The sequence below is a fragment of the Burkholderia sp. BCC1985 genome (assembly GCF_905339915.1).
Taxonomy (GTDB): domain Bacteria; phylum Pseudomonadota; class Gammaproteobacteria; order Burkholderiales; family Burkholderiaceae; genus Burkholderia.
This window is the reverse complement of sequence record NZ_CAJPGY010000057.1, coordinates 1-43312: the sequence shown is the minus strand read 5'-3', so window position 1 is coordinate 43312 and position 43312 is coordinate 1. Positions and strand designations below refer to the sequence as shown.

Below are 43312 nucleotides of genomic sequence, written 5' to 3'. Positions count from 1 at the left end.
CACGCCCATGTCGACGAGGAAATACGAGTGCGAGAAGCTGAAGATGATCTGCAGCAGGTCGCGGCGCAGCAGCACGGTGTCGAGCGCGAGCAGGCCCGGGCGCACGTGGCGGATCGGCACCGCGAACGGCAGCACGCGATCGGCGTTGATGATGCGGCCGACGATGTACGCGCTCTTGTTGCGGAAGAACAGCGACGACAGCACGTGGATCTGGAAATTCGGCGCGGCGTCGAACTGGCCGAATTCGTCGCTGATCGCCTGCATCACGCAGCCGATGTCGCGCGTGAGATCCTCGAACGGCGGCTCGAGCTGGAAGTTCGTGACGATGCGCTCGAGCGTCGCCGCGAGCCCGTCGGTGCCCGGGTAGTACGCGCGATAGGTCGGCTTTGCGGCCGGCTCGTCGTTCTCGAGGTATTCGGTCGAGATCGCGGGCCGCACGAAGATGAAATCGTTGCTGAAATACGAGCGGTGCAGGATCTTGCAGCACACCGAATTGAAGAACGTTTCCGCGCACTCGGGCTGGCGGTGCGACGTGAGCAGGCCGATGTAGTGCAGCTTGATCTGCTGCCACACCTCGTCGTCGATGTTCTCCGCGTCGTATTCGTCCTCCAGCAGCTCGACGCACTCCTGCACGCGATCGTCGTACGACGTGATCCGCTCGCGCGCGAGCCGCTGCAGGCCGTGCCAGTCGGCGCGCTCGAATAGCGTCTTCGCCTCGACGGCGGCTTCCCGGAAGATCCGGTAGTGGCGGTCGAAGTATTCGAGCATCGTCTGCGCGACGTCGAAGCCGATTTGCGACGACAGCAGTTTGGGGAAGTGATTCATCGCGTGCAGGCTCGTTGAAGAGGGGCTGTAAGCACTCGCCATTTTAGCGCCCAAGTCGGCGTTTCAATGACTTTCGGGGTCCGGCGCCCAAGCGCCGTCAATGGGCGGGTTGCTCGCCGTTGCACGCCGTTCGGTGCATCTTCGCGTAAAGATACGGGTACGGAACCGATTCTGGCACGAACTTTTTTTGACCGTCCGGCGCGCGCCGGCACGCGTTTCGCGCGACGGCGATAGAATCGACGCGATGCCCGCCGCGGCATGCCGCGCGCACCTGCACTTGCATTCGCGCCCGCACCCGCATTCGCACCGATAACGACGAGACACCCCACCGATGAACGCACTGGAACACCAACTCGACTATCCCTTCGCCGACACGCTGCCCGCCGCGGGCGACACGTTCGAGGTCGCGCCCGGCGTGCGCTGGCTGCGCATGCCGCTGCCGTTTTCGCTCGATCACATCAATCTCTGGCTGCTGCGCGACGAGATCGACGGACAGGCCGGCTGGACGATCGTCGACTGCGGTATCTCGTCGGATGCGATCCGTACGCACTGGGAACAGATCTTCGACACGCATCTCGACGGGCTGCCGGTGCTGCGCGTGCTCGTCACGCATTGCCATCCCGATCACTTCGGCCTCGCGAACTGGATCTGCGAAGGCGGCGACCGGCGCCGCTGGAACGTGCGGCTGTGGATGACGCTCGGCGAATACATGTTCGGCTGCCTGATGGCGGCGGGCAACGGCTCGAATGCCGGCGGCGCGGCCGCCGCCGATCACTTCGCGCGTCACGGGCTGACCGATCCGGCCGCGCTCGACAAGCTGCGCAACCGTCGCAGCTATTACTCGGACCTCGTGCCGGCCGTGCCGCCGCGCTACCGGCGCCTGCGCGAAGGCGACCCGGTGACGATCGGCGCGCGCACGTGGCGCGTCGTCACCGGCTACGGCCATTCGCCTGAACATTGCGCGCTCTACAGCGAAGCGGACGGCGTGCTGATCTCCGGCGACATGGTGCTGCCGCGCATCTCGACCAACGTGTCCGTGTTCGATCTCGAACCGGAAGCGAACCCGCTCGCGCTGTACCTCGAATCGCTCGGCCGCTACGAGACGATGGCGCCCGACACGCTCGTGCTGCCGTCGCACGGCAAGCCGTTCCGCGGCGTGCGCACCCGCATCGCGCAACTGCGCGCGCACCACGACGCGCGGCTCGACGAAGTACGCGTCGCCTGCGCGGAGAAGCCGGCGAGCGCCGCCGACATCGTGCCGATCATGTTCCGCCGCCGCGAGCTCGACATCCATCAGATGACGTTCGCGCTCGGCGAGGCGCTCGCGCACCTGAACCTGCTGTGGCTTGCGGGTGAACTCGTGCGCGAGCAGGGCGACGACGGCGTGATTCGCTTCGCGCGGGCCTGAGCGCTGCCGGCCTGACGTCCCCTCGTTTTCAGCGTTCAACCCGGTCCGTGCCGCTCCAACAACGCGAAATCCGTCGTCCCGATCGGCAAAGGCCTGCTCGAATCGGAGCGGCTCGTCAGGCAGCGGTTCGTCGAATCGGACATCACGCGAAACGACGAACGACCGTGAGCGTCAATCACGCGACGGGTTCGTAACGCCACCCGTCGCGCTGCCATTGCATCGTGTGCGTCGGCGCGAGCGCCGCGAGAAACGCGGCGTCGTGCGACGCGACCACGATCGCACCGGGGAAGCCCGCCAGCGCGGCTTCGATCGCGCGTACCGATTCGAGATCGAGGTGATTGGTCGGCTCGTCGAGCAGCAGCAGCTGCGCGGGCGTGCCGCGCCACAATGCGCACGCGAGCGCGGCTTTCAACCGCTCGCCGCCGCTCAGGCGCTGCACCGGCTGCGTCGCGCGCGCGGCATCGAGCTGCAGCAGCGCGAGCCGGCTGCGCAGGTCGCCTTCGGCAAGCGGCGTATCGAGAAATCCCAACTGCTCGACGATCGAGCGCTCGGGATCGAGTAGCGCGAGCCGCTGGTCGAGATACGCGGCGCTCACGTGCGTCGTACACGTACCGGCGCGCGGCGCGAGTTCGCCGGCGAGCATGCGCAGCAGCGTCGATTTTCCGCAGCCGTTCGGGCCCGTCAGCGCGATGCGCACCGGGCCGCTGGCCGACCACGTGATCGCGTCCGCACGCCCGGCGGTGCGCCACGGCAGTCGGGCGCGCTCGAGCGTGAACAGCTGGCGGCGCGCGCTGACCTCGGTGCCCGGCAGCGACACGAGCACCGGCGCGTCGGCTTCGACGCGAGCGGCTGCGTCCTGCACGCGTTCGTCGAGCGTCGCCTTGAACGCGCTCTGGTCGCGGCGCACCTGCCCCATGATGTTGCGCGCGGCGCCCTTGCGCCGCTGCTTCGCGCCCGACGACAGGTTGGCCGTCTTCGCATCGCGCAGCGAGCCGGCCGCGTGGCGCTGGATCGTGTCGTGTTCCTGTTCGAGCCGGCGCCTGGCGCGCCCGCGCTCGGTGCGCGCATGCTCGAGCGCGGCCTGCGCGGCATCCTGTTCCGCGTCGCGTTGCGCGCGATACAGCGCATAGTTGCCGCCGTAAGTACGCACGCCGTGCGGCGTCAACTCGACGATGCGCTGCACGTGCGCGAGCAGCGCGCGGTCATGGCTGACGATCACGACGCCGCCGCGCCAGCCGTCGAGCGCCGTGAGCAGCCACGCGCGGCCTGGCGCGTCGAGGTGGTTGGTCGGTTCGTCGAGCACCAGCAGCCCGGCCTCCGACAGCAACGCGCCGATCAGCGCGACGCGCGCCATCTGGCCGCCGCTCAACGCATGTGCCGGTGTATCGGCGCGCACGTCGTGCAGGCCGGCTGCGTCGAGCGCCGCGCGCAGCCGCTCGGCGAGGTCCCAGCGATCGCCGATCAGGTCGAAGTCGTGTGCGCTCGCGCGGCCGTCCGCGAGGCGCGCGAGGGCCGCGAGCGGCGCATCGAGCGCGGCGATGGCCGCGACGGTCTGCGTGCCGGCCGGTGCGTCGTCGTGCTGCTGCGCGACGTAGACGACCGACGTCTGCCGGTCGATCGCGCCCGCGCTCGGCGTGCGCCGGCCGGCGATCAGTTGCGCGAGCAGGCTCTTGCCGGCGCCGTTGCGGCCGACGATGCCCGTCGGCGTGCGGTCGATGGAAAGGTCGAGCGAATCGAACAGCGTGACGCCGTCGTCGAAGCGGAAGGAAACGTGATGAAGCGCGACGAGCGCGCCGGTCGGCGTGGCAGCAGCCATAAGCACCTCCGAAAATGCGTGAAACCCTTCGCGCGCGGCGTGCGTGGCACGGCGGCGAAAACATTTTTGGGAAGGCTTAGTTGTTCACTTCGGCTGGCGTCCGGTATGAGGAATGAGCGCGCAGTGTAGCAAGCGCGGCGCGCGGGCCGCAAGCGACGGGCCGGGGCGCCGTCGCTTGCGCGCCACGCGCGGTTACTGCACGGCGACTGCCGCGAAGTTCTGCCGGCCGAACGGGCTGACGTGATAGCCGCTCACGTTCGCACGCGTGAGCGCTGCCGCGGTCGGGTAGCCGAGCGGAATCCACAGCGCCTCGTCGTGGATGATCTTCTGCGCGGATTCGTACAGCTTCGCGCGCTTGCCCTGGTCGGCGGTCGACTTGCCGTCGGCGATCAGCTTGTCGAGCTGCGCGTCGCAGAAGCGCGCGAAGTTGATGCCCGACTTCACCGCGTTGCAGCTGAACAGCGGCGACAGGTAGTTGTCCGGATCGCCGTTGTCGCCGGCCCAGCCCATGAACAGCATGTCATGCTGGCCGAGCTTCGCCTGCTTGATCAGCTCGCCCCACTCGATCACCTTCACCTCGGCCTTCACGCCGATCTTTGCGAGGTCGGCCTGCAGCAGTTCCGCGCCGGCCTTCGGGTTCGGGTTCAGCACGCTGCCGGTCGGGCGCGTCCAGATCGTCGTCGAGAAGCCGTTCGGGAAACCGGCCGACGCGAGCAGCTGCTTCGCCTTCGCGGGATCGTACGCATACGGCGCGACGTCCTTCGCGTAGCTCCACGTGTTCGGCGGATACGGGTTGTTCGCGGCCGTCGCCGTGTTGTCGAACACCACCTTCAGGTAGGTCGCGCGATCGAACGCGAGGTTCAGCGCCTCGCGCACCTTGTCGTTGTCGAGCGGCTTCTTCTGCGTGTTCAGCGCGACGAACGCGGTCATGAACGCGGGCGTCTGCACGACCTTCAGCGCGCCTTCGCCCTTCGCGGCGAGCACGTCCTGCGGTTTCGGCGACAGCGCGATCTGGCATTCGCCGGCCTTCACCTTCTGCATGCGCACCGACGCGTCGGGCGTGATCGCGTAGATCAGCCGGTCGACCTTCGGCTTCGCGCCCCAGTAGGCCGGGTTCACGTCGTAGCGGATCAGCGCGTCCTTCGTGTAGCTCTTCAGCACGAACGGGCCGGTGCCGATCGGCTTCGCGTTCAGGTCGGCCAGCTTGCCGGCCTTCAGCAGCTGGTCCGCGTATTCGGCCGAGTAGATCGACGCGAAACCCATCGTCAGGATCGGCACGAACGTCGCGTTCGGCTCGTTCAGTGCGAACTTCACCGTGTTGTCGTCGACCTTCGTCACCGACTTCACGAGCTTCACGAGGCCCATCGACTGCGCGTGCGGGAAGCCGCTCGCGCCGGCCACCTTGTGCCACGGGTTCGCATCGTCGAGCATCCGCGAGAACGTGAACACGACGTCGTCCGCGTTCAGCGGGCGGCCCGGCTTGAAGTAGTCGGTGGTCTGGAACGCGACGTTCGGGCGCAGATGGAACGTGTACGTGAGGCCGTCGGCGCTCGCTTCCCATTTGTCGGCGAGCGCGGGCACGACCTTCTTCGAGGCTTCGTCGTACGACACGAGCGTGTTGAAGATCACGTCGGCCGATGCGTTGGTCGTGACGAGCGAGTTGTACTGCACGACGTCGAAGCCGTCCGGGCTCGATTCCGTGCAGACGGTGAGCGGCTTGGCGGCGGCGAGGCCGGGGGCGGCGAGGGCGGCGGCGACGGCGGCCGCGGCGAACAGCTTGACGTGCATAGGTTCTCCCACGTTGCTTGTGATTTTTGCTGGGTGTCGGATGCGGGCGTGGCCCGGTAACAGGCGGGGCCGGCGCGGCTGGCGGATAGCATACCGTCAAAGCGCGCGGTGCGTGAAAAAAGGCGCCGGAACGCAGCGAATTGAGCGAGAAACGGCTGCGTTCGCGACGGAATGCGTGCTGGGGCGGCGCAGCGGCGGGGGGGGAGACAGGCGCGACGGCGAACGACCGGCGGCCGAGATGGGCGGGCGGGGAGAGCGCAGGCCAAAGCGGATCGGCGAGGATCGGTGCCGATCGACGCGAATCGGCTGGATCACCGAATCGCCGAATCGCCGAATCGCCGAATCACCGAATCACCGAATCACCAGAATCGGCAGAATCGGCAGAATCACCAGAATCGGCAGAATCACCAGAATCGGCAGAATCGGCAGAATCGCCGCGCCGGCTGCGGCGAGTCGTGTGGAAGGAGGAGCGGTGCGTGCGACGTTGGCGCCGCACTCAATGCGCGCCGGCCTTCGGCTTGCGTGGTGCCTTCTCGAACAGGCGGTCGTAGAGCCAGCGCGGCAGCACGTGCAGCACCTTCGCGACGACGCCCATCTGCCACGGAATCACGCGGAACGCGTGCTGCCGCGCGATCGCGCGCGCGGCGCGGGCCGCGAAGCGGTCGGCGTCCATCAGGAACGGCATCCGGTACGGGTTGTGCGCGGTCATCGGCGTGCGGATGTAGCCGGGCGCGATCGTCACGACGCCGACCCCGGCCGGGCGCAGTTCGACGCGCAGCGCCTCGAGATACTTGATCGCGGCCGATTTGGACGCGCTGTACGCGCCGGAGCCGGGCAGGCCGCGCACGCCGGCGACGCTCGCGACGCCGACCAGCGTGCCGTGGCGCGCGGCCGTCATCGGGCCGACGAACGGCTCGAACGTCGCGACCATCCCGTAGTAGTTGATGTCCATCACGTTGCGGAACGTGGCGAGATCGCCCTGGCCCGTGACGGCGCCCTGGCTGATGCCAGCGTTCGCGATCACGACGTCGGGGCAGCCGTGCGCGGCGATGAACGACGCGGCGGCCGTCGCGAGCGCGTCGGCGTCGCGCACGTCGGCGGAATAGACGGAGACGGACAGCTTGGGAAAGCGTCGCGCGAACGCATCGAGGGCATCGGTGCGGCGCGCGACGAGGGCGAGCGTGGCGCCCTGGCGGGCGTATTCCTCGGCCATCGCGAGGCCGAGCCCGCTCGACGCGCCGGTGATGAAGACCTTCAGCGGAGTAGTCATGCCGGCGCGCGGGCGGGGATCAGAGCTTCTTGTCCTGAACCTGCTTCACGAGGTAGTCGAGCACCTGCGCGGTACCGGGGATGCTGTTCGTGTAAGCCGGGCCCGTCTTGTACTTGCCCTGGACCACGATCGTCGGCACGCCGTCGATCGCGTAGTTCTTCAGCAGCTCGGCCGACTGCTTCACCTGGCCCTGCACGCTGAACGAGTTGTACGCGTCCATGAACTGCTTCTTGTCGACGCCCTGCGTCGCCAGGAAGTCGGCCTGCGCCTGCGGCGTCAGCAGGTAGTTCTTCTGCTTGTGGATCGCGTTGAAGATCGCCGGCGTGACCTTCTCCGAAATGCCGAGCGCCGACACCGCGTAGAACAGCTTCGAGTGCGGGAGGAAATCGTCGCGGAAGGCGACCGGCACGCGCTTGAAGTCGATGTTGTTGCCCTGCTTCTTCACCCAGGCCTCGAGCGTCGGCTCGAATTCGTAGCAGTGCGGGCAGCCGTACCAGAAGAACTCGATGACTTCGACCTTGCCGGCCGGCGCGGACACCGGCTGCGGCGACTTCATCACCTCGAAGTCCTTGCCGGACACCGGTGCCGCGGGCGAAGCCTGGGCGAAGCCGGCTGCGGCCAGGCCGAGGGACAGAAGGAGCGTGCTAAGCAGTTTTTTCATGTTGTGGACGTCGAATCAGTTGCTCGGGTTACGAAACGTAACGGGTTCTGCGTGGGCGCGGCCGGTTGCTTACTGCTTCGTGAAACGGATCACCGCCGTGTCGACACCTGCATCGGACAGGCGCTGGCGGGCCGAGTTCATATCCTCGAATTTCGAGAACGGGCCGACGCGCACGCGGAAATAGGTCACGCCGCTGACATCGCGCTTCGACACCTTCGACTCGAAGCCCTGGAAGCCCAGCCGCGCGCGCTGCTGCTCGGCGTCGCCTTCCGTCTTGTACGCACCGACCTGCAGGAAGTAGCCGGTGTTCGCGTCGCTTGCGGTCGGCGGCTTCGCTGCCGCGGCGGACGTCGCGGACGGCGCCGGCTTCGGCGTGTTCGCGGCCAGTTGCTGTTGCTGCTGTTTCTGCGCGGCAGCCTGCTGCGCCTGCTTCTGCGCGGCGAAGCGCGCGAGGTCGTCCTCGCCGCCTTGCTGCTGCTGCTGTTGCTGCTGTTGCTGCGCCTGTTGCGTCTTCTTCGGCGGCGGCGGGTTGTCGGCCGGCTTCGGCGCGACGGCGACGCCGTTGCCCGACGACGCGTTGTTCGATGCGGTGGTGTTGCTCGAGCCGCTGGTGCTGCCGGAGCCGTTCGTGTTGCCCGACGGCGGCACTTCGACGATCTGCGGTTCGGGCAGCAGGCCGCCCTGGGTCTGGTTCGCGGCCTGGCCCGGCGCGGTGTTGGGCGGCGCGGATTGCGCGGCCTGCGGCACCGGCTGGCCGGGCGTCTTGCCTTGCAGCGCGCGGTTCGGGTCGAACTGCTGCGGCTGGCTCGCGGCGTTGTCGGCCGGCGGCGGCGCGACCTTCGACACGAACGGCGACGGCGACCGCGTGATGTAGAGCGCCACCACCACCGCGATCGCGAGGCCGACGATCAGGCCCAGCACGATTCCAAGAAATGTCCCTCCGGCTTGTTTCGATTGCTTCGAAGTTCGGCGTGGTTGTGCCATTGCTTGAGTCACCTGCAAAAAGAATCGTGAAAAGGCTGCGACGGGCATCCGGCGGCGGGTGCTCCCGTCGCAGGCGCGCCTGCCGCAGCCATTCGCTGCCCGGTCCGGGCCGCCTTACATCTTGGCGGGCGCGGACACGCCGAGCACCGCCAGGCCGTTCTCGAGCACTTGCCGGGTCGCGGCGAGGAGCGCGGCGCGCGCGTTGCGCGGCGCTTCGTCGTCGACCAGCACGCGCTCCGCATTGTAGAACGAGTGGAATTCACCAGCGAGATCGCGCAGGTAGAACGCGACCGCGTGCGGCGCCAGTTCGTTCGCCGCGTGCGTGAGCATGTCCGGATACTCGGCGAGCTTCTGCATCAGCGACACGGCCTGCGGGCTCGTGAGCTGCGACAGGTCGGCACCCGGCAACTGCGCCGCGTCGACGTTGTAACGCGACTTCAGTTCGTTGAGCACCGAGCAGATCCGCGCATGCGCGTACTGGACGTAATAGACCGGGTTCTCGTCGTTCTGTTTCAGCGCGAGGTCGATGTCGAACACGAATTCGGTGTCGGCCTTGCGGGAGATCAGGAAGAAACGGACCGCGTCGCGGCCGCGCGTGATGGTCGCCTCGTCGATCAGGTCGGGGGCCGCTTCCTGGCCCGGCGTCGCGCCGCCCGACCATTCGATCAGGTCGCGCACCGTCACGTAGCTGCCCGCGCGCTTCGACAGCTTCACTTCCTGGCCGTCGCGCATCACGGTGACCATCTTGTGCAGCACGTAGTCGGGATAGCCCTTCGGGATACCGATGTGCAGGCCCTGCAGGCCCGCGCGCACGCGCGCGATCGTGCCGTGGTGGTCCGAACCCTGGATGTTGATCACCTTCGAGAAGCCGCGCTCCCACTTCGTCACGTGGTACGCGACGTCCGGCACGAAGTACGTATACGTGCCGTCGGTCTTGCGCATCACGCGATCCTTGTCGTCGCCCTCGTCGGTCGTGCGCAGCCACAGCGCGCCGTCCTGCTCGTAGGTCATGCCGGCCTTGATCAGCGCGTCGACCGTCTTCTCGACCCGGCCTTCGCTGTACAGCGACGACTCGAGGTAGTACTGGTCGAATTTCACGCCGAACGCCTGCAGGTCCATGTCCTGCTCGTGGCGCAGGTACGCGACCGCGAACTTGCGGATCGCGTCGAGATCGTCGATGTCGCCCGCGCCGGTGACCGGCTCGCCGTCCTTCGCGGCAACCGTCTCGCGGTTCAGGTAGTCGCGTGCGATGTCGGCGATGTATTCGCCGTTGTACGCGGCTTCCGGCCAGCCCGCGTCGCCCGGCTTCAGGCCGCGCGCGCGCGCCTGCGTCGAGATCGCGAGGTTGCCGATCTGCACGCCGGCGTCGTTGTAGTAGAACTCGCGGTGCACCGCGTAGCCCTGGCTCGCGATCACGTTCGCGAGCACGTCGCCGAGCGCCGCCTGGCGGCCGTGGCCGACGTGCAGCGGGCCGGTCGGGTTGGCCGACACGAATTCGAGCAGCACCTGCTTGCCCTTTTCGCGATCGGACGTGCCGAACGCGCGGCCCTGGTCGAACACGGCGGCGATCACCGCCTGCTTCGCGGCGGCCGTCAGGCGCAGGTTGATGAAGCCGGGGCCGGCGATTTCGGCCGCGTCGACGAGCCCTTGCGCGGCCGGCTGGGCCGTCAGCGCGGCGACGATCTGCTCGGCGAGCTGGCGCGGGTTCGTGCCGAGCGGCTTGGCGAGCTGCATCGCGACGTTGCACGCGACGTCGCCGTGCGCCGCGACCTTCGGGCGCTCGAGCGTGATGGCCGGGGCGACGAACGCTGCGTCGGCGCCTTTCAGCGCGTGTGCGACCTGCGTGACGCTATCCGCGAGCAGGGCTTCGAGGGTCTGTTTGTGAGCTGGCAGCATGCTGGTAGAAGGCTTCGTTGGTGGCGGCCGGAAACGCCGGCCGGCCGGCGCGCTTTTTAAGCGCGCGTTTCAGGGATCGCAGAATTTTAACAGGTGCTAATATGCCGCTCAGGCGCCCCGCGTCCGCGAGGCCGGACGCCGGCCTGCCGGCGTCCCCCAACCGCGCCGCGCAGGCACAACAAGATGAAAAGGGAATAGTCATGATTACGTTCAAGAGCAAGGCGGCACAGGATCTCGACGTGCTGAAGGATTTCGCCGTATACGTGCTGGGCCTCGTCGGCAAGCAATTGGGCGAACGCGGTGTCATTACGCACGACGAACTGGACCACGCGATCGCGAAGCTGGAAGGCGCGGTCGCGCAGGCGAAGCAGGAGCGTGCCGAGCACGCCGGCCATTTCCACGAGGACGAAGACGACCACGCGCACCACGAAGTGCCGCCGAGCCTGGCGCAGCGCGTCGCACCGTTCCTGACGATGCTGCGCGAAGCGAAGGCCGGTCAGGCCGACGTGCATTGGGGGTTCTGAACTCCGTAGTCTGGCCGATGCGGATCGCGAGGTCGGCAAGGCAACAACGAGCCTGCTCGATGCAGGCTTTTCTTTTGTCTGATGAAATCCGGGCCGGGCGGCTGGCCGCTCGCCTTGACCGGCAAGGGAAATTCCTTATAATTCAACGCAAGACTATGTGAAAGCGGGTGCGAAAACATAGTGCCGCCCGGGCAACCGGGTCCCACCTGGAGTGGGTATTTCGTCGATGGACGGAAAGAGAATCCCGCATGCGACGGCTGCCGAAAGGCGGCCGTTGGTTTTTCTACGCACGAATCTTCCGGCCTTCCAGGCTCGCGCGCAGCAAGGTGCGCAACGCCACCTTCCGGGCGTCCCGCTGGCGTTTCGTCAGGTCGCCCTCCAGTAGATAGGCGGATTGGACCCGCAGGACAAGCCTGCGCTTTCTCGTCCGATCCTTCGACACCTCGAAAAACACCGCGTACACGCGCTGCGTACCGTCCGACAACACCGTTTCCACCGTGACGAAATTGGGTTGCCGTTCGTCCGCGACGACGATCCGGCGTGCCGGCAGCCCGACGATCACGTCGCGCAACAGTCGTCGCGTGATACCGGTCGGCGCACAGCACACGTGTCTCGCGGCCGTCGTCGTAGATTTCGTCATCCGGGATCGCGTCGCGATCACGCTGGTCCCATTTGAAGCTGCGCGTAAAGCAGTGGCACGAGAACAGCACCAGGACCGTCACGTCGAATCCGGTTTCCAGATCGCAGATGAACGTCAGCGGGCGCAAATGGCTCAGATCCCAGCGCTCGCCGCGGTAGATCGTCGGCGGGAACGAGCTCGCACTGTCAGCTGGCGTTTCGGTGATCCGGATTTCGAAGGTCGGCATGCGGGAACGATTTTGGGAGAAGGGTGCCGTGCCGCCCACGCGCGCGAGCCCCGAGGCTTGGCGTTGTCGCGACTTCGCTTCCGGTTATCTAGAGTAGGAATCCTGATGAATCGTGTCGTTGTGCGACGCGCCCCTTGATCGGGGCGCGTTGCGATGGAAGCCGCGGATGGCGCCGCGGTCGATGCGGTTAAAGCTGCGGCGCGAGCGCGCGGCGCGCGTCGTCGAGCGACAGCTGCATCCGCTGCGCGTAGTCGTCGAGCTGATCCTGCCCGATTTTGCCGACCGAGAAGTAGCGGCTGTCCGGATGCGCGAGATAGAAGCCCGACACGCTGGCCGCCGGCAGCATCGCCAGCGAATCCGTCACGCTCATCCCGATTTCGTCCGCGTGCAGCGCGGCGAACATGTCGCGTTTCACGAGGTGGTCGGGGCAGGCCGGGTAGCCGGGCGCCGGGCGGATGCCCGCGTACTTTTCGGCGATCAGCGCGTCGTTGTCGAGCGTCTCGCCGCTCGCGTAGCCCCACAGTTCGCGGCGCACGCGCGCGTGCATCGCTTCGGCGAACGCTTCCGCGAAGCGGTCGGCGAGCGCCTTCAGCATGATCGCGCTGTAGTCGTCGTGGTCGGCTTCGAACTGCTTTTCCTTGACGTCGACGCCGAGGCCGGCCGTCACCGCGAACATGCCGATGTAGTCGGCGACGCCCGATTCCTTCGGCGCGATGAAGTCGGCAAGCGAGCGGTTCGGGCGCATCACGCCGTCGACCACCGGACGCACGCTCTGCTGACGCAGGTTGCGCCACGTCATCAGCACTTCCGAGCGCGATTCGTCGGTGTAGATCTCGATGTCGTCGTCGTTGACCGTGTTCGCCGGCAGCAGCGAGATCACGCCGTTCGCGGTCAGCCAGCGGCCCTGGATCAGGCGCGCAAGCATCGACTTCGCGTCGGAGAACACGCGCCGCGCCGATTCGCCGACGATCTCGTCGTTCAGGATCGCCGGGTACGGGCCCGCGAGATCCCAGGTCTGGAAGAACGGGCCCCAGTCGATGTAGTTCGCGAGTTCGTTCAGGTCGTAATTCTTGAACACGCGGCGGCCGATGAACTTCGGCTTCACGGGCTGGTAGCCCGCCCAGTCGATCTTCGTCTTGTTCGCGCGCGCCTGCTCGAGCGTGACCATCGGCTGCGCCTTGCGGTTTGCGTGCTGGTCGCGGATTCGTTCGTAATCGGACTTCAGTTCGTCGAGGTACTTCGCCGCGCCTTCGTCCGACAGCAGGTTCGACGCGACCGACACCGAGCGCGACGCGTCCGGCACGTAGACGACCGGGCCTTCGTAGTGCGGCGCGATCTTCACGGCCGTGTGCACGCGCGAGGTCGTCGCGCCGCCGATCAGCAGCGGGATCTTCTTCACGCGGAAGTAGTCGTCGCGCTGCATCTCGGACGCGACGTACGCCATTTCCTCGAGGCTCGGCGTGATGAGGCCCGACAGCCCGATGATGTCCGCGCCCTCGACCTTCGCCTTCGCGAGGATCTCGTTGCACGGGACCATCACGCCCATGTTGACCACTTCGAAGTTGTTGCACTGGAGCACGACCGACACGATGTTCTTGCCGATGTCGTGCACGTCGCCCTTCACGGTCGCGATGACGATCTTGCCTTTCGCGCGCACGTCGCCGCCCGCTTCCGCGAGCAGCCGCTTTTCTTCCTCGATGAACGGGATCAGGTGCGCGACGGCCTGCTTCATCACGCGCGCCGACTTCACGACCTGCGGCAGGAACATCTTGCCCTGGCCGAACAGGTCGCCGACGATGTTCATCCCGTCCATCAGCGGGCCTTCGATCACGTTGATCGGACGGCCGCCGGCCGCGGCGATCTTCGCGCGGACTTCCTCGGTATCCTCGACGATGAAGTTCGTGATGCCGTGCACGAGCGCATGCGAGAGCCGCTTCTCGACCGGCTGGTTGCGCCACTCGAGGTTCTCTTCCTTCTTCGCGCCGCCCGCCTTGAACTTGTCGGCGATCTCGAGCAGGCGGTCGGTCGAATCGTCGCGGCGGTTCAGGATCACGTCCTCGACGCGCTCGCGCAGCTCCGGGTCGAGATCGGCGTACACGCCGAGCTGGCCTGCGTTCACGATACCCATGTCCATGCCCGCCTGGATCGCGTGATACAGGAACACGGTGTGGATCGCCTCGCGCACCGGGTCGTTGCCGCGGAACGAGAACGACACGTTCGACACGCCGCCGCTCACCTTCGCGTACGGCAGGTTCTGCTTGATCCAGCGGGTCGCCTCGATGAAGTCGACCGCGTAGTTGTTGTGCTCCTCGATGCCGGTCGCGACCGCGAAGATGTTCGGATCGAAGATGATGTCTTCCGGCGGGAAGCCGACTTCGTTCACGAGGAAGTCGTACGAGCGCTTGCAGATCTCGGTCTTGCGTGCGTAGGTATCGGCCTGGCCCGTCTCGTCGAATGCCATCACGACCGCGGCCGCGCCGTAGCGGCGGATCAGGTTCGCGTGGCGGCGGAACGCGTCCTCGCCTTCCTTCAGCGAGATCGAGTTCACGATCGCCTTGCCCTGCACGCACTTGAGGCCGGCTTCGATGACTTCCCACTTCGACGAGTCGATCATGATCGGCACGCGCGCAATGTCCGGCTCGGACGCGATCAGGTTCAGGAAGCGCACCATCGCCGCCTTCGAATCGAGCATCGCCTCGTCCATGTTGATGTCGATCACCTGCGCGCCGTTCTCGACCTGCTGGCGCGCGACCGCGAGCGCCTCGTCGAACTGGCCGTTGAGGATCATCCGCGCGAATGCCTTCGAGCCGGTGACGTTGGTGCGTTCACCGACGTTGATGAAGAGCGTTCCGGACGTGACGTTGAACGGCTCGAGGCCGGCAAGGCGCATCATGTGATCGGTCATGGCGGTGCGAATTCTTTTGATGAAGGACGTGGGGCGGTCGGGTCAGGCGTTGTCGCTGTACTGGTTCGGCCAGCGGCGCGGCTTCACGTCGGCAAGCGCCTTCGCGATTTCGGCGATGTGTTCGGGGGTCGTGCCGCAGCAGCCGCCCGCGAGATTCACGAGCCCGGCCTGCGCGAATTCCTTCAGGAGGCCCGACGTGACGTCCGGCGTCTCGTCGAAGCCGGTGTCGCTCATCGGGTTCGGCAGGCCCGCGTTCGGGTAGCACGACACGTAGGTGTCGCACAGCTTCGCGAGCTCGGCGATGTACGGGCGCATCAGCGCCGCGCCGAGCGCGCAGTTCAGGCCGAACGTGAGCGGCTTCGCGTGGCGCAGCGAATTCCAGAACGCCTCGACCGTCTGGCCCGACAGGATGCGGCCCGATGCGTCGGTGACGGTGCCCGAGATCATGATCGGCAGGCGCTCGCCGGTGTCCTCGAACAGTTCGTCGAGCGCGAAGAGGGCGGCCTTCGCGTTCAGCGTGTCGAAGATCGTCTCGACGAGGAACAGGTCGACGCCGCCGTCGAGCAGCGCCTTCGCCTGCTGGTAATACGCGTCGCGCAGCTCGTCGAACGTGACGTTGCGCGCGCCCGGGTCGTTGACGTCCGGCGAGATGCTCGCCGTCTTCGGCGTCGGCCCGATCGCGCCCGCGACGAAGCGCGGTTTGTCGGGCGTCGCGTAGCGGGCCGCCGATTCGCGCGCGAGCCGCGCCGATTCGACGTTCATCTCGACGACGAGGTCTTCCATCCCGTAGTCGGCCTGAGCGACCGTCGTCGCGCCGAAGGTGTTGGTTTCGACGATGTCCGCGCCGGCGGCGAAGTACTGGTCGTGGATCTCGCTGATGATCTGCGGCTGCGTGAGCGACAGCAGCTCGTTGTTGCCCTTGATGTCGCGCGGGAAATCCTTGAAGCGCTCGCCGCGATACGCGGCCTCGTCGAGCTTGTAGCGCTGGATCATCGTGCCCATCGCGCCGTCGAGGATCAGGATGCGCGATTTCAGCAGCGCGGGCAGTGCGGCGCCACGCGTGTAGGGCGCGTCGAGCGGGGCGGAAGCGGCGAGAGGAGTCGCAGACATGGGCGAGAGACCGGCGAAGACGGGAAAACCGTCATTGTAGCCGGTGCGCCGGTGCGCCGCCCGGCCTTGCGCGGCGCGGAGCCGGCCGGCGCGGCATGCGGGTGGCGCGCACGGTCGTGGTGCAGGCAACGGTGCGGGCCCGATGCCTGCGTGCGTGCGGTCTGCGCGCAATGAACGCGCGTACCTGCGCGTACCTGTGTGCGAGGCGCGCACCGGTGGCACCAAACGAAAACCCCCGCCCGGCGAACCGGACGGGGGCTTGGATCGGAGTGCTCGCGGCGCCGCTTAGTGCGGCGAATGGCCCGGTGATGCGCCGGGCCGCGGGTCGTCAGTGCAGGACGACGGGCATCATCATCAGGCTGTCGAACTGTCCGAGGAATTCGTCCACTTCGTCGAGCGACGGTTCATCCTCGATCAGCTGTTTCACGTGCGCGCGGAATCGCTCGGCGAGCTCGCCGTCGATGAAGATCTCGCGCTGGGCGTTCTTGTCGACGATTTCGTATCCGCCGGCATTCATCAGATGGTGGCCGGCCTGCGGCGCAAATTCGACGACGCAGTAGTTGGGGCTGTTGTAGATCATTTGCATGGCGGCACTCCTCTTCGCAGTGGCATCTGGCCTTGTTGTCCCGTAGGTGGGGCGGGCTGTGCCGGTTTCAAGGGGCTTGCGCTGCACACCCCGTTCTCCCGTTTGCGTGGGGTGTATCGGTTAGAAACCAATGTCTATCAAACGTTTCTTATTGTGATCCGGTGGACTGAAATAGTTGTTAAAGAGTGTCATCGGCCATTTCGGCGAGTCCTTTAATCGGTCGAAATTGCCGATTGGTCGATCGTCACGGCGCGGCCGGCGCCGAGGCCGGCGGCGGCGCCGCTGGCGCGGGCGGTTGCACGGCGGGCGGCGGCGTGGGTTGTGCCGGCTCCGCGGCCGGTGCGCTGGCAGGCGCGTTGGTTGCGCCTTCCTTCGTTGCGCCTTGCGTCGCGCCGGCGGTCGGTGCATTCGGCGGGGCGAGCCGGCCGTGCCACAGCAGCTCGATCTGCGAACCGTTCGGTTCCGATTGTACGAGCCTCGCGGGCAGCCAGTCGAGCGACGGCGCGAGCCACATGTCGATGCGGCGCGTGTCGCCGTCGCGGCGCGGCAGCCGCATGAAATGGCGTGCCCGGATGATGCCGGCCTGCGTCTGCACGTCCTCGTCGCCGATCACCGTGATCGGCCAGGTCTCGCCGCTGTTGTTGTCGATCACGAAGAACTGTTGCGTGACGCCCGGCTTGTACGCGGCCGGATTGCCGCGCACGAGCCCCGACAGCTGCATCAGCATGCTGAAGCGATCCTGCACGCCGTCGGGCAGCGGCGCGTTGTTCGGCGTGCGCGTGAAGACCACCTGGCGGATCTCGCGGTTGAAGATCGCGATGTCCTCGGGCCGCTTGCCGCGCTTCTCGACATAGCGGTCGGGCGCGACGCCGAACGCGTCGATGCGGCCTTCGCTCCGGTAGGAGAACGGGCCGACGAACGGCACCGGCATCGACACCGACAGATCGTAGGTGCGCCCGTCGGTGCGCCAGTGGATCGTGCCGATCATGTTCTGCATCCCGTTGTAGAACGTGTCGTACTGCAGGTCGCCGGGCGGCGGCGCCGCGAACTTCACGCCGCTCGTCGCGGGGCCCGGCGTCGCGGCACTGGCGCCACTGGCGGCATCGCCGGACGATGCCGCGTGCGCGCCGGATGCGCCTGTCGTGCCGCTCGCGGCGGAGGCGGCGGCCGGCGGCGGCTCGCCGTGCTCGGCCGTCTGCGTCGACGTGAGGACCGGCTCGGGCGACGGCGCGGCCTTCGGTGCAGGCTTCGGCGTGGCGGGAGCCGGTTTCGCCGGCGCCTGCTCGGCCGGATGTGCGGCCGGATGTTCGGCCGGCTTCGGCGCAGGCTGGCGCTCGATCGGTTGCGGCTTCAGCAATTCGATCTGCACCGGTATCGCGGCGGGCGCGGGCGGCGTGAACGCGTCGCGGCTGCGCGTCAGCCACAAGGCCGCGAGCGCGTGCAGCACCAGCACGACCACGAGCGCGATGCCCACGCGCAGCCAGCGGCGGGGCGGGGCGTGACGAGGACGGGTGTCGGCAGGCGGCATCGGCGAAACGGTACAGGGTTGGGGCGGTCGCGGCGCGCAGCGCGCGTCACAGCCGTCGGACCGCCAGATGCGCCGCGCGTTCGCGGTACATCGCGCGGGTGTCGCACGTGTGTAGCGCGCCCGGCGTGTCAGGCGTGTCAGGCGTCGCGCGCGTCCGGACTATAGCCGAGTTCGTAGGACAGTTTCTGCGCGCAGGCACGCAGCGCGGTGTCGATTTCGCCGCCCCACGCGATGTCGAACATGCCTTCCTGGCCGAGCGCGACGATCGCGAGCGCGAGTTCGCCGACCGCGTCGAACACCGGCATGCAGAACGCATGGATCGTCGGCAGCAGCATCCCTTCGACGCGCGCGGCCTGATGCGCACGCACGTCGGCGAGCACCGCCTCGACCTCGTCGAGCGTGCGCGGGCCGCCGTGATGCGGCGAGCGGCGCGTGTCGGCGAGCTCGCGTTCGAGCATCGCCGCGGTCTTGCTGCGCGGCAGGTACGCGGCGAACAGCAGGCCCGTCGCGGAGCCGAGCAGCGGCATCACGTCGCCGAGCTTCAGCGACGCCTTCGCGGGATGGCTCGATTCCATCCAGTGCACGATCGTCGGCCCCTGGTTGCCCCACACCGCGATGCCGACCGTCTGGTCGACGCGGTCGCGCAGTTCGGTCAGCGCGATCCGCGCGAGCTTCACGCCGTCGACGCGCGCGAGCCGCGCGAGCCCCATCTGCAGCGCGAAGCCGCCGAGCTCGTAGCGGCCCGACACGGGATCCTGCGACACGACGCCGAGCCGCGAGAAGCTGACCAGGTAGCGGTGCGCCTTCGCCGGGCTCATGCCCGCGCGCTGCGCGAGGTCGCGCAGCATCATCGCGCGCGGCTCGCTCGTCAGCACATCGAGCAGGCGGAAGCCGACCTCGATCGACTGGATGCCGGAACGGAGCTTCTCGCCGCCTTCACCGTGTTCGCCGGCGCCGGTGTCGTCGGTGTCGGAATCGGCGGGATCGTCGTCGGGAAGCGGGCTGGCAGGCATGGGCAACGGGGGCGCGACAAGGCGGCAAGGGTCGGGATGAAAACGGCGTGCACGATCGTGGCGCGCCGCACGGATTCACCATCGTAAAATAGATTCCCTCCATCGTCACTACAACGGCAGATACCCCATGAAACTTGCATCGCTGAAGGACGGCACGCGCGACGGCCAGCTGATCGTCGTGTCGCGCGACCTGCACACCGCGGCGATCGCCGATGCGATCGCACCGACGCTGCAGCGCGTCCTCGACGACTGGGCGTTCTACGCGCCGCAACTGCGCGACCTTTACGACGCGCTGAACCACGGCCGCGCACGCAACGCGTTCGCGTTCGATCCGGCGAACTGCATGGCGCCGCTGCCGCGCGCGTTCCAGTGGGCCGACGGCTCCGCGTACGTGAACCACGTCGAGCTCGTGCGGCGCGCGCGCGGCGCCGAGATGCCGCCGGAGTTCTGGACCGATCCGCTGATGTACCAGGGCGGCAGCGACGATTTCCTCGGCGCGCGCGACGACATCGTGTGTCCGTCCGAGGAATGGGGCATCGACTTCGAGGCCGAAGTCGCGGTGATCACCGGCGACGTGCCGATGAGCGCGTCGCCGGACGACGCGCTGAAGGCCGTGCGGCTCGTCACGCTCGTGAACGACGTGTCGCTGCGCAACCTGATTCCGGCCGAACTCGCGAAGGGCTTTGGCTTCTTCCAGAGCAAGCCGGCCACCGCGTTCGCACCGGTCGCGGTGACGCTCGACGAGCTCGGCGACGAATGGCGCGAAGGCCGCGTGCACCGGCCGATGGTCGTCCACTGGAACGGCAGGAAGGTCGGCCAGCCCGACGCGGGCACCGACATGGTGTTCCACTTCGGCCAGCTGATCGCGCACGCGGCGAAGACGCGTAACCTGCGTGCCGGCTCGATCGTCGGCTCGGGCACGGTGTCGAACAAGGACGCGAAGCGCGGCTACTGCTGCATCGCCGAGAAGCGCTGCCTCGAGACGATCGAGCACGGCGCGCCGCAGACCGAATTCATGCGCTACGGCGACACCGTGCGCATCGAGATGTTCGACGCGGCCGGCAAGTCGATCTTCGGCGCGATCGAGCAGGCGGTCGCGCCGCCCGACGGCGCGGCCTGACGCAGACGCGCCAGCCGACGCGAAACCCGGCCCCGGCCCGCGCGCCGGGTTTCGCCTGATGTTTGCCCGCGCGGGCTTGGCTACACTCGATTCAGGCGCTTCAGGCGTCTCGAGAACCCGGGAGCTGCGCATGGCCGATCTCGCCGCATACGGCGGTTACGAAGCACTGAAGGTGACACGCCGCGATCACGGCGTGCTCGACATCGTGATGAGCGGCGAGGGCGCGAACCGCAGCGGCCTCGCGACTGCGAACGAGCGCATGCATCGCGAGCTCGCCGACATCTGGCGCGACGTCGACCGCGATCCCGACACGCGCGTCGCGGTGATCCGCGGCGAGGGCAAGGGCTTTTCGGCGGGCGGCGATCTCGCGCTCGTCGAGGCGATGGCGAACGACTTCGACGTGCGCGCGCGCGTGTGGCGCGAGGCGCGCGACCTCGTCTACAACGTGATCAACTGCAGCAAGCCGATCGTGTCCGCGATGCACGGCCCGGCCGTCGGCGCGGGGCTCGTCGCCGGGCTGCTCGCCGACATCTCGATCGCCGCGAAGGATGCGCGCATCATCGACGGCCATACGCGGCTCGGCGTCGCGGCCGGCGATCACGCGGCGATCGTGTGGCCGCTGTTGTGCGGGATGGCGAAGGCGAAGTACTACCTGCTGCTGTGCGAACCGGTGAGCGGCGAGGAGGCCGAGCGGATCGGCCTCGTGTCGCTCGCGGTCGAGCCGGCCGACCTGCTGCCGAAGGCGTACGAAGTCGCGGAGCGGCTCGCGCACGGATCGCAGTCGGCGATCCGCTGGACCAAGTACGCGCTGAACAACTGGCTGCGCAGCGCCGGGCCGACGTTCGATACGTCGCTCGCGCTCGAATTCATGGGCTTCTCCGGGCCCGACGTGCAGGAAGGCATCCGCTCGCTGCGCGAGCGGCGCCCGCCCGACTTCCCCGGCGACGCACCGTTCTGACGCGCGTTATGATCGAACCAAAGGCGGCCGCTCGATCCGTGCCGGCCGCTTCGCTCCCCCAGTCAACCAGGACGCCCGTATGACGACCGATGCCCCCGGCTCCAATCCTTTCGCCGGCTTTGCCGGTTTCAAGCCTGCCGACATGCTCGACCGGATGTGGGACATGATGCGGATGACGCCGTTCGGCGGGATGGCGTCGTTTCCCGGCACCGCGTCGGGGCTGCCGCCTTCGCTGTCGAGCATGTCCGACATGATGGCGCCGCTCACGAGCGTCGAGGAACTCGACAAGCGGATCACCGATCTGCGTGCGGTCGAGCAATGGCTCAAGCTCAATCTCGGGATGCTGCAGTCCGCGATCCAGGCACTCGAGGTGCAGCGCGCGACGCTCGCGACGCTGCGCGCGTTCGGCGCGTTCGCGCAAAGCTCGATGTCGGCGGCCGAGGAGGCCGCGGTTGCGGCCGCGCAAGCGGCGTCCGCGCCGCGCGCCGACGCGCAGCAAGCGCCGGACGCCGCCGCCGCGGACGCGCCGCCGGCTGGCGACGCCGCGCAACAGGCGTTCGATCCGGCCGGCTGGTGGAACCTGCTGCAGGCGCAGTTCAACCAGCTCGCGAGCCTCGCGATGACGCAGCCGGGGGCGCAGCCCGCGGCACCGGACGACGCTGCACCGCCCGAGCAGGCCGCACCGGCCGCGCGGACGGCACAGCCCGCGCCGGCCGCGGCCGCCGCGCCGCGCAAGCCGGCCGCGAAGCGCGCGAAGCCGGCCGATTCGGCCGCGGCGCGCGCGGCAGCCGCTTCGTCGCCCGAAACGCGTCCGCCGAAGCGCTCGACGTGATGCGAACCGGATAGCAGGTCGATCATGCGGCTCGCGCTCGTGCTGATGGGAGGCGGCGCACGCGCCGCCTATCAGGTCGGCGTGCTGAAGGCGCTGGCCGAAATCGCGCGCGAGGCCGATCCGAACCGGCAGACGGTGCCGTTCACGGTGGTCTGCGGGTCATCGGCCGGCGCGATCAATGCGACGTCGATCGCAAGCCATGCTGACGACTTTTCGCACGGCGTGCGGCGCCTGCTCGAATTCTGGGAGCCGCTGCGCGCGGACTACGTGTATCGCACCGACTGGCTCGGCATCGCCGCGGCGGGCGCACGCTGGCTCGCGACGATGACCTTCGGCTGGGCGGCGCGCCGCTCGCCGCGCGGGCTGCTCGACAACGCGCCGCTCGCGCACCTGCTGCAGCGCGAGCTGAGCTTCCACCGGATCGAGCAGATGCTCGAGGCCCGCCTGCTGCATGCGCTGTCGGTGACGGCGCTCAGCTATTCGAGCGGCCGGCACCTGACCTTCTACCAGGCCGCCGAGCCGATCCAGGCATGGCGGCGCGCGCAGCGCACCGCACGGCTCGTCGATCTGTCGGCGTCGCACCTGCTCGCGTCGTCGGCCATTCCGTTCGTGTTCCCGGCCGTGCCGCTCGTGCTCGACGGCCAGATCGAATACTTCGGCGACGGGTCGATCCGCCAGGTCGCGCCGCTGTCGCCGGCGATCCACTTCGGCGCGGACCGGATCGTCGTCGTCGGCGCGGCCGATCCGCGGCCCGAAATTCCCGCCGCGAACGGCTCGGGGCTGGTGCGCGGTTACCCGACGCCCGCGCAGATCGGCCAGCAGGTGCTCGCGAGCGTGTTTCTCGACTCGATCGGCTCGGACATCGAACGGATCGAGCACATCAACCGGATGATCGAGCATTTGCCGCACCAGGTCGAAGTCGACAGCGGCTGGCGGCACGTCGACGTGCTCGCGATCGCGCCGTCCGAGCGCATCGAGCTGATCGCCGCGAAACACCTGAAGCAGATGCCGGCGACGATGCGCGGGCTGCTCGGCGCGATCGGCGGCAGCCAGCCGGCCGGCGCGTCGTTCGCGAGCTACCTGTTGTTCGAGGAGGCGTTCACGCGCGAGCTGATCGAACTCGGCTACCGCGACGGGCGCGCGCAGCGCGACACGCTGGCGGACTGGATCGCCCGGGCCGACGGCGGCAGCGCGCCGGCGGCCGGCACGCCGCCCGAAGGCGGTCTCGCGACAGGCGAAATACGGGTCTGACCGACAGGCCAGGGCTGGCCCGAAAGCGACCCAGCTTACATTTCGGTTGCGTTTTCGCGACGGGGCCTGCGACCGATCGCCGCACCGCCGTTGGCGGCCCGCGACCGGTTCCGCGTCTCGGAACCGTCATGTGTGCGTGCTATCATGGCCGCCGCCGTATACACCATATCGAGCAGCCCGCCGGTCCGGCGGTCGCACGGGAACCCGTCCGGGGACCGCGTGGCGCCGGGCGGGCTCGCCACCGAGCCGGCCTGCGCCGGCCCCCACATCAGGCACGCGCGGTCGGTTCCGTTCGAGCGGAGCGGGGTCGCGGCGTGCTTCAAGGCGGCTACGCGGCCGCCCGGCTGCCGAACGCGGAATCTGCGTCCGGGGGCTGGATTCACGCGTAAAATTAGAGTCTTGGCTGCAAAAAGCGCGTTCGCGCGCCCGCGCGGCAACAGTCACGTTTAGAGAAGTCGCATTGCGCAGAACAGGGGTGGGACCATCATGAACACCATGCTTTATCCGGAACTTTACAGGTCGCTCGAAGCTGTCCGCTGGGACATGGAGAAGGACATTCCGTGGGACAAGTTCGACGCTTCGCTGCTCACCGACGAGCAGGCGAAGACGATCAAGATGAACGCGATCACCGAATGGTCGGCGCTGCCCGCGACGGAAATGTTCCTGCGCGACAACCAGCACGACAGCGACTTTTCCGCGTTCATGAGCGTGTGGTTCTTCGAGGAGCAGAAGCATTCGCTCGTGCTGATGGAATACCTGCGCCGCTTCCGGCCGGAAATGGTGCCTACCGAAGAGGAACTGCACGCGGTGCGCTTCGAGTTCGACCCGGCGCCGCCGCTCGAGACGCTGATGCTGCACTTCTGCGGCGAGATCCGCCTGAACCACTGGTATCGCTGCGCGGCCGACTGGCACACCGAACCGGTCATCAAGCACATCTACGAAACGATCTCGCGCGATGAAGCGCGCCACGGCGGCGCTTACCTGCGCTATATGAAGAAGGCGCTGAACAACTGCGGCGACGTCGCGCGCGCGGCGTTCGCGAAGATCGGCGTGCTGATGGCGTCGGCGCGCCGCACCGAGAAGCCGCTGCACCCGACCAACCTGCACGTGAACCAGGCGCTGTTCCCGCGCGACACCGTGCAGTCGCGCCTGCCCGATCCGGAATGGCTCGAGCGCTGGCTCGACGAGCAGATCCGCTTCGACGGCGAGTGGGAAAAGAAGGTCGTCGAGCGGATCCTGCACAACCTGTCGATCCTGTTCGAGCGAACCTTCGCGACCGCGCAGGAACTGAACCGCTATCGCAAGGAAGTCACCGGCCGCCTGCAGTCCGAAAGCGGCCCGTCGTCGGCCGCGCAACCGGCCTGAGGCCGCGCGGCGTCGCAGCCGGCGTGAAGCGCCGCCGGCCGCGCTCGCCGCCCCGTATTCCCGCATGAAGCCCGCCCGGCGATCCGGCGGGCTTTTTATCTGGCGCCGCCGTGTTCCGTCGCGACGTGCACCGCGCGCCGCTCACGCCATCCGAAATCCATCATGCCCGCTACCTTCGAACGCAAGCTGATCACCCGTGACGCCCTGGTTGCGCTGCGCGCTTCGCTGCCTTCGCCCGTCGTGTTCACGAACGGCGTGTTCGACATCCTGCACCGTGGCCACGTCACCTATCTCGCCGATGCGAAGGCGCTCGGCGCATGCCTGATCGTCGGCGTGAACAGCGATGCGTCGGTGCGCATGCTCGGCAAGGGCGACGACCGGCCGATCAACCGCGAGGAAGACCGCATGGCGCTGCTCGCGGCGCTGGAAAGCGTCGACTGGGTCGTGAAGTTCGAGGAGAAGACGCCGGTATCGCTGATCGAGGCCGTCCGTCCGGACATTCTCGTGAAGGGCGGCGACTACGACATGGACGCGCTGCCGGAATCGGCGATCGTGCGCGGCTGGGGCGGGCGGGCGCTCGCGATTCCGTTCGAGCACGACCGCTCGACCACCGCGCTGCTGAAGAAGGTGCGCGCGCAGCAGTCCTGATGCGGGTGCCGCGCCGTCAGGGCGCGGATGCCGCGAACGGCTCGGCCGGGACGGCCGGCGCGCCGATCACCGGCTGATCGGCCGCCTGCGCGAGCGGCATCGCATGCAGCGCCTCGGGCCGCACCTGCCGGGACAGCACGCCCGGTTCGCGCGGACCGGCCGCCGGCAGCGGCCCGAACACGCCGCGCACGGCGACGAACGCGAGCAGGTTCGCGAGAAAGAGAACAGCGATCAGCCAGCGCAGCATCGTCGACACTCCTCGTCGTCGTTCAGTCGTTCGGTCGTTCGGTCGTTCAGTCGGCGCGATGCCGGCCGGTTTTACGTCAATCCTGCGCCGCCGCTTCCGCGGCGATCAGCGCAAGCCCGGACAGGATCAGCGCATCGTGCCGCGTATGCGGCAGCGTCAGCGCACGCGCGACGTCGTCGGCCGCACCGCCTGCCAGCACGAGCCGCACGGGGGCCTGCCACGCATCGGCGAGATCGCGCCACGCGCGTTCGATCAGCCCCGCCTGCGCGTACAGGCAGCCGGCCGACAGCGAGCGCGGCGTATCGACCTGGAACGGCTCGGCCTGCGCGCCCGCGAGCAGCCCGCTCGCGATGTCGGTGGTCAGCGTCGGCAATTGCGCGGTGTGCGTGCCGAGCGCGTGCATCATCAGCGCCCAGCCCGGCGCGATCAGCCCGCCGGTGAAACGACCGTCCGCACGCAGCGCTTCGAGCGTCGTCGCCGTGCCGAACGTCGCGATCAGCAGATGCTCGCCCGGAAACGCCGCATGCGCGCCGATCAAACCGGCCCAGCGATCGCTGCCGAGCTGTTCGGGCGTCGTATAGCCGTTCGTCACGCCGCATTGCGCGGGCCGCGAGCGGATCGTCGTGCGCGGCAGGCCGGGCCAACGGGCGTCGAGCAGCGCGTCGAGCCGGGCGGCCACGTCGGCACCCGCGACGTTCGAGATCCATGCGCCGCGCGGACGCGGCACGGCCGACCAGTCGGGATCGGCGCCGCCGTCGCGCGTATGGCCGAACGCGCCGGTGTCGACGAGCGTGCGCTGCGCGTCGGCGAGCGCCCACTTGATCCGGCTGTTGCCGGCGTCGATCAGCAGATGCGGTTCGTTCATTGCGCTTCGCGCAGCGATACGTCGCCGGCCGCGATCGCCCGCACGCCATCGGGCGTGTCGAGCAGCAACTGGCCGGTCGCGTCGATGCCGGTCGCGATGCCGCGCACGCGTTCGACACCCTGTTCGAGCAGCACGACTTCGCGCCCCGCGTATGCGTGCAGCGCGTGCCAGCGCGGCAGGAACGGCGCGAGCCCGTCGGTGCCGAACTGCGCGAGGGCGGGGGTGAGCGCGTTCAGCGCGGCGGCGAGCGTATCGGTGAGGTTGGCCGATGCGCACGCCGCCGACAGCGCGGCCGGCGGCAGCCCGCTCGCGAGCGTCGCTTCGCGCGCGCGCAGCGCGTCGACCTGCGCGGCGACGGCTTCCGCGCCGCGCACGTTGATGCCGAAGCCGATCACGACGGCGGTCGCGTCGGCGGTGGTCCAGACGGTTTCGATCAGGATCCCGGCGAGCTTGCCGACGATGCGCGGCGTGCCGTCGTCGGTGACCGTCAGCAGCAGGTCGTTCGGCCATTTGAGCGCGACGCGCGTGCGGGCGTCGAGCGGCAGCGCGGCGAGCCCTTCCGCGAGCGCGACGCCGATCGCGATGCTGAGGCCGCCGAGCGCGTCCACGGGGCGCGGCACGATGCAGCCGACCGAGCACAGCAGCGCGTTGCCGGGCTGCGCGAACCACGGGCGGCCTTGCCGGCCGCGGCCGGCCGTCTGCTCGAACGCGACGCGCACGAGCGGCGCGGGCAGCGCGTTCGCGGCGCGCGGCAGCGCCTTGAGGCGCGTCGCGACGTCGGCGTTGGTCGAGCCGGTGGCGGCAACGATGTCGAGCGGCCACGCGCGCGGCGCGGCATCCAGGTGCGCCTCGAGCCGGTTGCGCGCGATGTGCGCGTCGCCGGAATCGGGCGTGTCGGAGGAGGTGGGGGCGTTCATGGTGGCTATTGTAGCGACAGGGGCGCAAGGGGCGCGTGGAAGCACCGGCAGCAAGATCGACGATGATGGCCGCGCATCCGGCGCGGCTACCTGTTTTTCAGGCTCGGCTTGCACGGATGCGCGAATGCTCGCGGTCGGTGTCCTGCTTGACCGCGGGCCTGTTGCCGCTTTGCCTGCCGAACCCGGCACAGTCGCGTACCGCCGCCGGCCGGCATCTTGAATTTGGCGACCGGCACGACTACGTTCGAAGTATCCGCTGTGGCGGCGCGTTCGACGGTGTTGCCGGCAGTAACGCAGACGAATCGGCGCGCGCCGGCGCGTCCTCGTCGTTGCCGCATCGACGGAAATGGCGATGAACCCGCTTCATTCGGGTTCGAGCCCGTCCAGCCTGTTCGCGCGCCTTCACCGCAAGACGCGCCGGATCGCCGATGTCGCCGGGCTCCCGACGACGTGCGCCTGTCGCCGGCTGATGGACTCGCTCGAGTCGGCATGGTCGGCGGTGCGCGCGGGTACGTCGCATACGCACCGGCGCTGATGCGACGGCCGACCGTTTTCAAGGAGGTGGCCATGCAACTCCACATGCATTCGCACCATTACGTGCGCCGCATTCCGGTGTGGCGAGCCGCCGTGATCGGCGGGTGCGTGGCTGGCGCGGTTTTCCTCGTCGTCCAGGTCGTCGCGGCGGCAATCATCGGACACGACGCGTGGGCGCCGCTGCGCATGATCGCGGCCATCTACTTCGGCGATGACGCGCTCGCGCCGTCGGCCACGGTCGAAGTGGGGACGCTGCTGGCCGCGCTGGGCGTGCACTTCGCGTTGTCGATCGTATTTGCGCTGGTCCTGGCCGTGATCATTGCGTGTTTCAGCCTGGATTCGAGCATCGGGATGGCCAGCGTGGCGGGGGCCGTATTCGGCGTGCTGCTGTACGTGGTCAACTACTACGGCATGACACAGTTGTTCCCGTGGTTCGCCGACGCGCGAGGCTGGGTGAGCGCGCTCGATCACATCGTCTTCGGACTGATCGTGTCCGACTCGTACATGCGCCTGGAGCGACCCGCGCGGAGCGGCGCCGCCTGACGGCGGATGCCGCGACGGCACCCGGCCAGGCGGCTCGCGCGCATCACGGCGCGATGACCGGGTGCTTCAGCGCATGCGCGGTTTCGATCCACTGCGCGTGGAATTCGTCCGCGTCGGGCTTGAGCCCCAGCTCGCCGTTGCGATACGCCATCGCGAGCGTCTGCACGGCTTCCGGCAGCTCGTGTTCCGCCGCCCGGCGATACAGCGCGAGCGCGCGCGCTTCGTCGCGCGGCACGCCGCTGCCTTCGCGGTACGCGTTCGCGAGCATGAAGTCCGCGGCCGGGAGGTCCGCGCGCGACGCGAGCTCGAACCAGTGCGCGGCCTGCACCGGATCGGCCGCGATCCCGTAGCCACTCCGATAGATCAGCCCGAGGTAATACGCGGCGGCTGGATCGCCCCGTCCGGCCGCTTCGCCGAGCAGCGCGCGGGCGCGTGCGTAATCCTTCGGGATGTCGCCGCTGCCGAGCAGCAGAGCCTTGCCGAGTGCCAGCTGCGCACGCCGCGCGGCCGGCGTGTCGGCACGGCCGTCCGCCTGCGCGGCGGTTTCGAGCCAGCCGCGTCCCTCGTCGCGCAGCCCCGGCTCGCGCGCATCGACCAGCGCGATGCCGAGCGCCGCCTGCGCGTCGCCCGAACCGCGGCGCGCGAGGGTGCGCAACTGCGCGAGCGCGTGCGGCTCGACGGCCTGCGCGACCATCGCCTGCCATTCGTCGAGCTGCGCGGCGCTCGGCGCGGGGCCGGTGGCGCGCCAGCCGGTCGCGGCGACCACGGCCGCGACGGTCACGGCCGCCGCCGCCAGCAACGCGGCCGGCGGGAGTTTCGCGCGCAGCAGGCGCCGCGCGGCGGCGGTGAAGCCGGCCTCGGCCGGCCGCATCGTCCGGATCGGTTGCATCGCGGGTCTCGTGGTCATTGCGTGAGGTCGATCTCGTAGATGGCGAGGTTCTTGCCCGAGCCGTCGTCGGCCGCGACCTGCGTGAGGCCGCTCAGGCCGGCAGCCGCCGCGTCGCCGAGCCGGTTCGGCGCGGACGTGAACCGCACGTGCGCGACCGAGCTCGCGAGCTTCGTGAAGCGCCAGCTGCGCTGCGCGCCGTCGGCCGCGCGCGTGATCGCGCCGCGTTTCTTGATGAACGCGATCAGCACGTCGCGGTTCGCGTCGGGCGACGCGAAGATCGTCTTGCTGCCGTCGAGGCCCGGGAAGTTGCCGCCGCCGCTCGCGCGGTAGTTGTTGGTCGCGACGATGAACTGCGCGTTCGGGTCGATCGGCGCGCCCTTGTACGTCAGGTTCCTGATCCGGCTGCCGACCGGCTGCGTGACGTCGATCTCGTACGCGAGATCGGCGGACGTGAACATGTCGAAGTTGTAGCCGGGGAAGCTGCTGACGAGCGGCTGCACGGTCGCCTGGGTCGGGTCGATCGTGTTGAAGCGTTTCGCGGCCGTCTCGAGCCAGTTCTTCACGTCGCTGCCGCTCACCTTCACCGCGTACACGGTGTTCGGATACAGGTACAGGTCGGCCGCGTTGTTGATCGCGAGCGCGCCGGGCGCGACGTCGGTGTAGTCGCTGCCGCCGCCGAAGCCGCTCTTGAACGGCGCGCTGACCGACAGCACCGGCAGCGACGCGTATTGCGGCAGGTTCGCCTGCACGTAGGTCTTCACGTAGTCGGCCTGCGCCTCGTTGACGATCTGGATCGCGCCCGGATCGCCGACGTCGGCGAAGTACGAGTTCATCCGGTAGTCGGTCGAGCCGATCGGCGTCTTCACGTAGTCGATCGTCGCCTGGTGCTCGGCGGCGATCGCGGCGGACACCGACGGATCGGCGGCGACGTAGCTCTTGTCCGCGTTCTGGATCGGCCGCGCCTCGACGGTCGTCTGCGACTTGTCGACGCTCCAAGTCTTGCCGTCGAACTTAAGACCGAGCTTGATCACGCCGAGATGCTTGCCCCAGTAGTTGGCCATCACGGTCGGCACGCCGTTGACGGTGCCCTTCGCCTTGTCGACGCCCGGCAGGTTGAACTGCGCCACGGTGCTGTTCGCGTCCGGGAACACCTGGTGCGAGTGGCCGATCAGCATCGCGTCGATGCCGGGCACCTTCGACAGCCACCAGCTGCCGTTCTCCATCGTCGGCGAGTACGCGGTGTTGTCGAGGCCGCCGTGCGAGATCGCGACGACGAGGTCGGCGCCCTTCGCGCGCATCTCCGGAATGTACTTCTCGGCCGCTTCCTTCAGGCCGGTCGTGTAGACCTTGCCGTCGAGCCAGCGCTTGTCCCAGCTCATGATCGCGGGCGGCGTGAAGCCGATGATGCCGATCTTCACCGGCGCGCTGACGGTCTTGCCGTCGGGCGTGACGGCCGTCACCGTGCGGGTGAGGATCGTGTACGGCGTGAACAGCGGCGCGTTGGTCCTCGCGCTGATCACGTTCGCGAGCACCTGCGGGAAGTTCGGGCCCGCGCACTTCTTCTGCTGCGCGGGGGCCGGCAGCCCGTCGACGTCGAACGTGTTGCCGGTCACCTGCGACAGGTACGGCAGCCCGTAGTTGAACTCATGGTTGCCGATCCCGCCGCCGTCGAACTTCGCGGCGTTCATCACCTTGTAGATCGCGAGCGTCTGGTCGCAGCCGATCGGGTTCACGAGCGCCTGGTAGTCCGACAGCGCGGTGCCCTGGATCGTGTCGCCGTTGTCGAGCAGCAGCGTGTTCGGGTACTGCGCGCGCGCCTGCGCGATCAGCGTCGACACGCGCTCGAAGCCGAGCGACTTGTCGGCGGCGAGCTTGAAATAGTCGTACGACAGCACGTTGGTGTGCAGGTCGGTCGTTTCGAGCAGCGCGAGCGTCGTGGTCGTGCCGGCGGGCGCCTGGGCCTGCGTCTGCGATGACGGCGGAGCGGTGACGTCGTCGCCGCCGCAACCGGCGAGGGCGAAGGCGAGGCTGGCGAGCGCGGCGGCGGCGGTCGCGCGGCGGCGGGAAAGCGGGGGGAGACGCATCGATTGTCCTGTTCGGTGTTCTGTTCTATGAATCGCGAGGCGCGCCGCGAGATGGCGGCGCGGGCGCCGACGGCCTGACGTGCGGCGCGTGAGAGTATCGAAAGGAAACGTGACGGAAGAATGAAAGGTCGCGCGCCCGGCATGCCGGTCCGGCGGCGAACGGTGCGCCGTGGCGGGCCGGGCACCCGCAACCGGATGCCCGCGGCCCGACGCGCTGGCCACGCGCTCCCGGCCGCGCGCCCCGACGGCAATCCTCACGTCGCGGCGCCGGGCGGTTCGCTACAATGGCCGCTGTCATCCTTTTGCAAACAATCCGCCCTTGGACTTCGAGACTCCTCCCGGCCTGTCGGTCGACGCCGGCGGCCAGGGTCAGACGGTGCGCCTGTACGGCCAATGGACCGCCCTCGCGCTTGCGCGCAACCGCGGCGCGGTCGCGCGCCGCATCGCGGGCATCGCGTCCGGGCGCGTGAACGAATGGGATCTGTCCGGCATCGAGCGACTCGACCACGTCGGCGGCCAGGCGCTGTGGCGCGTGTGGGGCCGCAAGCTGCCGGCCGGCGTCGAGCTGTCCGCCACGCAGCGCACGATCTTCGAGCGGATCGAACGCCTCGACAGCCAGCGCGAGGCGCCGGAGCGCGTCGTGCGGTTCGATCCCGTCACGCGCCTCGGCCAGGCGATCTTCGCGTTCGCCGAACACCTGCAGGGCGGCATCGCGATGTTCGGCCTCGTGATCCTCGATGCGCTGTCGGTGCTGCGCCGCCCGCAGACGATGCCGTGGAAGGAAACCTCGGCGAACATCTACAGCGCCGGCGCGCAGGCGCTGCCGATCACCGCGCTGGTCGCGTTCCTGATCGGCATCGTGCTGAGCTACCTGTCCGCGCAGCAGCTGCAGATGTTCGGCGCGAACCGCTACATCGTGAACATCCTCGGGCTGTCGGTGATCCGCGAGCTTGGGCCCGTGCTGTCGGCGATCCTCGTCGCGGGCCGCTCGGGGTCGGCGATCACCGCGCAGATCGGCGTGATGCGCGTGACCGAGGAACTCGACGCGATGCGCGTGATGGGCATCCCGCACGGGCTGCGGCTGATCCTGCCGCGCGTGCTCGCGCTCGGCGTCGCGATGCCGCTGCTCGTGATGTGGACCAACATCATCGCGCTCACCGGCGGCGCGCTCGCCGCGAAGCTGGTGCTCGGCATCGACGTCAACTATTTCGTGCGCTCGCTGCCGGGCGTCGTGCCGATCGCGAACCTGTACATCGGCATCGGCAAGGGCGTCGTGTTCGGCATGCTGATCGCGCTGGTCGCCTGTCATTTCGGTTTCCGGATCAAGGCGAACTCGCAGAGCCTCGGCGAAGGGACGACGACCTCGGTCGTCTCGTCGATCACGGTCGTGATCCTCGCCGACGCGGTGTTCGCGATCCTGTTCCAGAACGTGGGGCTCGGATGAACGCGTCGAACGAACCGGCGGCCGGTGCCGCCAGCGCGCATGCCGCGGCAATCGGCGCAGGCTCGGTCGGCACGCCGCCGGGCGCCGCCGTGCCCGGCGACGACCTCGTGATCGAGGTGCGCAACCTGACGAAGCGCTACGGGCGCAACATCATTCACCAGAAGCTCGATTTCGACGTGCGGCGCGGCGAGATCGTGGCGATCGTCGGCGGCTCGGGCTCGGGCAAGACGACGCTGGTGCGGCAGATCCTCGGCCTCGAGCGGCCGACGTCGGGCACGATCAAGGTGTTCGGCGAGGACACGTCGAAGATCGACGACGCGACCGCGCGGATGATGCGCACGCGCTCGGGGATGCTGTTCCAGCAGGGCGCGCTGTTTTCGTCGATGACGGTGTTCGACAACGTCGCGCAGCCGTTGCGCGAGCTCGGCCGCGTGCCGCCCGACCTGCTGCACGACATCGTGATGCTGAAGCTCGAGATGGTCGGGCTGCCGTGCAAGCACGCGTCGAAGATGCCGGCCGCGCTGTCGGGCGGGATGGTGAAGCGGGTCGGCATCGCGCGCGCGATCGCGCTCGAGCCGGAGCTGCTGTTCCTCGACGAGCCGACCGCCGGCCTCGACCCGCAGGCGTCCGACGAATTCGTCGAGCTGATCGCGACGCTGCACCGCACGCTCGGGCTGACGGTCGTGATGGTGACGCACGATCTCGACACGATGGTCGCGCTGTCGACGCGCGTCGCGGTGCTGGCCGACCGCAAGGTGCTGGTCGCGGCTCCCGTCGAGGAGGCCGCGAACGTCGACCATCCGTTCATCCACGAATATTTCCTGGGGCTGCGCGGGCGCCGCGCGCTGCAGGCGCTGCCGCCCGAGCGGCGCGCGAAGCTGCCGAAGGCGGCCCTCGAACCGGCGCCGTCGAGCGTCGATCTGTAAGCAAGGCAAGAAGCAAGGAACCCGCGAATGGAAAACAAATCACATGCGTTCTGGGCCGGCCTGTTCACGATCGCGCTGACGCTCGCGATCGCGGGCACCGTGTTCTGGTTCAACGTCGACCGTACCGTGCGCGTGCCGTACGACCTGCTCGCGCGCACCAACGTGACGGGCCTGTTCCCCGATGCGGCCGTGCGTTTTCGCGGCCTCGACGTCGGCAAGGTGCAGTCGATCGGCTTCGATCGCGCGCATCCGGGCCAGATCCGGATCCGGATCCTCGTCGATCGCGACGCGCCGATCACGCAGTCGACCTACGGCAGCCTCGGCTTCCAGGGCGTGACGGGCATCGCGTTCGTGCAGCTCGAGGATACGGGGCGCGACCTGGCGCCGCTGCCGTCGTCGCCGAAGGCGATCGCGCAGATCCCGATGCGGCCGAGCCTGTTCGACCAGATCCAGGAGCGCGGCGACGTGCTGCTGCGGCAGCTCGAACTGGCGGCGAAAAGCGCGAACGCACTGATGTCGCCGGAGATGCGCGAGCAGCTGCGCGCGACGGCCGAAAGCCTGCAGCATGCGGCGGACGGCGCGGCGACGCTGTCGAAGCAGCTCGCGCCGGCGGTGGCCGCGCTGCCGGAGACGATGCACCAGGTCGATCGCGCGATGGCATCGGCGAACACGCTGCTGCAGCCGAACGGGCCGCTCGTGTCGAACCTGAACAAGGCCGGCTCGGCTGCCGAGCAGGTCGGCGTCGCGCTGAACGACCTGAACGCGCGGGTCCAGTACGACACGCTGCCGCGTTTCAACGCGCTGGCCGGCAGCGTCGGCGATGCGTCGCGGCAATTGAAGGACGTCGCCGGTGAACTCGGCCGCAACCCGCGCAGTCTGTTGTTCGGCTCGCCCGGTTCCGCGCCCGGGCCCGGCGAGGCGGGCTTCGTCTGGCCGGGGGCGGGTGCCGCGGCCGGGAAATGAAGCGCATCGCCAGCCCGCCGCTCGACCGCCCCGGTGCGAGACCGGGCCATCACGCCATCGAAACCGGAAACATCATGCAGGAACATGCCATGCCACGAATCCTTGACCGCGCGCTGCGTCCGGCCGCGACCGCGCTCGCGGTGCTGACGCTCGCGTGTGCCGCCGGCTGCGCCGGCAACGCCGCGGCGCTGTCGAACGTCCGCTACGACCTCGGGCCGGCCGCATCGGTCGTCACGGCCGGCACCGGGCCCGCGCTGAAGGTGCTCGACGTCGCCGCGCCCGACGCGCTCGACACGGACAAGTTCGTCTACCGCCTCGCGTATGCGGATGCGCAGCGCATGGCCGTCTATCGCGACAGCCGCTGGACCGCGCCACCCGCGCAACTGCTCACGCAGCGGCTGCGCGGCGCGCTGTCGTCGCGCGGCGCGGTGCTCGAAGGCACCGACGGCGTGCGCGCGCCGACGCTGAAGGTCGACCTGAACGAATTCGAGCAGGTGTTCGACGGGCAGTCGCAGAGCCACGGCGCGGTCACCGCGCGCGCGACGCTGATGCAGGACGGCAAGGTGCTCGGCCAGCGCACCTTCGTCGCGCGCGCGCCGTCGAGCACGCCCGATGCGGAAGGCGGCGCGCGTGCGCTCGCGGCCGCGAGCGACGAGCTCGTGTCGCAGATCGCCGCGTGGGTCGGCGTGCAGGCGTACGCGGGCAACCCGTGACGCACCGCGCGCAGCCGCGATGAGCGCGCCGGGCACGTCGCGCGCGTCGTCGCTGGCGCGGCAGGCGTTCGCTGCGTATGCGGCGCTCGTCGTCTATGCATCGCTGTATCCGTTCGACGGCTGGGTGTCGCTCGGCATCGGGCCGTTCGACTACTTGTTCGCGCCGATGCAGCGCTATGTGACCGCGTTCGACGTGGTCACCAACGTGCTCGGCTACCTGCCGTTCGGCGCCCTCGGCGTGCTCGCGCTGCATCCGCGCTGGCGCGGCGTGGCCGCGACGCTGATCGTCGGCGGCCTCGGCGTGCTGCTGTCGGGGGCGATGGAGGCGCTGCAGACCTACCTGCCGACGCGTGTCGCGTCGAATCTCGACCTCGCGGCCAACGCGCTCGGCGCGCTGCTCGGCGCGGCGCTCGCGGCACCGGCCACCGGCGCGCTGCTCGAGCGCGGCGCGCTGCGCCGGCTGCGCTTCGCGTGGTTCGAGAACGACGGCGCGACGCCGCTGCTGCTCGCCGGACTGTGGCCGTTCGCGATCCTGTTTCCGTCGCCGTTCCTGTTCGGCATCGGCGACTGGCCGGCCGCGCTGTGGGAACGCGCCGACGGCTCGATGCAGGACGCGCTGCTCGCGTGGCTGCCGGCCGCGTGGCGCGTGAGCGAATGGCCCGAGCGTGTCGACGGCTGGCTGTCCGACTCCGCGTGGGAAGCCGCGCTCGGCGGGTTGATGCTGTTCGCCGCGCTGGCGATCGCGTCGCTCGCGATGCGCGAGCGCGCGCCGCGCGTGCGGCTCCTGATCGGGTTCGTCGTCGCGACGCTCGCGCTGAAGGCGGCCGCGACCTTCATGCAGTCGAGCACCGGCCTCGTCGTCGTGTGGGCGACGCCCGGTGCGCGGCTCGGCATCGAGCTCGGCTTCGCGGCGGCCCTGCTTGCATTGCGCGTGCCGGCCGCGTGGCGCGCGCTTCTCGCGGCGCTCGCGCTGCTGGCCGGCGTGGCACTCGTCAACCTGCTGCCCGTCAACCCGTTTTTCGACTTCACGCTGTCGGGCTGGCGGCAGGGCCGCTACGTGCACTTCAACAGCATCGCGCGCTGGCTCGCGTGGATCTGGCCCTACGCGGCGCTGATCTGGCTCGGCCAGCGGGTCGAGCGCGCGTGGCTGCCGGCCGCGCCGCGGCGCTGACGCGGCACGCCGGGCAGGGCGGCCACGGTTCGGTCGCGGGCAGCGGCGCGCGCCGCTCGTTATAATCGTCCGCACATCCGTTGCCGCGCGCAACGGCGATCGCCCCTCTTTCCGCCCGGCACCGCGCCGGGCCGCTCGTCACCATCATGGATTCCTACTACCAGCACCACGTCTTCTTCTGCCTGAACCAGCGCGACCCGGGCGCCGAGCGTCCGAGCTGCGCGCAATGCGATGCGCAGACCATGCAGGAATACGCGAAAAAGCGCGTGAAGGAACTCGGCCTCGCGGGGCCCGGCAAGGTCCGCATCAACAAGGCCGGCTGCCTCGACCGCTGCGAGGAAGGGCCCGTGATGGTCGTGTATCCGGAAGGCACGTGGTACACGTACGTCGACCAGGCCGACATCGACGAGATCGTCGAATCGCACCTGCGCGACGGCAAGGTCGTCGAGCGCCTGAAGATCTGAGCGGGCCGGCCGAATGAACGTTCATACGCAGAAGTCGCTGATCGCCGGCCCGGTCGGGCAGATCGAAATCGCGGTCGACCTGCCGGACGCCATGCGCGACGCCAGCGCCGCGCCTCGCGGCATCGCGCTCGTCGCGCACCCGCATCCGCTGTTCGGCGGCACGATGGACAACAAGGTCGCGCAAACCCTTGCGCGCACGCTGGTCCAGCTCGGCTACGTGGTGTACCGGTCCAACTTCCGCGGCGTCGGCGCGACCGAGGGCGTGCACGACAACGGTGTCGGCGAGGCCGACGACCTGCTCGCCGTGCTCGCGCACATGCGCGCGCAGCCCGCGTATGCGGACCTGCCGCTCGTGCTCGCGGGCTTCTCGTTCGGCACCTTCGTGCTGTCGCATGTCGCGAAGCGGCTGCGCGACGCGGGCGAGACGATCGAGCGGATGGTGTTCGTCGGCACGGCCGCGAGCCGCTGGCAGGTCGCCGAGGTGCCGGAGAACACGCTCGTGATCCACGGCGAAACCGACGACACGGTGCCGATCGCGTCGGTCTACGACTGGGCGCGGCCGCAGGAACTGCCGGTCGTCGTGATCCCCGGTGCCGAGCATTTCTTCCATCGCAAGCTGCACGTGCTGAAGCGCATCATCGTCGACGCGTGGCGTTGATGCGCTGAACCCGGCGTGCGGCGCCGCTGCCGCACGCGTGCGATGTCGCCGCTCGCGCGACATCGCGCCGCATCGTGTCACGGCACGGTCGCCCATGCCCGCTGCGGCGCGGCGCAACCCGACTTGCGCGGCGCCTGCGCACGCCTTTCGCGCGGCTTCGATCACCCTCTCTCGCAGCGAAGCCACGCCATCGTCTCGAAGCCGGCGTGCGGCCGCCCGCGCGACGGTTCCCGAAAACGCCGTTCGCAGCCACGTATAATGGCCGCAATTCGCGTCGCCCGCGGCCCGGCTGGGCCCATGCGGCGCTCGTTTCGCCGCCTGTCCGCCCGCTCGCGACGGCCGCGAACCGAACGCGTCCGCACGAGTCCAACCGGCGCGTTTCGCGCCGTCCGACGCAGTCGGACGAACGCCGGAACGCCCGCCGCCTTGCCGTTCAACCCTTGCGCGTTTCGCGCCGCACTTTCTGCCATCAGCCTGAATCGATCATGCGTCTGTCTCCCCAAGGCCTCAAGTCCCTCGCTTCTTCCATCGCCTTCGGCACCGCCGCGCGCAACGTCGCGCTGGGCGTGATGCTGCCCGTCGCGCTCGCGTCGACGATCGTCGTCGCCGAGGCGAAGCCGGCCGCCAAGGCCAAGGCCGCGCATGCCGCGCCGGCCGCCGCCGCCGAGCAGTTCACCGGCGCACCCGCGACCTTCATGCCGGGCGCGGTGCCGCCGCCGGGCGTGAACGCGCGCTCGTGGGTGCTCGTCGATGCGACGAGCAACACGGTGCTCGCATCGGGCAACGCCGACGAACGCGTCGAGCCCGCATCGCTGACGAAGCTGATGACGGCCTACCTGGTGTTCGAGGCGCTCGACAAGAAGAAGATCTCGATGGAGCAGATCGTCACGCCGAGCGTCGCGGTACGCCGCGTCGGCACCGACGAGTCGCGCATGTTCATCGAGGCGAACAAGCCGGTGTCGGTGCACGACCTCGTGTACGGCATGATCATCCAGTCGGGCAACGACGCCGCGATCGCGCTGGCCGAACTGGTCGGCGGCAGCGAAGGGCAGTTCGTCACGCTGATGAACGACGAGGCGGCGCGCCTCGGCATGAAGGGCACCCACTTCGCCGACGTGAACGGCATGCCCGACCCGAACCACTACACGACGGCCGGCGACCTCGCGAAGCTGTCCGCGCACCTGATCCGCGATTTTCCGCAGTACTACAGCATCTTCTCGGAGAAGGAGTTCAAGTACAACAACATCCGCCAGGGCAACCGCAACCGCCTGCTGTGGCTGGATCCGACGGTCGACGGCCTGAAGACGGGCCATACGCAGGCGGCCGGCTACTGCCTGATCGCGTCGGCGAAGCGCGCGATCCCGGGTGTCGACAGCCAGCGCCGTCTCGTGTCGGTGATGATGGGCGAGCAGAAGGAAGGCGAGCGCACGCAGGACAGCATGAAGATGCTGAACTACGGCTATAGCGCGTTCGACGCGGTGCGCCTGTTCAAGGGCGGCCAGGCGATGTCGACGCCGCGCATCTACAAGGGCAAGGAAAACACCGTGCAGGTCGGCGTGAAGGGCGACCAGTGGGTGACCGTGCCGCGCGGCCTGGGCGACAAGGTCAAGCCGGAAGTCGAGGTCAACGCGCCGCTGATCGCGCCGCTCGCGGAAGGCCAGCAGGTCGGTACCGTGAAGATCGTCGCCGACGGCAAGACGCTGTCGGAGTTCCCGGTCGTCGCGCTGCAGGCCGTGCCGGAAGCGGGTATCTTCGGCCGTATCTGGGACTCGATCCTGCTGATGTTCAGCAAGAAGAAGTAAGCGCGACGGGCCTTTGTTTTCACGACTTCATCCCCATCTGTCATTGCCATGAGCCAAGCCGAATTCGAACCGATCGTCTACCTCAGCGTGTCGTCGCACGAGGAACTGGTGCCGCTGTCGGAAGCCCGCGTGCCGGTGCTCGACCGCGGGTTCATCTTCGGCGATGGCGTGTATGAAGTCGTCCCCGTTTATGCGCATGACGGCGCGCACGTGCCGTTCCGGATCGAACAGCATCTGGAGCGGCTCGCGCGCAGCCTGAAGAAGATCGGCATCGACAATCCGCATGACGCGGCCGGCTGGCGCGCGCTGATCGAGCGCGTCGTCGCCGCGAATGCGGAAGGCCTCGGCGACGGCCATGCGCTCGTCTACCTGCAGGTGACGCGCGGTGTCGCGAAGCGCGGCCACGCGTTCCCGGCGAATACGGTGCCGACGGTGTTCGCGATGACGAGCCCGCTGCGCCTGCCGTCGGACCAGGAGCGCGCGCAGGGCGTGCGCTGCGTGACGGCCGAGGATCGCCGCTGGCTGCATTGCGACATCAAGTCGATCTCGCTGCTCGGCAACGTGTTGATGGCGCAGCATGCGGCCGAACGCGACGCGTTCGAGACGATCCAGCTGCGCGACGACAACGTGACCGAAGGCTCGTCGTCGAACGTGTGGGTCGTGAAGAACGGCGAGCTGTACGCGCCGCCGCGCAGCAACAGGATCCTCGAAGGGATCCGCTACGCGCTGGTCGAGCAGCTGGCCGACGAATGCGGCATTCCGTTCGTCGCGCGCGAGATCAGCGAAGCCGAGCTGCGCTCGGCGGACGAGATCATGATCACGTCGGCCACGAAGGAGATTTTGCCCGTCACGTCGCTCGACGACCTGCCCGTGCAGGGCGGCAAGCCGGGCCCCGTGTTCGCGGCGTTGTACGACGCGTACCAGCGTGCGAAGGCACGCGAGTTTGAACAGTTTGACCTAACCCGGAGAAAGTGATGAGCGAACCGACCAAAACCATCGAGGTCACCGGCGCGATCGATGCCCGGAAGGAGTCGCTGCTGGAGTTTCCGTGCGACTTCCCGATCAAGATCATGGGCAAGGCGCACCCGGAGTTCAAGGATACGATCTTCAAGGTCGTGGCCGTCCACGACAACGAGATCGACGTCGAGAAGATCGAGGAGCGTGCCTCGAGCGGCGGCAACTACACCGGCCTCACGATCACCGTGCGCGCCACGAGCCAGCAACAGCTCGACGACATCTACCGCGCACTGACCGGCCATCCGATGGTCAAGGTCGTGCTCTGAGGGCCGCTTTCCATCCTCCTTCCTGCGCGCACTCGGCGGGGGTTTTCCCCGCCGCGCGCCGCGCGTCCAGCTCGTCGCACAGCTGCTGGTACTCCGCGACTTCCTGAAGCAGCCAGGTCCTGAACGCCTGCACGCGCGGCGTGTTCACGAGCGGCGGCGGACACACGAAAAAATAGTGCCACGGGCTCTGCCCGTCGATGTCGAACAGGCGCACGAGACGCCCGTCCAGCAGGTCGTGCACCGCGAGCGAGCGGCGCACCAGCGCGATGCCCTGGCCGTCGATCGCGGCCAGCAGCAGGTTCGACGAATCCTGGTACAGAATCCCCCGTTTCGGCTCGGTCAATGTATCGAGCCCCGCCGCGTCGAACCACGGCCGCCACAGCTCGTCGTCCGAGCGCAGCAGGTTGTAGTGCACGAGATCGGCGGGCGTCTGCGGCAGCTTGCCGCCGTTCAGCGTCGGCGAGCACGCCGGAAAGAACACTTCCTCGAACAGCGGCTCGACGTGCAGCCCCGGATAGCTGCCGGAGCCGAAGCGGATCGCGAGATCGACGTCGTCGCGCGCGAAGTCGGTGAGCGAGTTGGTGGACTGCAGCTCGACGTCGATTTCCGGATGCCGCTCGATGAACGTGCCGATGCGCGGCGTGATGAAGCGCGCGGCGAACGACGACAGCATCGACACCACCAGCCGCCGTCCGCGGTCGCTCGCGCGCACCTCGCGCGTCGCATCGGCGATCTGCATCAGCGCGGTGCGCACCTGCTGCGCGTAGCGCATGCCGGCGTCGGTCAGGCACAGCCGCTTGCCGTTGCGCGTGAACAGCTGCACGCCGAGCTCCTCCTCGAGCGCGCGAACCTGGTGGCTGACCGCGCCGTGGGTGACGTACAGCTCGTCGGCGGCGCGGGAGAAATTCTCGTGACGGGCGGCGGCTTCGAACGCGCGAATCGCGTTCAGCGCAGGCAGCTGGCGGAGGTCCATTTGCTAATTTTCCTCACATCGACGTGAAAATTGGTCGTTTGGTCGGGTGCCTTGAAGTGACTACGATTGTAGCCATCGAAGCATTTATTGGCGGAGTCGATCATGCAAGAAATTTCTTCAAGCATCACGTTCGAAATCCCCGCGGGCGAGACCGTGCCGATGAAGGTGCAGCGCAGCACGCGTCTGACGGTGCAATGCGGGCCGGTGTGGGCGACGCGCAGCAACGACGTCGAAGACTACTTCCTGGTCGACGGCGAGACGCTCCGGCTGCGTCGCGGCGAGCGGCTGTGGCTCAGCGCGGAAGGCCGGCAGGGCGCGCAGGTCGCGTTCTCGGTGTCGCGGCCGGCCGGGGAAGTCGCGCGCGGCGCGCTGGCGCGCCTGCGCAACCGCGTGAACGCGCTGTTCCACGACGGCTGGCGCACCGTCTGACCGACCTTTCCTCTGACGGATGCTCGCGATCCGTCCCCATCCGGAGCCGGCGAGACGCATGGGTTTTCGGTAAACTACCGCCCATGTCCGTTTCGCCGGTTGCCATCGTGTCCACGCCTGTCGCTGTTTCCGAATCGCCCGCCGGGTCTCCGGTTCAGCCCGTCGTGCCGGTCACCGTGCGCTGGCGGGGCAGCGAGGCCTACGAGACGAGCTTCGACGCGATGCGCGCGTTCACCGACACGCGCACGGCCGACACCGGCGACGAAATCTGGGTCGTCGAGCATCCGCCCGTCTACACGCTCGGCCAGGCCGGCGACCCGGCCCACCTGCTGGTGGCCGACAGCGGCGTGCCGCTCGTGAAGGTCGACCGCGGCGGGCAAATCACCTACCACGGCCCCGGCCAGATCGTCGCCTACCTGCTGCTGGACCTGCGCCGGCGCAAGCTGATGGTGCGCACGCTCGTGACGAAGATCGAGGAGGCCGTGATCGAAACCCTCGCGGCGTATAATCTCGCTTCGGTCCGCAAGGCGGGCGCGCCGGGCATCTACGTGGCATCCGGCGTGCACGAAGGCGCGAAGATCGCGGCCCTCGGCCTGAAGATCCGCAACGGCTGCAGCTATCACGGGCTGAGCCTGAACGTGAAGATGGATCTGCGCCCGTTTCTCGCGATCAACCCGTGCGGCTATGCCGGACTGGAAACCGTCGACATGGCGAGCCTCGAGGTTGCCGCCGACTGGAACGACGTCGCCCACACGCTGGTGGGTCGTCTGATTGCCAACCTCGATGGCGCATCCGCGGCCGCCGACAAGCCGCAGGCACTGGAACATTCGAATGACTGACGTTACCGCTTCCCCCGCACCGGCCGACTCGGCCGCGACCGCTGCCTACGATCCCACCGCCAAGCAGAAGGCGCAGGCGAAGACGGCGCGCATCCCGATCAAGGTCGTTCCGATCGAGAAGCTGAAGAAGCCGGAGTGGATCCGCGTGAAGGCGGCCACCGGCAGCTCGCGCTTCAACGAGATCAAGACGATCCTGCGCGAGCACAACCTGCAT

41 protein-coding genes and 1 pseudogene are annotated in these 43312 nt (G+C 68.6%); 23 read left to right on the top strand and 19 right to left on the bottom strand.

What is annotated here, in order from left to right; genetic code table 11:
- On the bottom strand, positions 1–825 hold an 825-nt coding region (locus U4Z31_RS33500), incomplete at its 3' end, for an isocitrate dehydrogenase kinase/phosphatase AceK regulatory subunit (RefSeq protein WP_321812625.1).
- Between the two features lie 331 nt (positions 826–1156).
- Between U4Z31_RS33500 and U4Z31_RS33495 the strand changes: the two genes are divergently transcribed.
- Entirely contained in the window at positions 1157–2233 is a 1077-nt protein-coding gene (locus U4Z31_RS33495; RefSeq protein ID WP_044846184.1) for an MBL fold metallo-hydrolase, read from the top strand.
- Between the two features lie 175 nt (positions 2234–2408).
- Here U4Z31_RS33495 and U4Z31_RS33490 read toward each other — a convergent pair whose 3' ends face one another.
- From U4Z31_RS33490 to argS, 6 genes are all read right to left on the bottom strand, one after another.
- The gene (locus tag U4Z31_RS33490; RefSeq protein ID WP_321812624.1) at positions 2409–4049 is read right to left on the bottom strand and encodes an ABC-F family ATP-binding cassette domain-containing protein; all 1641 of its coding nucleotides are present in this window, start codon (positions 4047–4049) and stop codon (positions 2409–2411) included.
- A 192-nt stretch (positions 4050–4241) separates the two neighbouring features.
- Complete coding sequence (locus U4Z31_RS33485; RefSeq protein ID WP_321812623.1) at positions 4242–5837, bottom strand: ABC transporter substrate-binding protein; 1596 nt, start codon at positions 5835–5837, stop codon at positions 4242–4244.
- Positions 5838–6333: 496 nt separating this feature from the next.
- A complete protein-coding gene (locus tag U4Z31_RS33480) occupies positions 6334–7107 on the bottom strand; it encodes an SDR family oxidoreductase (RefSeq protein ID WP_044846187.1) in 774 nt (257 codons plus the stop codon).
- A gap of 19 nt (positions 7108–7126) precedes the next feature.
- Positions 7127–7768, bottom strand: coding sequence for a thiol:disulfide interchange protein DsbA/DsbL (locus U4Z31_RS33475; protein ID WP_321812622.1), 642 nt, complete (start codon positions 7766–7768; stop codon positions 7127–7129).
- Positions 7769–7837: 69 nt separating this feature from the next.
- Positions 7838–8752 carry an SPOR domain-containing protein gene (locus U4Z31_RS33470; protein ID WP_321812621.1) on the bottom strand — a complete coding sequence of 305 codons (915 nt, stop codon included), beginning with the start codon at positions 8750–8752 and terminating at the stop codon, positions 7838–7840.
- Positions 8753–8866: 114 nt separating this feature from the next.
- A complete protein-coding gene (gene argS, locus U4Z31_RS33465; protein ID WP_044846190.1) occupies positions 8867–10648 on the bottom strand; it encodes an arginine--tRNA ligase in 1782 nt (593 codons plus the stop codon).
- Positions 10649–10848: 200 nt separating this feature from the next.
- Between argS and U4Z31_RS33460 the strand changes: the two genes are divergently transcribed.
- The gene (locus tag U4Z31_RS33460) at positions 10849–11172 is read left to right on the top strand and encodes a DUF1840 domain-containing protein (protein WP_044846191.1); all 324 of its coding nucleotides are present in this window, start codon (positions 10849–10851) and stop codon (positions 11170–11172) included.
- A gap of 283 nt (positions 11173–11455) precedes the next feature.
- Here the strand turns inward: U4Z31_RS33460 and U4Z31_RS33455 are convergent, their stop codons facing one another.
- The 6 genes from U4Z31_RS33455 to U4Z31_RS33430 form a co-directional block, all read right to left on the bottom strand.
- The gene (locus tag U4Z31_RS33455; RefSeq protein ID WP_321812620.1) at positions 11456–11743 is read right to left on the bottom strand and encodes a hypothetical protein; all 288 of its coding nucleotides are present in this window, start codon (positions 11741–11743) and stop codon (positions 11456–11458) included.
- 482 nt (positions 11744–12225) lie between these two features.
- On the bottom strand, positions 12226–14955 hold the full coding sequence (metH, locus tag U4Z31_RS33450; RefSeq protein WP_415750322.1) for a methionine synthase: 2730 nt from the start codon (positions 14953–14955) through the stop codon (positions 12226–12228).
- 30 nt (positions 14956–14985) lie between these two features.
- A complete protein-coding gene (locus U4Z31_RS33445) occupies positions 14986–16053 on the bottom strand; it encodes a homocysteine S-methyltransferase family protein (protein WP_321812619.1) in 1068 nt (355 codons plus the stop codon).
- A gap of 328 nt (positions 16054–16381) precedes the next feature.
- Positions 16382–16639: a DUF3567 domain-containing protein gene (locus U4Z31_RS33440; RefSeq protein ID WP_006477667.1), complete on the bottom strand. Its 258-nt coding sequence runs from the start codon at positions 16637–16639 to the stop codon at positions 16382–16384.
- A gap of 244 nt (positions 16640–16883) precedes the next feature.
- The gene (locus U4Z31_RS33435; protein ID WP_321812618.1) at positions 16884–18167 is read right to left on the bottom strand and encodes a DUF3108 domain-containing protein; all 1284 of its coding nucleotides are present in this window, start codon (positions 18165–18167) and stop codon (positions 16884–16886) included.
- Between the two features lie 137 nt (positions 18168–18304).
- A complete protein-coding gene (locus tag U4Z31_RS33430) occupies positions 18305–19180 on the bottom strand; it encodes an IclR family transcriptional regulator (protein WP_044846196.1) in 876 nt (291 codons plus the stop codon).
- Positions 19181–19307: 127 nt separating this feature from the next.
- Between U4Z31_RS33430 and U4Z31_RS33425 the strand changes: the two genes are divergently transcribed.
- The 6 genes from U4Z31_RS33425 (at position 19308) to rfaE2 (ending at position 25354) form a co-directional block, all read left to right on the top strand.
- Positions 19308–20300: a fumarylacetoacetate hydrolase family protein gene (locus U4Z31_RS33425; protein ID WP_321812617.1), complete on the top strand. Its 993-nt coding sequence runs from the start codon at positions 19308–19310 to the stop codon at positions 20298–20300.
- 130 nt (positions 20301–20430) lie between these two features.
- Complete coding sequence (locus tag U4Z31_RS33420; protein ID WP_059600022.1) at positions 20431–21258, top strand: enoyl-CoA hydratase/isomerase family protein; 828 nt, start codon at positions 20431–20433, stop codon at positions 21256–21258.
- A 79-nt stretch (positions 21259–21337) separates the two neighbouring features.
- Positions 21338–22090: a PhaM family polyhydroxyalkanoate granule multifunctional regulatory protein gene (locus U4Z31_RS33415; RefSeq protein ID WP_321812616.1), complete on the top strand. Its 753-nt coding sequence runs from the start codon at positions 21338–21340 to the stop codon at positions 22088–22090.
- A gap of 24 nt (positions 22091–22114) precedes the next feature.
- On the top strand, positions 22115–23341 hold the full coding sequence (locus tag U4Z31_RS33410; RefSeq protein ID WP_044846772.1) for a patatin-like phospholipase family protein: 1227 nt from the start codon (positions 22115–22117) through the stop codon (positions 23339–23341).
- A gap of 486 nt (positions 23342–23827) precedes the next feature.
- On the top strand, positions 23828–24706 hold the full coding sequence (locus tag U4Z31_RS33405) for a ferritin (protein ID WP_059451551.1): 879 nt from the start codon (positions 23828–23830) through the stop codon (positions 24704–24706).
- A gap of 162 nt (positions 24707–24868) precedes the next feature.
- Positions 24869–25354 carry a D-glycero-beta-D-manno-heptose 1-phosphate adenylyltransferase gene (gene rfaE2, locus U4Z31_RS33400; protein WP_151068638.1) on the top strand — a complete coding sequence of 162 codons (486 nt, stop codon included), beginning with the start codon at positions 24869–24871 and terminating at the stop codon, positions 25352–25354.
- Between the two features lie 16 nt (positions 25355–25370).
- Here rfaE2 and U4Z31_RS33395 read toward each other — a convergent pair whose 3' ends face one another.
- The 3 genes from U4Z31_RS33395 to U4Z31_RS33385 form a co-directional block, all read right to left on the bottom strand.
- Positions 25371–25601: a hypothetical protein gene (locus U4Z31_RS33395; RefSeq protein ID WP_321812615.1), complete on the bottom strand. Its 231-nt coding sequence runs from the start codon at positions 25599–25601 to the stop codon at positions 25371–25373.
- A 76-nt stretch (positions 25602–25677) separates the two neighbouring features.
- A complete protein-coding gene (locus U4Z31_RS33390; RefSeq protein ID WP_321812614.1) occupies positions 25678–26466 on the bottom strand; it encodes a type III pantothenate kinase in 789 nt (262 codons plus the stop codon).
- Positions 26463–27383, bottom strand: coding sequence for a biotin--[acetyl-CoA-carboxylase] ligase (locus U4Z31_RS33385; protein WP_044846767.1), 921 nt, complete (start codon positions 27381–27383; stop codon positions 26463–26465). The genes U4Z31_RS33390 and U4Z31_RS33385 overlap by 4 nt, the downstream gene beginning before the upstream one ends.
- A 352-nt stretch (positions 27384–27735) precedes the next feature.
- Here U4Z31_RS33385 and U4Z31_RS33380 point away from each other — a divergent pair, with 352 nt between their 5' ends.
- Together U4Z31_RS33380 and U4Z31_RS33375 are read left to right on the top strand one after the other, a co-directional pair.
- On the top strand, positions 27736–27918 hold the full coding sequence (locus tag U4Z31_RS33380) for a hypothetical protein (protein WP_321812613.1): 183 nt from the start codon (positions 27736–27738) through the stop codon (positions 27916–27918).
- A 32-nt stretch (positions 27919–27950) separates the two neighbouring features.
- Complete coding sequence (locus tag U4Z31_RS33375) at positions 27951–28460, top strand: hypothetical protein (RefSeq protein ID WP_044846766.1); 510 nt, start codon at positions 27951–27953, stop codon at positions 28458–28460.
- A 43-nt stretch (positions 28461–28503) separates the two neighbouring features.
- Here the strand turns inward: U4Z31_RS33375 and U4Z31_RS33370 are convergent, their stop codons facing one another.
- Both U4Z31_RS33370 and U4Z31_RS33365 read right to left on the bottom strand, forming a co-directional pair.
- On the bottom strand, positions 28504–29349 hold the full coding sequence (locus U4Z31_RS33370) for a tetratricopeptide repeat protein (protein ID WP_321812612.1): 846 nt from the start codon (positions 29347–29349) through the stop codon (positions 28504–28506).
- Between the two features lie 14 nt (positions 29350–29363).
- Entirely contained in the window at positions 29364–31433 is a 2070-nt protein-coding gene (locus U4Z31_RS33365; protein WP_321812611.1) for a bifunctional 2',3'-cyclic-nucleotide 2'-phosphodiesterase/3'-nucleotidase, read from the bottom strand.
- 319 nt (positions 31434–31752) lie between these two features.
- Here U4Z31_RS33365 and U4Z31_RS33360 point away from each other — a divergent pair, with 319 nt between their 5' ends.
- From U4Z31_RS33360 to U4Z31_RS33315, 10 genes are all read left to right on the top strand, one after another.
- The gene (locus U4Z31_RS33360; protein ID WP_044846763.1) at positions 31753–32877 is read left to right on the top strand and encodes an MlaE family ABC transporter permease; all 1125 of its coding nucleotides are present in this window, start codon (positions 31753–31755) and stop codon (positions 32875–32877) included.
- Positions 32874–33803: an ABC transporter ATP-binding protein gene (locus U4Z31_RS33355; RefSeq protein ID WP_124486560.1), complete on the top strand. Its 930-nt coding sequence runs from the start codon at positions 32874–32876 to the stop codon at positions 33801–33803. Before U4Z31_RS33360 ends, U4Z31_RS33355 begins: the two co-directional genes overlap by 4 nt.
- A 27-nt stretch (positions 33804–33830) precedes the next feature.
- The gene (locus U4Z31_RS33350; RefSeq protein ID WP_044846761.1) at positions 33831–34766 is read left to right on the top strand and encodes an MlaD family protein; all 936 of its coding nucleotides are present in this window, start codon (positions 33831–33833) and stop codon (positions 34764–34766) included.
- 89 nt (positions 34767–34855) lie between these two features.
- Positions 34856–35479, top strand: coding sequence for an ABC-type transport auxiliary lipoprotein family protein (locus U4Z31_RS33345; protein WP_321800666.1), 624 nt, complete (start codon positions 34856–34858; stop codon positions 35477–35479).
- 19 nt (positions 35480–35498) lie between these two features.
- Positions 35499–36650, top strand: coding sequence for a VanZ family protein (locus tag U4Z31_RS33340; RefSeq protein WP_321812610.1), 1152 nt, complete (start codon positions 35499–35501; stop codon positions 36648–36650).
- Between the two features lie 146 nt (positions 36651–36796).
- Positions 36797–37114 carry a (2Fe-2S) ferredoxin domain-containing protein gene (locus tag U4Z31_RS33335; RefSeq protein WP_044846759.1) on the top strand — a complete coding sequence of 106 codons (318 nt, stop codon included), beginning with the start codon at positions 36797–36799 and terminating at the stop codon, positions 37112–37114.
- A 13-nt stretch (positions 37115–37127) separates the two neighbouring features.
- Positions 37128–37772: an alpha/beta hydrolase gene (locus U4Z31_RS33330; RefSeq protein ID WP_044846758.1), complete on the top strand. Its 645-nt coding sequence runs from the start codon at positions 37128–37130 to the stop codon at positions 37770–37772.
- Positions 37773–38257: 485 nt separating this feature from the next.
- Complete coding sequence (locus tag U4Z31_RS33325; protein WP_044846757.1) at positions 38258–39574, top strand: D-alanyl-D-alanine carboxypeptidase family protein; 1317 nt, start codon at positions 38258–38260, stop codon at positions 39572–39574.
- 48 nt (positions 39575–39622) lie between these two features.
- The gene (locus U4Z31_RS33320) at positions 39623–40549 is read left to right on the top strand and encodes a D-amino acid aminotransferase (RefSeq protein ID WP_321812609.1); all 927 of its coding nucleotides are present in this window, start codon (positions 39623–39625) and stop codon (positions 40547–40549) included.
- Positions 40549–40857 (top strand): YbeD family protein, encoded by a 309-nt coding sequence (locus tag U4Z31_RS33315; protein WP_044846755.1) that lies wholly within the window; start codon positions 40549–40551, stop codon positions 40855–40857. Before U4Z31_RS33320 ends, U4Z31_RS33315 begins: the two co-directional genes overlap by 1 nt.
- Here the strand turns inward: U4Z31_RS33315 and U4Z31_RS33310 are convergent.
- Positions 40841–41830 (bottom strand): transcriptional regulator GcvA, encoded by a 990-nt coding sequence (locus U4Z31_RS33310; protein ID WP_044846754.1) that lies wholly within the window; start codon positions 41828–41830, stop codon positions 40841–40843. The genes U4Z31_RS33315 and U4Z31_RS33310 overlap by 17 nt on opposite strands.
- A gap of 102 nt (positions 41831–41932) precedes the next feature.
- On the opposite strand from U4Z31_RS33310, the gene U4Z31_RS33305 reads away from it, so the two are divergent.
- The 3 genes and pseudogenes from U4Z31_RS33305 to U4Z31_RS33295 form a co-directional block, all read left to right on the top strand.
- Complete coding sequence (locus U4Z31_RS33305) at positions 41933–42259, top strand: DUF2917 domain-containing protein (protein WP_044846777.1); 327 nt, start codon at positions 41933–41935, stop codon at positions 42257–42259.
- Positions 42260–42342: 83 nt separating this feature from the next.
- Positions 42343–43098 carry a lipoyl(octanoyl) transferase LipB gene (lipB, locus tag U4Z31_RS33300; protein ID WP_124571346.1) on the top strand — a complete coding sequence of 252 codons (756 nt, stop codon included), beginning with the start codon at positions 42343–42345 and terminating at the stop codon, positions 43096–43098.
- Positions 43091–43312, top strand: a pseudogene (locus tag U4Z31_RS33295) (lipoyl synthase); the annotation flags it as partial. The gene lipB and the pseudogene U4Z31_RS33295, both read left to right, overlap by 8 nt.

Excerpts from the sequence above, each read along its gene's own strand:
- U4Z31_RS33495 (WP_044846184.1), top strand. The coding sequence starts at position 1,157 with ATGAACGCACTGGAACACCAACTCGACTATCCCTTCGCCGACACGCTG.
- U4Z31_RS33490 (WP_321812624.1), bottom strand. The coding sequence starts at position 4,049 with ATGGCTGCTGCCACGCCGACCGGCGCGCTCGTCGCGCTTCATCACGTT.
- U4Z31_RS33485 (WP_321812623.1), bottom strand. The coding sequence starts at position 5,837 with ATGCACGTCAAGCTGTTCGCCGCGGCCGCCGTCGCCGCCGCCCTCGCC.
- U4Z31_RS33480 (WP_044846187.1), bottom strand. The coding sequence starts at position 7,107 with ATGACTACTCCGCTGAAGGTCTTCATCACCGGCGCGTCGAGCGGGCTC.
- U4Z31_RS33475 (WP_321812622.1), bottom strand. The coding sequence starts at position 7,768 with ATGAAAAAACTGCTTAGCACGCTCCTTCTGTCCCTCGGCCTGGCCGCA.
- U4Z31_RS33470 (WP_321812621.1), bottom strand. The coding sequence starts at position 8,752 with ATGGCACAACCACGCCGAACTTCGAAGCAATCGAAACAAGCCGGAGGG.
- argS (WP_044846190.1), bottom strand. The coding sequence starts at position 10,648 with ATGCTGCCAGCTCACAAACAGACCCTCGAAGCCCTGCTCGCGGATAGC.
- U4Z31_RS33460 (WP_044846191.1), top strand. The coding sequence starts at position 10,849 with ATGATTACGTTCAAGAGCAAGGCGGCACAGGATCTCGACGTGCTGAAG.
- U4Z31_RS33445 (WP_321812619.1), bottom strand. The coding sequence starts at position 16,053 with ATGTCTGCGACTCCTCTCGCCGCTTCCGCCCCGCTCGACGCGCCCTAC.
- U4Z31_RS33440 (WP_006477667.1), bottom strand. The coding sequence starts at position 16,639 with ATGCAAATGATCTACAACAGCCCCAACTACTGCGTCGTCGAATTTGCG.
- U4Z31_RS33435 (WP_321812618.1), bottom strand. The coding sequence starts at position 18,167 with ATGCCGCCTGCCGACACCCGTCCTCGTCACGCCCCGCCCCGCCGCTGG.
- U4Z31_RS33430 (WP_044846196.1), bottom strand. The coding sequence starts at position 19,180 with ATGCCTGCCAGCCCGCTTCCCGACGACGATCCCGCCGATTCCGACACC.
- U4Z31_RS33425 (WP_321812617.1), top strand. The coding sequence starts at position 19,308 with ATGAAACTTGCATCGCTGAAGGACGGCACGCGCGACGGCCAGCTGATC.
- U4Z31_RS33420 (WP_059600022.1), top strand. The coding sequence starts at position 20,431 with ATGGCCGATCTCGCCGCATACGGCGGTTACGAAGCACTGAAGGTGACA.
- U4Z31_RS33415 (WP_321812616.1), top strand. The coding sequence starts at position 21,338 with ATGACGACCGATGCCCCCGGCTCCAATCCTTTCGCCGGCTTTGCCGGT.
- U4Z31_RS33410 (WP_044846772.1), top strand. The coding sequence starts at position 22,115 with ATGCGGCTCGCGCTCGTGCTGATGGGAGGCGGCGCACGCGCCGCCTAT.
- U4Z31_RS33405 (WP_059451551.1), top strand. The coding sequence starts at position 23,828 with ATGAACACCATGCTTTATCCGGAACTTTACAGGTCGCTCGAAGCTGTC.
- rfaE2 (WP_151068638.1), top strand. The coding sequence starts at position 24,869 with ATGCCCGCTACCTTCGAACGCAAGCTGATCACCCGTGACGCCCTGGTT.
- U4Z31_RS33395 (WP_321812615.1), bottom strand. The coding sequence starts at position 25,601 with ATGCTGCGCTGGCTGATCGCTGTTCTCTTTCTCGCGAACCTGCTCGCG.
- U4Z31_RS33390 (WP_321812614.1), bottom strand. The coding sequence starts at position 26,466 with ATGAACGAACCGCATCTGCTGATCGACGCCGGCAACAGCCGGATCAAG.
- U4Z31_RS33385 (WP_044846767.1), bottom strand. The coding sequence starts at position 27,383 with ATGAACGCCCCCACCTCCTCCGACACGCCCGATTCCGGCGACGCGCAC.
- U4Z31_RS33380 (WP_321812613.1), top strand. The coding sequence starts at position 27,736 with ATGAACCCGCTTCATTCGGGTTCGAGCCCGTCCAGCCTGTTCGCGCGC.
- U4Z31_RS33375 (WP_044846766.1), top strand. The coding sequence starts at position 27,951 with ATGCAACTCCACATGCATTCGCACCATTACGTGCGCCGCATTCCGGTG.
- U4Z31_RS33370 (WP_321812612.1), bottom strand. The coding sequence starts at position 29,349 with ATGCAACCGATCCGGACGATGCGGCCGGCCGAGGCCGGCTTCACCGCC.
- U4Z31_RS33365 (WP_321812611.1), bottom strand. The coding sequence starts at position 31,433 with ATGCGTCTCCCCCCGCTTTCCCGCCGCCGCGCGACCGCCGCCGCCGCG.
- U4Z31_RS33355 (WP_124486560.1), top strand. The coding sequence starts at position 32,874 with ATGAACGCGTCGAACGAACCGGCGGCCGGTGCCGCCAGCGCGCATGCC.
- U4Z31_RS33350 (WP_044846761.1), top strand. The coding sequence starts at position 33,831 with ATGGAAAACAAATCACATGCGTTCTGGGCCGGCCTGTTCACGATCGCG.
- U4Z31_RS33345 (WP_321800666.1), top strand. The coding sequence starts at position 34,856 with ATGCCACGAATCCTTGACCGCGCGCTGCGTCCGGCCGCGACCGCGCTC.
- U4Z31_RS33340 (WP_321812610.1), top strand. The coding sequence starts at position 35,499 with ATGAGCGCGCCGGGCACGTCGCGCGCGTCGTCGCTGGCGCGGCAGGCG.
- U4Z31_RS33335 (WP_044846759.1), top strand. The coding sequence starts at position 36,797 with ATGGATTCCTACTACCAGCACCACGTCTTCTTCTGCCTGAACCAGCGC.
- U4Z31_RS33330 (WP_044846758.1), top strand. The coding sequence starts at position 37,128 with ATGAACGTTCATACGCAGAAGTCGCTGATCGCCGGCCCGGTCGGGCAG.
- U4Z31_RS33325 (WP_044846757.1), top strand. The coding sequence starts at position 38,258 with ATGCGTCTGTCTCCCCAAGGCCTCAAGTCCCTCGCTTCTTCCATCGCC.
- U4Z31_RS33320 (WP_321812609.1), top strand. The coding sequence starts at position 39,623 with ATGAGCCAAGCCGAATTCGAACCGATCGTCTACCTCAGCGTGTCGTCG.
- U4Z31_RS33315 (WP_044846755.1), top strand. The coding sequence starts at position 40,549 with ATGAGCGAACCGACCAAAACCATCGAGGTCACCGGCGCGATCGATGCC.
- U4Z31_RS33310 (WP_044846754.1), bottom strand. The coding sequence starts at position 41,830 with ATGGACCTCCGCCAGCTGCCTGCGCTGAACGCGATTCGCGCGTTCGAA.
- U4Z31_RS33305 (WP_044846777.1), top strand. The coding sequence starts at position 41,933 with ATGCAAGAAATTTCTTCAAGCATCACGTTCGAAATCCCCGCGGGCGAG.
- lipB (WP_124571346.1), top strand. The coding sequence starts at position 42,343 with ATGTCCGTTTCGCCGGTTGCCATCGTGTCCACGCCTGTCGCTGTTTCC.